Consider the following 55432-nt stretch of genomic DNA (forward strand, 5'->3'; position numbering starts at 1 on the left):
GAGTGCTCTCATGTTGCGGGCGGGATGTCTGATGTCGTCCAGGTCGAGGGCAGAGCTGTGCCGTGTGCCCCGGCCGAGGGGTGTGTGGGTGCAGAACAGGGCTGCGGCGGAGGTCAGCGATTGCGGGCGACGCTGGTTGTCGCGGCTGTCAGCTGTGTGTGGGGATGTGTCAGCGCTCGGACTCGATGGTCCGTCCTCCATTGCTGGTGAAGTTTCATCCGTCGGTGCCGCCGTTGTGGTGTCGGACCGTTCGTGTTGTGTTGCAGCTGAACGTGTATCGGACGCAACGTTGGGTGCCGTCTCCGCAATCGGCGCAGGTGCTTGTGCTGCATCGGAGCCACGGCCGGGATTTGTCCCCGGGCCGGAGGCCGAGTCCGCTGCTGTCGCCGGTGCTGGCGCAGTGGCCGTTGCCGTCACGCTTGTCGGCGAGGGCGAGGTGGTCGTTGCCGTCACGCTTGTCGGCGAAGAAGCTGGGGTGGGTGATGGTGCGGTGGTTGATTCGGTGGCGGGGTCATTGCTTGCGGCGGATTCGTTCGCCGGTTCCGTTTCCGGTGCAGTGGTCGCATCGGTATCGGTGGAAGTGCCGCATCCGGTCTCGGAGTCCGTTGCCGATGCTGTGTCTGTGCGAGTCTCGGTCCTGCTTGCTGCCGATGCCGTTGATGCTGCCGGGTCGGTGTTCGTCGGCGGATCCGTATCTTCTTCTGTTTCCGGCGTGGGGTTTTTCGGTGTTCGTTCCCATTCCCCGGTGTCCGGGTTCTGCACAGCGAGCCCGAGTTTCTCCGCCAGCGTCACTGCTTCGGTGAGCAGGATCTGCCAGTGACTGCTGCGTGCCAACTCTCGCGCGAGGTCGGGGTCGATGGAACCGTGCCCGGCGAGGTAGGCGGGGTTGGCGAGTAGTCCGATGAGGGTGGCGATGTCGACGGTGATCATCGTGAGCGGCACCCGCCGATCCGGCAACGCTGTGTCTTTCTTCGGGCAATCCTCGCGTTGGCACAGGCAAGCCAGTCGGGGTTCGCCGTGCATGCGGGCCATGAACGCATCGCACAGGCGTTCTTTCTTCCCGCGCGGGTCTTTCGGGCAGAGAGTATCGGCCATCTCCTCGAGGAGCTGCCATGCGGCGGCGGCCTCGGGTGCGGTCAGCTCGGCTCGGATGCGGGCGAGTTCGCCGGCGGGACTGTAGGTGACGGTCCGGAACTTCTTCGCGAACTCCCGCAACGCCGCGGCTTCCTCGGGTGCCACGCGCAGCAGGATGTCCCAGATCGCCTGTTCGAGCGGACCAGGGGACGACCTCCGCGCCGCCTCGACCACCTCGGCTTCGACGCGGGTGACGATGTCGTCGGAAAGATTGTCGAGGATCCGGCACACCGTCCGCACGCGGGGAAGGTCTATCTCCCCGGTCTCGAACGCTGCCCGTAGCAGCGGCATCCGGGTATGCAGAGCAACGCCGACCGAGACATACGCTTCGGCGACGGTCGCCGAGCAGCCCAATGCCACTGCCATTTCTGTGCGTCCGTATCGGCTGTAGTGCTTGTGTTTTGTGTCGCGGGTGAGCCAGTCGCAGTGCACGCGGTAGCAGGCGGTGATCTTGCGGGCCGCCTGCCGATTTTCCTCATGCGCGGCAGCGGTCAACGCCTCCAGTGACACGGTCGGGATTGCACCCATTTTTTCACCCCCTGGTGAGCAACATTTCAGAACGTGCGTTCGAACTGAAAGAAGACTATCTCGACCCACCGACAAGAACGGAAAGGCGGGTCGGGGCGGCTGGCTTGCTGGTCAGAGCTGGTGATCGGGGCCGGCACCCTCGTTCCATCGTTGCGCCCATCGCCAGACTGGTTCGAGTGGCCGGCCCCAAATCATTGCCAAGTCTCGGGGAGGCAATAGGTGCTCGTCGGAGTCCTCGAGCAAACCGAACGGACCGCTCCGCGGCTCCCCGAGGGATGTGCAGAGCGGTTCAGGAGGTCCGGTCACACCGTGTATGTAGGAGGAGCCGATTACCTCGACGAGTTCGTGTCGGGGTAATCGGCTCCGTAGACCGGATTTGTGTCTGCAACCGGGCGATCAGCTACCGAGGACGCAGAACTGGCCGCTCGTGAGGTTCAGTGCCAGTGACAGGGGGCCGACGCAATCGACGCCCTGAGCCTCGGAGGTAGCGCCGGATCCCCACCCGGCGACTGCGAGTGTCGTCTGTCCGGCGTCTGCCCACGAGTGAGCGATTCCGCCGCCGAGTGCCAGTGCGTACGCCGTCCCTGCATTCTTGCTCGCTCCGAGGGCGACGCCGTATCCGTTAGCGTAGGTGGTCGTCGAGCCCGGGCCGTCGTTGACGCTGACTGCGGTGCCGCTGTCGGCAGCACCTGCGGTGGCCCGTCCGGTTCCGTTCGAGGTTGCTCCGCAGCTCGCGGTGTCGTCGACCTGGATGTCGTTGGCCGAGGGCGGAGACACACAGTTGACGGGGGCTGCCGACGCAGTGGCCGTGCCCGACAGGGCTGCAACCGTCAATCCCGAGCCCATGGCGAATATTGCTGCGGTGCGGGCAATTCGACTACCGAACCGACTGGACGTGCGCGCGGAGGAGGAGTTGGAGGACGAGAGACGGGGGAGGGAAACAGAGAACAAAAGAAAGCTCCTTCACGAGCGAAACGGGCCGGTGCGGCACACGGTACCCCGCCCCGCGAGTCCATGGCAGCAAGCCGGTGAGGTTTGTGTAACGGTGCCGCTGGCGTCCGGGGATGAATCGTCGTAGAAGTCCGGTTCCCCGCACCCTGACTGCAGCGGTCGCGGTACCCGGATGCGCGTTCGTGTTGCTGTTGTGCTCCGCTCCCGATCCATCGAATGTGCCTCCACCACTTGACTGTTCGACTTCTCTGGCAGGGCCGGCGCTCGCGCACGAGATGGCAGTCGACTCCGCCCGGCAGCGGGCCCCGGCGCCGATCGAATGCAAGGAAATCGTTACCGGACGGCTCTCGCTGATCGCCGACGATCCGACCGCGGCCGCGTCGAATACTGCCGATCTCGTCGAGGTGGAATCGACACGGTCGAGCCGACAGGGCGAACTCGACAGGTCGGTGTCACAGAAGAACTACCCCTCGGACCGGATCGATTTGTCGACGCTCACAATCAGTTTCACCTCCGAGGCCGACGATGCTGGCCGTCTGCGTCGATGGTCGAAGACCTGAACTCACGGTCCGACGCGACCACAGTTTCGCTTGCCGCCAACGCACCTTCGGTCAGCGCGCGCTCCGACAGCCAGGGCTTCGAGCGAGCTCGAACGCCAACCCTTCAGACGCTGCCTTCGTATCCGTGCTGGCGCCATGCCTCGTACATCGTCACTGCTGCCGCGTTCGCCAGGTTCAACGATCGGCGGCCGGGAATCATCGGGATTCGCAGCCGATCGGTCACGTGCGGGTCGTCCAGAACGTCGTCGGGCAATCCAGTGGGTTCCGGTCCGAACAGGAGGACGTCACCGGGTTCGTATGCGACGTCGGCGTAGGACCGGGCCGCGTGGGCGGTGTAGGCGAACACGCGAGTCGGTGCCAGCGCGGCCCACGCCGAGGCAAGGTCATCGTGCACCGTCACCGACGCCAGGTCGTGGTAGTCCAAGCCTGCCCGCTTGAGCTTCGGCTCGGACATGTCGAAGCCGAGCGGACCCACCAGGTGCAATTCGCAACCGGTCCCGGCGACCAGGCGAATCGCGTTGCCGGTGTTCTGTGGGATGCGGGGCTCGAAGAACATGAGTCGAAACACCCGGTTCACTCTGCCATCTCGAGCCCGGGAAGTATGGGGCAGGTGGACGACGAACAGACGATCGGTGAGGACTTTTCCGACACGCGACTGGACGGGCAGGAGTGGACCGGTAGGCAGTTCGTTCGGTGCACCTTTCGCGATGCGGACATGAGCGGCGTCCGAACCGACTCGGTGGTGTTCACCGAATGCGACTTCACCGGCACGGACCTCACCGAATCGATTCACACGAACTCCGCATTTCGATCGTGCACTTTCACCCGAACCAATCTGCAGCACAGTACTTTTCGCCATTCGACTCTGTTGGGATCGATGTTCGTCGACAGTCGCATGCGTCCCGCGACGTACGACGAGGTCGACTTCACCCTCGCGTCTTTGGGTAGGGCCGACCTTCGTGGTCTCGATCTGACGGGGTGCCGAATGCGGGAGGCCAACCTGGTATCCGCAGACTTCCGCAAGGCCACGGTGCGATCGGTCGATTTCACCGGTGCCCGCACCGTCGACGCGAAGTTCGACGAGGCAGATCTGCGCGGAGCCGTCGCCGACGCATCGCTGTGGGTCAGCGCGAGCGTGCGCAACGCGAAGATCGAGCTGATGCAGGCCGTCGCATATGCAGGAGCGCACGGGCTCGTAGTCGAGGGCTGACGGCGGTGATCGGACCGGTGCGCCGCTGCTGACGCAGAACCTGGAACAATGACCGGGTGACTGCAACGATTCTCGATGGCAAAGCGACCCGTGACGAGATATTCGTCGATCTCACCGCCCGCGTGGCAGCGCTGCGTGAGAAGGGCATCACCCCAGGTCTGGCGACCGTATTGGTGGGCGACGATCCGGGTTCGGCTGCGTACGTCCGGGGCAAGCACAACGACTGCGCCAAGGTAGGCATCACGTCGATTCGTCGCGACCTACCCGCGGACATCACCCAGGCAGATCTCGAGGCCGTGATCGACGAACTCAATGCCAACCCCGAATGCACCGGCTACATCGTCCAACTGCCGTTGCCGAAGCATCTCGACGAGAACGCTGCGCTCGAGCGAATCGATCCGGACAAGGACGCCGACGGTCTGCACCCGATCAACCTCGGCCGTCTGGTGCTGGGCAAGGACGCCGCACTGCCGTGCACACCTCGCGGGATCGTGCACCTGCTGCGCCGCTACGACGTTGCTCTCGACGGCGCGCACGCGGTGGTCATCGGCCGCGGTGTGACGGTCGGGCGACCCATCGGACTGCTGCTCACGAGGCGTTCGGAGAACTCGACAGTTACTTTGTGCCACACCGGAACTCGTGATCTGGCCGCCGAGGTCTCACGTGCGGACATCGTCATCGCCGCTGCCGGAGTACCCGGATTGATCACTGCGGACATGGTCAAGCCTGGTGCTGCTGTGCTCGATGTCGGGGTGACCCGCACCGAGGACGGATTGCGCGGAGATGTCGCCGACGGTGTCGCGGAGGTGGCAGGTTTCCTCTCGCCCAACCCCGGCGGTGTCGGTCCGCTGACGCGGGCCTTTCTGCTCACCAATGTCGTCGAGCGCGCCGAACGCGTCGCCGCCGAGAGCTGAGCGGACCCGACGTGAACGATGCAGAGGACGAGCGAAGCGAGCCCGACCCGGGATTTCGCGCGGCAGTCGCGCGCAACCTACCGATCGTCGCAGTCTCGGTCGTCGTCCTCGCCGCGCTGATCCTGGTGCTGGCCGATCGCTGGCGGCGCGGCGCGTTCATCTTCGGATGCGCAGCGCTGCTGGCGGCCGTCCTGCGGCTGTGTCTGCCCGAAACACGTGTCGGCACACTGCAAGTGCGCAGTCGCGTGTTCGATGTGTTGGCGCTGGGTGGCGTCGGCGGAGCCATTGTCTTTCTTTCGCTGTCGATCGATCCGCTGGGAACCGACTGACCTCGGCGCTGAAGCACCCGGTGAACGAGTGCGGAGTCAGCGCCGACCGAGGCGGGCCAGCTCCATCGTCTCGGCGAGCAGTTTGGCCACCGAATCGGCCTCGGTGAGGAAGCCGTCGTGTCCGTCGCGCGACTGGATCACTTCGAGTCCGCGGCACTGGGGGAGTTCGCGAGCGATCTCCTTCTGCAGTCGAAGCGGATACAAGCGGTCGGAGTCGACTCCGCCGACGATGGTCGGGACAGATGTGGACGCAAGAGCGTCGGCCACTCCGCCGCGGCCACGGCCTACGTCGTGTCGGTTCATCGCTTCGCTGAGCAGGACGTACGTCGCCGCGTCGAACCGGTTGACGAGCTTGGCAGCCTGATGCTCGAGGTAGCTCTGCGCGGAGTACCTGCCACCGGCCCACGGGTCTTCGTCGTTCTGCGGTGAGTTTCCGAACCTGATGTCGAGTTCGCTCTCGGTCCGATACGTCAGATGCGCGATGCGCCGCGCGATGCCGAGTCCGGCCGACGGTGAGGTGCCGGTGTCGTGATAGTTGCCGCCCAGCCATCCTGGATCGGCCTTGATCGCCGCGATCTGTGTTGTCTGGGTGCCGATCTGGTCGGCAGTCGCCCTGGCACCGACCGCAAGGACCAACGCCGCCGCCACTCGGTCGGGATGTCCCACGATCCATTCCAGGGTGCGCATACCGCCCATCGAGCCGCCGACGACAGCAGCGAACCGCTCGATTCCGAGGACGTCGGCCACCGCCGCTTCCGCAGCGACCTGATCGCGGATGGAGATGTCCGGGAAACGAGAGCCGTAGGGGGTTCCGTCGGGCGAGACGCTGCTCGGGCCCGTGGTCCCGCCGCAGCCGCCGAGCACGTTGGTCGCCACGACGCACCACTCGTCGGTGTCGATGGGGCAACCGGGACCGACCATTCCGTTCCACCAACCGGGCAGAGCGTGATCGGCGTCCGGCGGACCCGACACATGCGAGTCCCCGGTCAGGGCGTGTTCGACGAGTACCACGTTGCTGCGGTCGGTGGCGAGCTCGCCCCACCGCTGCACCGCGACGGTCACCTGGGGGATTCGAGCGCCGTTCTCGAGATCGAGACCACCGATGTCGATGGTGCCCAACCGCCCGTCCGGAGACGGAAGAACCGCCTCCGGACGAACGCCTGTGTCGCAGCTGTGACTCAAGATGCCGCCGCGCTGAATCCGACCTCGAGATCGGCGATGATGTCGTCGATTCCTTCGATGCCCACGGCGAGACGCACCAGGCCGGGAGTGACGCCCGAGGCCAGCTGCTCTTCCGGAGTCAGCTGGGAATGCGTGGTGGATGCGGGATGAATGACGAGTGAGCGCACGTCTCCGATGTTAGCGACGTGGCTGTGGAGAGTGAGTGCGTTGACGAACTTCTTGCCCGCGTCCACACCACCCTTCAGCTCGAACGCGATGATCGCGCCCTGCCCCTTCGGCAACAATTCCTGCCCGCGCTGGTACCACGGCGACGACTCGAGTCCCGCGTAGTTGATCGAGACGACGTCGTCGCGACCGGCGAGGAAGGCGGCAACCTTCTGTGCGTTCGCCACGTGCCGCTCGATCCGAAGGCTCAACGTTTCCAGACCCTGGCTGATGAGGAAGGCGTTGAACGGCGAGACTGCAGCACCGATGTCACGCAACAGCTGAACGCGTGCCTTCAGTGCGAACGCGGGCGCGCCCAGATCGGCGAACACGACGCCGTGGTAGCTCGGATCCGCGGTGGTGAAATTGGGATGACGGCCCTGCGTCCAATCGAAGGTGCCGCCGTCGACGATGACGCCCGCGATGGCCGTTCCGTGTCCGCCGAGGTACTTCGTCGCGGAGTGCACCACGATGTCGGCACCGTGCTTCAACGGCTGCAGCAGGTACGGCGTCGCCACGGTGTTGTCCACGATCAGTGGAATGCCGTTCTCGTGGGCCACGGCCGAGATCCCTGGGATGTCGAGAATGTCGTTCTTCGGGTTCGAGATCGACTCGCCGTAGAACGCCTTGGTCGACGGAGTGATCGCGGCGCGCCACTGCTCGAGGTCGTCGGGATCGTCGACGAACGAGACGGTGATGCCCAGCTTGGGGAGCGTGTAGTGGAACAGGTTGTACGTGCCGCCGTAGAGCCGCGGGCTCGACACGATGTGGTCGCCCGCCTCCGCGAGGTTGAGAATTGCGAACGTCTCTGCGGCCTGACCCGATGCGAGCAGCAACGCCGCGACTCCACCTTCGAGGGCGGCGATGCGCTGCTCGACGACATCCTGGGTCGGGTTGATGATGCGGGTGTAGATATTGCCGGGCTCGGCCAGTCCGAACAGCGCGGCTGCGTGGTCGGTGTTGTCGAACGTGTACGAGGTGGTCTGGTAGATCGGCAACGCACGAGCCCTGGTGGTGCCGTCCGGGGTCTGACCCGAGTGGATCTGCTTGGTCTCGAAACTCCAGTCGGCCGCGGGATCGGTGAACGGATCCTCGGTGGGAGCTCCGGTGGCGTCGACGACGTCGGGGGTGGAATCGGTCATGGCTGGTGATACTCCGTTTTCTGAGACGAGTCTGTTCGAGACGAATCGAATGTCGAATGAAGCTCGAGAGGTCGAGCACTACGGGGCGTATCGGTACAGCAACACATGAGAGAACCTCCTGACAGGCTTCGGCCCCTGGGGACCGAAGGTTCAGTGGGTCCGCTTCCTGCGGACCCGCGCTTGTCGATACGGCACTCGCATGCCGGATCGGCCTGGTCGTTCACCCGGGGCACCCCACCGCGGTTGGAGGGTTGCCGGCCAGCAAGCCGGGGCTCGATGCTGGCACTCATGACCTGGCGAAGATCCTAGCCGGTGATGGCCCTCCACCGGAACGAGGGCACGCGCACCGCGCTCGGGTGGAGCTCGAGCAGATGCTCGGGTGAGCACAATCACCGCTCATCGACGCGAAACGAGCTGCCTCGGGGAAGACAATTGATCGGAGCGACGTTGCCTTCTGGGTCGGACCCGGGCGGTCTCCGATCGCAGGCTCGATCCCGGCCGCTTCTTCTGCCCCCTATTTGCACACGAAGGTTGTACTGCTGTGACTGTCACCGATTCCGCTCTTGCCCGAGTCAGCGCTGTGCGCGGCAAGGTGTCGAGTGGTCTGAGTGTCAGTCATCGACCGCACTCGACCCGCCGCAAGCTCGCGATGTTGGCACTGTCCATCGGCGGCTTCGGGATCGGCACCACGGAGTTCGCGTCGATGGGCTTGCTGCCGGACATCGCGACGACGATGGGGATCTCCGAGCCCTCGGCCGGCCACATGATCTCCGCGTATGCGCTCGGCGTTGTGGTCGGTGCGCCGACCATCGCGGCACTGGCTGCTCGCGTCCCCCGGCGGATGTTGCTGCTGGCGCTGATGGTGGCCTTCACGCTCGGCAACCTCGGCACGGTGTTCGCGCCCAGCTTCAACGAGCTCGTTGCCTCGCGCTTCGTCGCGGGTCTGCCACACGGTGCGTACTTCGGAGTGGCCGCGCTGGTGGCTGCCCACCTCGCCGAACCGGGTAAGCGAGCCAAGGCCGTCGCGATGGTCATGATGGGACTCTCGGTCGCAAACGTCGTCGGCGTCCCGGTGGCTACGTGGATCGGGCAGGCGCTGGGATGGCGTAGTGCATTCACACTCGTGGCCGTCATCGGTGCCCTCACCGTCGCCGCCCTCGTCCTCTGGATGCCACGACTCGACGCGATGCCGACCACCAGCCCCATCACCGAACTGGGCGCACTGCGCCGCAGCCAGGTGTGGATGACCCTGTTCGTGGGCATCGTCGGATTCGGTGGCATGTTCGCGGTGTACACCTACATCGCGTCGACGCTGACCGACGTCGCCGGTCTCGCCCGCGCGCTCGTTCCGGTCGCCCTGATGATCTACGGACTCGGAATGGTCGTCGGAAACTATGCCGGCGGATGGCTCGCCGACCGCTACCAACTCAAGGGCACCTTTGTCGGTCTGGCCGCGACGGCCGTGTTCCTTGCCGTGTTCGTCGTGGCCGCACACAATCCGATCACCGCGCTTCTGGTGGTGTTCCTCATCGGCGCGTCCGGCTCCTCGGTGGTGCCGGGCCTGCAGACGAGGTTGATGGACGTGGCCGAGGACGCCCAGACGCTCGCCGCATCGCTCAACCATGCCGCGTTCAATCTGGCCAACGCCATCGGAGCGGCAGTCGGTGGAGCCGTGATCGCCGCGGGCTTCGGCTACACGGCACCCGCCGCCGTCGGCTCGGGCCTGGCGGTGGCCGGTCTCGGTGTACTGGCCACCGCCATGTGGATGGACAAGCGTTCCGCGGCGTAGGGGCGCCCGGGATCAGCCGGTGATCGTTGCCGGCGATCCACCGAGAGCGTCGTCCAGAGCCGGAACCAGCTTGTCGATCACGTACGGCAGGCTCAGCACGCTGGTGAAGTAGATCGCGCCGGCCGTCACGCCGTCGGTGAAGACCAGGTTGCCGTCCTTCACCGGCTCGAGTGCGTCGTACATCGCCTCCTTCTCCAATTCCGTGCGGTCGCCGGGCTCCTCGGTTCCCCAGATCAGCACGTCGGCGGCGTTGAGGACCGACAGGTTCTCGAGCGGGATGCTCGCCTGCGCGCTGCCGTCGGCCGGAACGTAGGCGTCGATGTCGTCGGGAATGACGAAGCCCAATTCGGTCAGGAAGTCGGTGCTCAACCCGTCCTGGTACGCGATCGCCTTGCCCTCGTAGAACGCGTTCTGCAAGAAGATCGCCTTCGTGCCGGCAAACTCCGGGTGTGCGGCCGCAGCGTCGGCGAACTTCTGATTGACGCCGTCGATCAGGGCATCGACCTCGGTCTTCTTACCGAGCGCACGTCCGATCTTCTGCGCCTGGACGTCCCAGGGCTCGAAATAGGCGGTCGACGCGTCCGACTGGGCGAGCGTCGGCGCAATGTCACTGAGCGTGTCGTACGTGTCCGCCGTCAGGCCTGCATTGGTGGCGATGATCAGATCGGGCTCGAGTGCGGCGATTTTCTCCGTCTCGAATCCATCGTCGTTCGAGAGCACTTCGGGCTGAGCGCCGCCCAGAGCTGCCTGCGCCCAGGGCCAGGTTGCGTAGGGCTGTTCGCCGTACCACTCCGTGACGCCGACGGGTATCACGCCGAGCGCCAAGACGGTGTCCTGCTCGGTGTAACCGGCCACGACGATACGAGTGGGTTCTTCGCGCACAACGATTTCACCGAACGCGTGCTCGATCGTGACCGGGAAGGCGGCCGAATCGGAGGACGCACCGGCCGTCGGTGCCGGCTCGTCGGTGGAGTTCGAGCAGGCAGTCAGCAGTCCCACGGTGGTCAGCGCAATGGCGCACACCGCCCAGGTTCGGAGAAGTGGTCGGATGTGCATCGATACGCCTTTCGTAAGGGTTGGCTAACATCGGGAAGGGTAGCCCACCCTAATTTCAGCGTGTCGGTGAGTCCGTCGGTCGCCGCGCCGTGAAAGGCCTGGCTCAACCTTCACCGAACCTCCACATTTCCCGACGGGCTCCTCCACGTGCGCCCTCTAGGGTCAGTTCTCATGAGCCGCACAGTTCTCGTCGTCGACGACGAGCCCACGATCTCCGAGGCCGTTGCCGCTCGGCTGCGCGGCGAAGGGTACGAGGTCGTCACTGCCGCCGACGGCCCGTCTGCCGTCGACGCGTGCGCCCGGATCGATCCCGACGTGGTGGTGCTCGATCTGATGCTGCCCGGGTTCGACGGGCTCGAAGTGTGCCGCCGTATCCAGGCGTCCCGTCCGGTCCCGGTGCTGATGTTGACGGCCAAGTCCGACGAGACGGACATGCTCGTCGGCCTGGGCGTCGGCGCGGACGACTACCTGGGAAAGCCGTTCAGCATGCGCGAGTTGGTCGCTCGCGTGCACGCCTTGGTCCGGCGTGCCGAGCGTACGGTGGCCGCCGAACATCAGGCGGTTCGAGTCGGTGACGTACAGATCGATCACCGGGAACGGCGGGTGACCACTTCCTCCGGTGACATCCACTTGACCAGAACGGAATTCGACATCCTCGCCTATCTGGCTGCTCGGCCGCGCAGTGCCGTGTCGCGAGAGACCCTATTGTCGGAACTGTGGGGCTGGGATGATTCGGCCAGCAGCAGGACGGTCGATTCTCACGTGAAAGCGTTGCGTCGCAAACTCGGTGGCGATCTCATTCGGACCGTCCACGGCGTGGGCTATGCCGTGGAGTCGCCGCGATGACCCGCATGCTGCCGCGCCCGTTGGATCCGTTGCGGTCGTTCAAGCTCAAGGTCTCGCTCGTCGTGGGCATAGTGCTGGTGCTCGCGAGCGTCGTCTTCTGGATCGGAGCGGGCTGGCAATTCCGCTACACCCTCCTCGCAGCGCTCGTCGTGTCCTTGGCCGCAACACAATTGGTCGCCCACGGCATGACGTCACCGCTGCGCGAGATGACCTCGGCCGCCAAAGCGATGGCGCGAGGCGATTATTCGACCCGAGTGCGGGCAACATCGAAGGACGAGGTGGGCGAGCTCGCCACGGCGTTCAACACCATGGCAAGTGATCTCGAAGCCGCGGAGAAGTACCGCCGCGAACTCATCGGCAACGTTTCGCACGAGTTGAAGACGCCCATCGCTGCCCTGCGTGCCGTGCTCGAGAACATGGTCGACGGGGTGACCGACGCGAATCCCGCAACGCTGTCGGTGGCGCTGCGCCAAACCGAGAGACTCGGAGATCTGGTCAGCGAACTGCTCGATCTGTCGCGGGTGGAGGGCGGTGTGCTCACCATTGCCCCGGAGGAGTTCGAGGTCCGGCAATTCCTCGAGGACGCCACCTCCGTTCACAGAGAACGAGTGTCGATCGTCGTCTCGCCCGGCGATGCGACCGTCCTGGCCGACCGGTCGCGTATGACGCAGGTGATCACCAACCTCGTCGACAACGCCGTGCGGCATTCTCCTCATTCGAGCACCGTGACGCTACGCGCCCACCGAATCGGCGGGGCGTACGCATTCGACGTCGTCGACCAGGGACCGGGCATCGCACCCGCCGACCGCCTTGCGGTGTTCGATCGATTCACTCGCGGCGGATCCACCGACGGCGGAACAGGTCTCGGCCTCGGCATCGCCCGTTGGGCCACCGAACTGCACGGCGGAACCATCGACGTTCTCGACAGCGAATTCGGCTGCCACATCAGAGTGGCCATCCCCGAGCACTGAATTCATCGATCCATCCGAACCGCGACTGCTCGTCCCCGGACTGCAGCCGCCGACCTGTCATGCCCGAAACACAGAAGAGGGAAGAGTCATGAGCACGATCGACATTCCGATTCATCCGAGAACGAAGCACAGGCGCTCTCCCTGGGGGCCGCGCACCTGGCCGGTGCTGCGGTATTCGCAGCCACCTCGTGCGGCGCTGCTCGGGTCCGCTGTTGCCGGACTGATCGGTGCAGTGACGTTGATGGACAACACGTTCGGTGTGCTGATCACCGCCCTGGCCTTCGTGGGTGTTGTGCTCGCAGCCCGCAGTGGCAGGCTCTCGCGGTGGGAGTGGGCCGGCGTGGCAGGAGTGCTGGCATTGGCGAGCGTGTCTGCGCTGCGCGCGGCCGAGTGGATCGTGACGATGTCGACGACGCTCGCCATCGTGGTCGGAGTGGTTGTGCTCTCCCGCGCCTGGACGTGGACGGGAATTGCACTCGGCGCACTCCTGCCGGTGTTGCTGCCGGTGCGGGTGGCACGGTGGACTCGACGCGGAGCCGGTTCGATCGATCTGGAGGGGCCTCGGCCGGTGCGTATCGGCATGGTGGCCGTCGTGACCGTGGCGCTCTTCGTCGTGTTCGCGGCGTTGTTCGGTGCGGCCGACAAGCGTTTCTCGGATGCCCTGGGCGCGGTGACGCCCGAGTTCGATGCCGCATCGATTCTCGGACGCACCCTCGTCTTCGTGCTCACCGCAGGTGGTGCGCTCGCTGTCTGTTACGTCGCGCTGCATCCGCCTCGGTTCGATCGCCTCGCGCCGTCGCCGCGTCGATCGGTGCAGTTGTGGGAGTGGATGGTTCCCCTCGGGGCGGTGGTGGCCCTGTTCGTCGTGTTCGTCGGGTTCCAGGTGCCGACGCTGTTCGGCGGGCAAGGGCACGTGGTGACCACGGAGGGTCTGACGAATGCCGAATACGCCCGGCAGGGCTTCTGGCAATTGCTCGCAGTGACGGTACTGACACTGCTCGTCATCGCGGTCACGGTCACGAAGGCTCGACGCGAGGATCGCCGTGATCGAAGTGCATTGCGGGCCCTGCTCGGTGGGCTGTGCCTGCTGTCGTTGGTGATCGTTGCGTCGGCCCTGCATCGAATGTCGTTGTACGAGCAGCAATACGGCTACACCACCCTCAGGTTGTTCGTCACGGCCGTCGAGTGGTGGCTGGGTTCGGTCTTCGTTCTGCTTCTGGTCTCGGGCGTGCGGATGTCGGGGCGCCGGCTTCCACGAGCAGTAGGCGTCGGTGCGGTTCTGACCGTGCTCACGCTGGCGGCTCTGAACCCGGATGCGTACATCGCACGGCACAACGTCGATCGCTTCGAGCAGACCGGACGTATCGATACGTCCTACGTGGGTGGGTTGTCGGCCGACGCCGACGCCGAGCTCGAGCAATTGCCTAGCTACGTGCGTCCCTGTGTGCAGGCTCGCGGGCCGGTGTTCGTCGGCGATACCTGGCACCTGTGCACGGACCCGTCGGTATCTGTACCCTGAGCAACGACTCGAATCATCGGGTAGGCGTCGGAACGGGGAGGTGCGCGATGAGATACCAGAGCATGGTCGTCACCTCGCTGCTCCTCGTGGCGCTGTTCCTGACGATGCCGACCGCAACCGCGGACGTGGCCCTGATCCTTGTCGCGGCGCTGGCAACGCTGATGCTGCTCGCACATCGTGTCGATATGCCGGCACTGCTGCGCCTGCTGCCGAATGCCGGCCCCGCCGCAGAGGAACGCCACCTTCGAGGGTCGTTCCGGCGTCAACATCGCCCGGATGCTCCGGGCCGCCCACAGCCACGTGCACCCGGTGCCCTGGTGGGGGCTCTGTAGCTCGAAAGTTCCCCCACGCCTTCGCAACCCGTTGTCCGCGAGGCTGTCCCAAGGAACCGAAGATGCTCGATTCTCGAACCCCTCACCTGGCGATTCGACGCTACGCCGGGACGCTGGTCGGCGTTCTCGCCGTCCTGCTGGTCGTCTTCACCGTCGTCGACGCCCAACCCGCCGCACAGATAGCGATGTTCGGTGCGTTGGTCGCGGCGTCCCTTGTCGTCCTCGGTGCGCCGTCCGACCTGGCAGTGATCGCACCGCTGTCGTCGGATTCCGCAGGCGCGGACGGGCGGCGGCTTCGGGGATCGTTCCGCAGGCAACAGCAACCCGATGCGCCGGGTCGCCCCATGCCCAGAGCACCCGGTCCGGTCCCTGGACCGGACCGGTGGCTCCAGTTGATCTGAGCCACTGCGAGATCCGGTCGAGACGCCGACCGACCGACTTCTCTCTCAGTGAGGTGCTCCACCATGCTCGATTTCGTCTACTATCCCGTCTCCGCGGTGCTGTGGTTCTGGCACAGAGTCTTCGGGTCCGTGCTCGGCCCCGACAACGGCTTCGCCTGGGCCTTGGCGGTGATATTCCTGGTCTTCACTCTGCGTGCGCTGCTGATCAAGCCGTTCGTCGGCCAGATTCGTTCCCAGCTCGCCATGAAGAAACTGAAGCCGCAGCTCGAGGCCGTACAGAAGAAGTACTCCGGGGACCGTGCTCGGCAAGCAACCGAAATGCGGAAGTTGCAGCAGGAACATGGTTTCAACCCCTTGATGGGGTGCCTGCCCCTGCTGGCGCAGGGCCCGGTCTTCATCGGTCTGCTGCACGTGCTGCGCTCGTTCAACCGAACCGGTACCGGATTCGGTCATCTCGGTATGACTGCGCAGGAAAATGCGAACACCGCGAACTACGTCTTCAGCGCTGCCGATGTGCAGTCCTTCCTCGACGCACGACTCTTCGGTGCGCCGATCTCCGCTGCCGTCAACAGCTCTCGGGAGGTGCTCGAGGCATTCGGTCCCTTCGGGGGAGTGCCGTCGGTGTGGAGCATCGCGTTCGTTGCGGTTCCGTTGATGATCGTTGCGGCGGTGGCGACTCATCTGAACTCGCGGGCGTCCGTCGCCCGGCAGGACGCAGCGGCGCTCGCAAACCCGCAGACCGCGATCATGAACAAGCTCGTGCTCTGGGTGTTCCCGGCAGGCGTGCTCGTCGGCGGCCCGGTGTTGCCGGTCGCGGTGTTGCTGTACTGGGTGAGCAACAACATCTGGACCTACGTCCAACAGCACATCGTCTACCGACGCATCGATCGTGAACCGGTGGTGGTGCCGGAGGTGACATCGGTGGTCACCGCGCCGAAACCCGGGGCGAAGCCGAGGCGTCGATAGCAGGCCGGGCAGGAATGAACCCAGGTAAGCAGCCCGTCCGCGCTCTGTCGGTGGGCTCCGCTACCGTCGTCGGCGTGCCGATCACTGTTTCCACTGTCAACGTCAACGGAATTCGCGCAGCTGTTCGCAAGGGCATGCTGCCGTGGCTCGAGGCCACCGATGCCGACGTCATCTGCCTGCAGGAAACCCGCGCCAACGACGGGGAGCTGACCAAGGCGCTGGCCCCGGCCCTCGATGCGGGCTGGCACCTGGCCTCGGCCGAGCCGTCCGCGAAGGGACGCAACGGGGTGGCCTTGCTGTCGAAGGCGGCTCCCGATGCGATTCGTACCGGCATCGGGGCCGTCGAGTTCGCCGATGCAGGTCGGTACATCGAGGGCGATTTCGGCGATATCACCGTCGCGAGCCTGTATCTGCCATCGGGCGAGGTGGGTACCGAGCGGCAGGACGAGAAGGAACGCTTCATGGCGGCGTTCGCGAAGTATCTGGCCAAGACGGCCAAGGCCGCTGAGTCCGACGATCGGGACGTGGTGGTGTGCGGCGATTGGAACATCGCCCATACCGAGGCCGATCTCAAGGCATGGAAGACCAACCGCAAGAACTCCGGCTTCCTGCCCGAGGAACGCGAGTGGGTGACGCGGTTGCTCGCCGAGAAGGCTCCCTGGACCGACGTCGTACGGGCACTACACCCGGGCGTCGAAGGTCCGTACAGCTGGTGGTCGTACCGCGGCAAGGCCTTCGACAACGACGCCGGCTGGCGAATCGACTATCAGCTGGCCACGAGTGATCTGGCCGAGCGCGCCAAGGAAGCGAGCACCGAGCGGGCCGAGGCGTACGACCAGCGATGGTCCGATCACGCGCCGGTGACAGTGCGCTACCGCTAGAGCGGAGCCTGCGGAGTGACCCGTGTTCCGGAGCGGAGCCTGCGGAGTGACTCGTGTTCCGGTGCGGAGCCTGCGGAGTGACCCGTGTTGGCTAGGCAGGGAGTTGGCGTCGATGGGGTCGTGAAAAGATTGCGGTATGTCTTCTTCCGACTCCATCGACACTCCGCAGGGTCCGCGTCGGCGGGTGCTCTCCGGCATCCAACCGACTGCCGATTCGTTCCATCTCGGTAACTACCTGGGTGCGGTGCGGAACTGGGTGGAGTTGCAGGACGAGTTCGACGCGTTCTATTTCATCCCGGACCTGCATGCGATCACCGTTCCACAGGACCCGAAGGAACTGCGCCGCCGCACCCGAGTGGCCGCTGCGCAGTTGCTCGCCGTGGGAATCGATCCGGAGAAGTCGACGCTGTTCGTTCAGAGTCAGGTACCCGAGCACGCGCAGTTGGCGTGGGTTCTGAACTGCATCACCGGATTCGGCGAAGCGGCGCGGATGACTCAGTTCAAGGACAAGTCGGCCAAGCAGGGACGCGATCACACCAGCGTCGGACTGTTCACCTACCCGATTCTGCAGGCCGCCGACATCTTGCTCTATCGGCCGAATCTGGTTCCCGTGGGCGAGGATCAGCGGCAACACCTGGAGTTGACTCGTGATCTGGCGCAGCGTTTCAACACGCGGTTCAAGAAGACGTTCGTCGTGCCCGATGCGCACATCATCAAGGGCACCGCGAAGATCTTCGATCTGCAGGATCCCACCGCGAAGATGAGCAAGTCCTCGTCGAATCCGGCGGGCATCGTCAACATCCTCGACGATCCGAAGGTGTCGGCGAAGAAGATTCGTTCGGCAGTGACGGACAACGAACGCGACATCGTGTTCGATCCGGAGAACAAGGCGGGCGTCAGCAATCTTCTGGTGATTCAGTCCGCGCTGTCGGGCGCGAGTATCGACGATCTCGTTGCCGGCTACGCGGGTAAGGGATACGGCGACCTCAAGTCCGACACCGCCGACGTTCTGACCGAGTTCGTCGTTCCACTGCGGGAGCGGATGGACGGGTTCATGGCCGATGTGGCCGAACTCGACCGCATCCTCGCGGCCGGTGCGGATCGAGCCAGGGAAGTGGCGAGTCGAACGCTCGCTCAGGTCTACGACAGGGTGGGTTTCCTGCCGCCGGGTGCATAGCATCTACGGCACACCGAGTTTGGGCGTGCTGCATTTCGGCAAAGAGTAGTTCGAGGCGCAGCACCGTGGCGACACGATCCGACAGCAGGCGACGACAGCGAGAAGGTGAGTGCCATGCCCGATTTCAAGGCGATCCTCGACGACCGGCGCGAACGGTGGCCGTGGCTCGATCACACTGTTGTTGCTGCGCAGCGGTATCAGGGTCAGAAGGGCGACTACTACGCCGCAGGCATGACGTACTTCAGTGTGCTGGCCCTGTTCCCGCTGCTGATGGTCGCGTTCGCGATCGCCGGGTTCGTGCTGGTGAATCAGCCCGAGTGGCTTGCCGAGATCCAGTCGCAGATTGCCGAGAACGTGCCCGGCAGCTTCGGTGAGACCATCAATTCGCTGATTCAGACGGCCATCGAGTCTCGGACGAGCGTCGGCATCATCGGTCTGCTCGGTGCCCTGTATGCCGGTCTCGGTTGGATCGCGAACCTACGCGAGGCACTGACCGCCATGTGGGAGAGCCAGCACGAGCAGGGTGGTTTTCTGGCCACCAAGGCCAAGGATTTCGCCGCGCTGCTCGGGCTGGGGACCGCGCTGGTGCTGTCGTTGGCGTTGTCGGCGCTGGCCGGAGGTGACCTGATGCGCAGCATTCTGGAGTGGGCCAATCTCGATTCCATCCCAGGAGTGGGCGTCGCGCTGCGCGTCTTCTCGATTCTCCTTGCGCTTGCGGGCACCTGGGCATTGTTCACCTGGGTGATCTCGAGGCTGCCGCGCGAGCCGGTGTCGTGGCGCAGCGCAGCCAAAGGTGCGCTGCTCGCTGCCGTCGGATTCGAGATCTTCAAGCAGCTCGGTGCCCTCTACCTGGCATCGGTGACGAGCGGGCCCGCGGGCGTGGTCTTCGGTCCCATCATCGGCCTGCTGGTGTTCGTGTTCACGACGTCACGGCTGGTGCTGTTCTCCACGTCGTTCGCTGCGACGACACGCGAAAGCTTGGCCGAAGCGCATGTTCCGGCACCGGAGCCGGCAGTGATCAACACGAGGGTCGAGGTCAGCGAAGGACCTGGCGTGACGGGCGGTCTGGCGCTGGTGGGTGCCGGTGCCCTCGCAGCTCTCGGCGTTGCGGGATTGCGCAACCGGCGTCGCTGATCAGCGGTTGCGCGAAAGCCGCCGAGCTCCCCATAGCAGCCCGATCACCACGATCGTACCGATCACACCTATCGCGATGCGAACGACGGTGTCGCCCTGTGCCTGCATCTCGGACTGGCGGGAGCTCGACCCCGACGCCGATGCGGGTGGCTGGGCGAGGGTTGGCGTGGCCTCGGGCGCACGTGTGCTCGTCACCGCGGACGTCGACTGCGGCTCCACGAGTTCGCCTACACCCTGACTCGAATCGAGAGCGAACCCGTAGTCCAACAGGCGGGCTGCTTGCTCCCAGGGCCGGATCGGCAGCACGTCGCCCTTCATGATCGTCACGACGAGACGTCGACCGCCCCGCTCTGCTCCTGCGACGAATGTCTGGCGAGCATCGTCGGTGTACCCGGTCTTGCCTCCGAGTGCGCCCTCGTAGTTGTAGAGCAGCTGATTGTCGTTGGAGAGGGTGAACCCGGGCCGGTCTTGGTCGTCCGGAATCGTGGGGTCCTTCGGGTAGCCGGGAAACTGAACGTTCTCGGTCGAAATCAGTTGTGCGAAGGTCGGATCACGCATGGCCGCGCGGTAGATCAACGCCAGGTCGTAGGCAGAGCTCGCCATGCCAGGACCGTCGAGACCCGACGGCGTGGCGGTGCGCGTATCGAGCGCACCCAGTTCTGCGGCCTTGGCATTCATCTTGTCCACGGTGGCCGCGTCGCCGCCCAACTGCCTGGACAACGCATGCGCTGCATCGTTTCCCGACGCCATCACCAGGCCCTGCATCAATTGGAGATTGGTGTAGACACCGTTCTCTCCGATGCCGACGGCACTGCCCTCTGCATCGGCGTCCTCTGCGGTCGCGGTGATCCGGTCGTTCAAGTTCAGCTCGTCGAGGGCGACGATCGCAAGCAGCACCTTGATCGTGCTCGCCGGCCGATGTCGCCCGTGCGGATCCTTGGCGGCCAGCACGGAGCCGGAGTCCATGTCGGCCACCACGAACCCGGTTGCCGAGATATCCGCAGGCAACGGGGGAGCCCTGTCCGGCAGCACCTCTCCACACTCGGCGAGCCGATCACCGCCGACGGCCTCGGCGGGAATCGGGAGTGGTTGCGGGGCAGTGCTTCCAGGTTCCGGTACCTCGGACAGGTCGATCGCCGGGGGAGGTGACGCGGCGTACGGGCAGCTGTCGGTGTCGGGCGTCGTGAACGGCGGTGTCGTCGTCACCGCCGGTGGCTCGCCGGCGGGTTGCGCCAGAGCCGGTCCACAGCCCATGCCGACGAGAACCATCGACACTGCCGACACGGCCACACACACTCGAATCCTTTTCATCGCGAATCACCATAGGCGCTCAGGGGTCGGGTGACGTGGCGACCCACCGGCGAGGGTCGCCCGAACGACCGCTCCGGATCTTGTCCCGACACCGTCACCGACAACGGCCGAATGTCGATCTCGCGTCGCCGCACTTGCCCGTCGCCAGTATGAGAACTCGCTCATGTTGTGCTCCTTCGCTTCTCACGTTCGACAGCGATCGTTGAGTCATCACCGAAACGGTGGCCCACAGAACCCGGATCGAAGGAGCAGCCATGAGAATGCCAGGAAAGTTCATGATCGTCGGTGCAGCAGCCGTTGTCGTCACCCTCGGAAGCGTCGGCGCACTCGCTATCGCCGACGACGGCCCCACCCAGCAGCGGCCGTCCTCGATCTCGGTGGAACAGCCTCTGTCGGAGTCGGATTCGGCTCCGACCCCGCCGGCAGCTCCCCAACAGCCCGCGCCGACCCAGATCCCGAACGACCGCTACGACGACGACTCGGATGATCGCAACGACGACGACCGGTACGACCGCAACGACGATCTCGACGACCGCAACGACGACCGGTACGACGATCTCGACGACCGCAACGACGACCGGTACGACGATCTCGACGACCGCGACGACGACTGGAACGATCTGGACGACGACAACGACGATCTGGACGACGACAACGACGATCTGGACGACGACAACGACGATCACGACTGGGACGACTGACACTCCAGCAGTGGCGTCGGCACCGGCCGACGCCACTCATGTCTCGGCGAGTCGGTATCCCATTCCGCGGACGGTCTCGATTCGGGCGGCACCGAATTTCGCCCGAAGGTAGCGGACGTAGACGTCGACGACATTGGAGCCCGGGTCGAAGTCGTATCCCCACACCTGTGACAGGAGTTGCTCTCGCGAGAGGACCTGGCCGGGGTGGCGCATGAAGGTCTCGGCCAGGGCGAACTCTCGTGCCGACAGGTCGACGGTGCGGTCTCCCACCACAGCTCGCCGGGTACGCAGGTCGAGGGTGAGGTCGGCGACCGCAAGCTGTGTGGTGTCGACGGTTCGTTTGGTGCCCAGGCGAACTCGGATGCGCGCCAGCAGTTCCTCGAAGCGGAACGGCTTGGCCATGTAGTCGTCGGCACCGGTTTCGAGACCGGACACCACGTCCTGGACGCTGTCGCGTGCGGTCAACACGATCACCGGTATCTCGCACTGTTCTCCGCGCAGTCGCTGCAGTACCTCGAAGCCGTCCATGATCGGCAACCCGATGTCGAGTACCACCAGATCGAAGTCGCCGCTGCGCGCGTGCTCGTACGCGGATCTGCCGTCGGAGACGGTCGTCGTGCTGAAACCGCTGGCTCGCAGCCCCTTGTGCACGAACGAGGCGATGCGGGGTTCGTCTTCGGCGATCAGGATGCGGGCCATGGTCGATCCTTCTGCGGGGGAGGGGAATCGGTCAGTGGAATCGTGATGGTGAACGTGGCCCCGTGTCCCGGTGCGCTGCCGACACTGACCCGTCCACGGTGGGCCTGTGCGATGGCGGTGACGATGGACAAGCCGAGACCTGCGCCCTCGGTGCGTCTGGTTCCGTTGCGCCCGCGGGCGAAGCGCTCGAAGATTCGTTCCTGTTCGTCGCGCTCGATTCCAGGGCCCGAGTCGGTGACCCAGAACCGGATGTCGCCGTCGGACAGTTGCGATCCGATGCCGACGCGACTGCCGGGCGTCGTGTGGTGAGTTGCGTTGTCCGCCAGTGCCAGCAACGCCTGAGTCAGTCGTTGTGCGTCGAGCGGTGCGTGGACGGTTGCGCTCGCCTCGAGCACCCACTCCCGGTCGGCGAGGGTGGTCACCTTGTCGAACACGCTTCGGGTGAGCGCGTCGACATCGGTGACCACAGGGGTGACGAAGCTCGTCTGGTCGGCCCGGGTGAGCAGCAACAGGTCGGCTACGAGCCGGTTCATCCGATCGAGTTCGTCGTCGACCAGCGCAACGGTATCGCGAACGTCGGCGGGGTCGTCGTGGTCGAGCACATCGAGATGACCTCGGACGATGGTGATGGGAGTGCGGAGCTCGTGGCCCGCGTCGTCGAGGAATCTGCGCTGACTGGCCGCACCCGACTCGATTCGGTCGAGCATCGAGTTCAGTGTGTCGATCAGGGCTCCGATGTCGTCGCCTCGACCCGTTGTTCTGGCATCGGTGATTCGGCCGGACAGGTCGGTCTCGGTGATCGTTCTGGCGGTGGCGGTGATGTGTCTGATCGGAGACATGATGCGGCCCGCGACCAACCACGCCCCGACCGCCGCCAGCACCGAGGTGACGCCGCCGACGACGAGCATCAGGGTCGCGGTCTCGTCGGCGGAGGCGCGTTCCTGGTCGGCGAAGTAGGCGGCGACCACGACCCCGGTCACCGGGTCGCCCGCCAGGGAGACCGGCACCGCGAGGTACACCACTTCACCTGCCGCGCTCGTATACGAACCCTCGACGGGCGCGGTGACGGTACCCACCTCGGCGGTGAAGCCGTTGTCGTCGGACAGTCGCACCGGTGCCTGCTGCCTGCTCTGCACGGCGAACGCACCGTCCACGTAGCCCAGGAACTTCTCGTTGGGGCGGGCGAGGTTGTAGGTGATCACCACGCGGAGCACGTCGTTGATGTCGTCGAACGGTGCGCCGGTTCCAGGATCGACGCCCGCGTCGGTGAGGGTGGTGAACTCGGCGATCTCGGTGCGCAGCGATTCGCGCATGCGATTGTCGGTCGCGCGAATCATGAGCAGCCAGGTGGTGACGGTGACAGCCGCCAGCGATGCCAGCACCAGCAGGAGCACCCACGAGAAGATGCGGCTCCTGGCGCTCGTCGGGCGTAGGGCGAGCAGTCGCGTCCGCATCACGTGGTCGGTCTCGCAGCAAGGTCAGTCGTCGTCATCGTCATCCCAGTCGTCGTCGAAGTCATCGTCCCAGTCGGCAGGCGGTAGCGGAGGCGGGGGCACGAATCCGTCCGGTGCCACCGGTTGTGGCGCGGGAGTGGGCGTGGGTTCACTCGGTCCAGGTAGAGGGGGAACGGGTTGTGGGGTACCCGGGGCGGATTGCACGGGTGCGGCGGGTGCAACGATGGGTGCGGGCAACGGGGTCTGCTCGCCCGTCGATCGAGTCGTCAGCAATGCCGTGACGAGCACGGCGAGCGTGAGCAGTCCCAGGGCCGAGACGATGATGGTTCGCACACGGCCGAGTCTGACGACGGTGGATTGTGGCTACGTGAATCGGAGATGAGAGTTCTCTCATGTCGTCCGAGGTCCGGTGGTGCACACCCCGGTTCTGTTGTGTGACGAATAATCGTCGAAGATGCGTGACGGGTACCAATCGTTTCTTACAGTGATCAGGTCGGCGGCTCGGATTCGTCGGTGTTCGAGAGCCGGTTGTTGGAAAGGGAAGTGCAATGAGGTTTCGGCAAAGACGCGGGCCGATCGCGGTCGGCGCGGTCTGTGCGGTCGCAGCACTGACTGTCGCGGCCTGTTCGAGCACCGGTGGGGCTCCTCGATCGTCCGACGACGGAAGCAACGCGGGAGTCGCCGACACTCCGTCGGCGACGATCGCGATGATCACGCACGAGGTTCCCGGCGATACCTTCTGGGATCTGGTCCGCAAGGGTGCCGAGGCCGCCGCGGCCAAGGACAACATCGAACTGCGCTACTCCGCAGATCCCGAGGCACCCAACCAGGCCAACCTCGTCCAGAGTGCGATCGACTCGAAGGTCGACGGAATCGCGGTCACTCTGGCCAAGCCCGACGCGATGGCCTCCGCAGTCGAGACGGCAAGCGCCGCAGGCATTCCGGTCGTCGCGTTCAATTCCGGCTACGACTCCTGGAAGGACATGGGAGTCCAGCAGTACTTCGGCCAGGACGAGACCATCGCCGGACAGGCTGCTGGAGCGCGCCTCACCGAGGACGGTGCTCGCAAGACGCTGTGCATCATCCAGGAGCAGGGCGCGGTGGCACTCGAGGCTCGCTGCGCCGGCGTCAGGCAAGGCTTCACCGGAGGCACCACCGAGATCCTCAACGTCAACAGCAAGGACATGCCGTCCGTGGAGTCGACCATCACGGCCAAGCTGCAGCAGGATCCGACGATCGACCACGTCATCGCCCTCGCCGCTCCGATCGCTCTGACTGCGGTGCAGTCCAAGACCAATGCGGGTAGCGACGCCACGATCGTCACGTTCGACACCAACGCAGCACTCGTCGATGCGATCGAGTCCGGCGACGTGGCGTGGGCCATCGATCAGCAGCCGTATCTGCAGGGTTACCTGGCCATCGACTCGTTGTGGCTCTACCTCAACAACGGCAACACGATCGGTGGAGGTACACCGGTGCTGACCGGGCCCGCGTTCATCGATTCGACCAACATCGACGCGGTCGCCGAATACGCCCGTAACGGCACGCGCTGAGTGCGTCGCTCCGGCGCGGAAGGAAATTCATGTCCACACAGGCCGATCCGGCTCTGTCCGAACACACCGTGATCGCAGACGAGCGGGTCAAGAAGCAGAAACCGTTGCAGCGATTGCTGATTCGACCGGAGGTCGGTGCCCTGTTCGGCGCGGTCGCCATCTTCGTCTTCTTCTGCATCGTGGCACCGCCGTTTCGATCGCCCGAGGCTCTGGCCACCGTGCTGTACGCATCCTCGACCATCGGCATCATGGCGATCGGTGTCTCCCTGTTGATGATCGGCGGAGAATTCGACCTCTCCACCGGGGTTGCGGTGACGTTCTCCTCGATCATGGCCTCCATGCTGGCCTACAACCTGCACCTGAACGTCTGGGCGGGCTCTGCATTGGCGCTGGTGTTGGCACTTGCGGTCGGTTTCCTCAACGGATACCTGGTGATGACGACGAAGATTCCGTCGTTCCTGATCACATTGGCGTCGTTCCTGATGCTCACCGGCATCAATCTCGCCGTCACCAAGCTCGTCACCGGCCAGGTCGCCACCCCGTCCATCTCGGACATGGAGGGATTCGACTCGGCCAAGGCCTTCTTCTCGTCCTCGTTCTCGCTGCTGGGTGTCTCGGTCCGCATCACCGTCGTGTGGTGGATCGTGTTCACGCTCGCCGCGACCTGGGTGCTGATGAAGACCCGGACCGGCAACTGGATCTTCGCAGTCGGCGGAAACCAGGAATCGGCGCGTGCGGTCGGCGTCCCGGTCACCCGGGTCAAGATCGGCCTGTTCATGTTCGTCGGCTTCTGCGCCTGGTTCGTCGGCATGCATCTGCTGTTCGCGTTCGACACCGTCCAGTCCGGCCAGGGCGTGGGCAACGAGTTCCTCTACATCATCGCCGCCGTCATCGGTGGATGCCTGCTGACCGGTGGATACGGTACGGCTGTCGGTGCTTTCATCGGAGCGTTCATCTTCGGCATGACCAACCAGGGCATCGTCTATGCCGGCTGGAACCCGGACTGGTTCAAGTTCTTCCTCGGCGCGATGCTGCTGTTCGCAGTGATCGCGAACAGTTCCTTCCGCAACTACGCGGCGAAAAGGTGACCATGACGTCCTCTGCGAACACGCCCCTCATCGAGCTGAAAGGCGTCGGCAAGAGCTACGGCAACATCATCGCGCTGCACGGGATAGACCTCCGCGTCGGTGCCGGTGAGGTCACCTGCGTTCTCGGTGACAACGGCGCAGGCAAGTCCACTCTGATCAAGATCATGTCCGGTCTGCATCGGCAGTCGGAGGGGGAACTGCTCGTCGATGGCAAGGCGACGACGTTCGGTTCGCCGAAGCAGGCGGTGGAACAGGGTATCTCCACGGTCTACCAGGACCTCGCGGTCGTCTCCCTGATGCCGGTGTGGCGCAACTTCTTCCTCGGCCAGGAACTGCGCAAGGGCACGATCTTCAAGACCCTCGACACCCATGCCATGCGCGCGACGACGATCGACGAACTCCGCAAGATGGGTATCGATCTGCCGGACGTCGATGCCCCCATCGGCTCGCTGTCCGGTGGCCAACGTCAGTGCGTGGCCATCGCTCGCGCCATCTTCTTCGGTGCCCGGGTGCTCATTCTCGACGAGCCGACCGCCGCTCTCGGCGTCAAGCAGTCCGGCATGGTTCTCCGGTACATCTCGGCGGCCAGGGAGAAGGGCTTCGGCGTCGTGTTCATCACCCACAATCCGCATCACGCGTACATGGTCGGAGATCACTTCGTTCTCCTCGATCGTGGACGTCAGACGTTGGACTGTGCGCACCACGACATCTCGATCGACGACCTCACCAAGGAAATGGCGGGCGGCGACGAACTGGCGACCCTCTCCGACGAACTGCGCCGCTGACCGGCGAAGGCCGCGGTGCATGCGTGAGAATCGGGCGCGGCGGGTAGAAGATCGGTAGCGGTGCCCGATGAGAGGTGCCAGACGAAGGAGCCGAACATGAGCGAGCACGAGCCCCTCGGACCACTGTCGCCGGACTTTCTCGAATCCGATTTCTACGGGTATCAGAGCATGCTCGACGAGGCCGAGACCGAGGTGGTCCTGCGTACCCGCCGGTTCCTGCAGGAGGAGGTCGCGCCGCGGGCGAACGAATTCTGGGAGGAGGCCACCTCGCCGGTGCACCTGATGCCGAAAATCGCCCAGCTCGAGATTGCTGGTCTCGGCTACGCGTTCGACGATCGCAAGGCCTCCCGCAAACTGCTCACCGGCTGGCTCGAAATGGAGTTCGCGCGGGTCGATCCGTCCACCGGAACGATGTTCAGCGTGCACAGTTCGCTGGCGATGAGCAGTATCTCCATTCTCGGCTCCGAGGAGCAGCGCCAGCGGTGGTTGCCCGCCATGCGCCGGATGGAGACGATCGGCGCGTTCGGACTGTCCGAACCGCACGGTGGCTCCGACGTCGCAGGCGGACTCGAGACCACCGCTCGACTCGACGGAGATCACTGGATCCTCAACGGCAGCAAGCGCTGGATCGGCAACGCCACCTTTGCAGACCTGACCATCGTGTTCGCCAAGGACGAGGCCGACGGTGAGGTCAAGGGCTTTGTGGTCGAAAAGCATTTCGAGGGATTCCGGGCCGAGAAGATCGAGGGCAAGTACTCGCTCCGCGCGGTCGAGAACGCCGACATCCATCTGGAGAACTGCCGAGTCCCGGTCGAGAACAAGCTTGCCGAGGCCAACTCGTTCGCCGACACCGCGAAGGTGCTCCGCTTGACCCGTGGGGGAGTGGCGTTTCAGGCCGTGGGCGTGATGATGGGCGCGTACGAGCGGGCCGTGACGTACGCGCGCGAACGCGAACAGTTCGGATCTCCTATCGCGTCGTTCCAGCTCATCTCCGACCTGATCGCACGCATGACGGCGAACATCACCGCCTCGCTCGGCATGGCGATTCGTGTCTCTCAGCTGCAGGACAACGGCGTCCACTACGACGAGCATGCGGCGCTCGCGAAGACGTTCTGTACGACGCGGTTGCGCGAAGTGGTGAGTTGGGCCCGAGAAATTATGGGCGGCAACGGAATTCTGATCGAGCACGACGTCATCAGGTTCTTCGCCGACGCCGAGGCGCTGTATTCCTACGAGGGCACCGCGCAGATCAACAACCTGATCGTCGGCCGTGGTGTGACCGGCTTCAGCGCGTTCGTCTGAGACCGGAAACGGAAAGCGCCCCTTCGCATATGCGAAGGGGCGCTTTCCGTTGTGGATGTGCCTGCTAGCGAGCGAAGAGCAACGCGCGCTTGACTTCCTGAATCGCCTTGGTCACCTGGATGCCGCGGGGGCATGCGTCGGTGCAGTTGAAGGTGGTGCGGCAACGCCACACACCCTCGACGTCGTTGAGGATGTCCAGGCGTTCGGTTGCACCCTCGTCACGGCTGTCGAAGATGAACCGGTGTGCGTTCACGATCGCAGCGGGGCCGAAGTAGCTGCCGTCGCTCCAGAACACGGGGCACGAGGTGGTGCAGCACGCGCACAGGATGCACTTGGTGGTGTCGTCGAACCGGGCGCGGTCCGCTGCGGACTGGATCCGCTCGCGGGTCGGCTCGTTGCCCGTCGTCATGAGGAACGGCTTCACGGCGCGGAACGCGTCGAAGAAGGGCTCCATGTCGACGATGAGGTCCTTCTCCACCGGCAGACCCTTGATGGGCTCGATGGTGATGTTCAGCGTCTTCGACGAGTCCTTGGGGAGCATGTCGCGCATGAGCACCTTGCAGGCGAGACGGTTGACACCGTTGATGCGCATCGCGTCGCTGCCGCAGACACCGTGTGCGCACGAGCGGCGGAACGTCAGTGTGCCGTCCAGGTAGCCCTTCACGTACAGCAGGAGGTTGAGCAGCCGGTCGGTGGCCAGGGTGGGGACCTGGAAGGTGTCCCAGCGCTGACCGTCACCGTTCTCGGGGTTGAAGCGCGCGATCTTGAGGTTGACCATCACCGCGCCCTCGGGGACGGGCGGCAGATCGGACTCGTTGGACTTCTTGTCCAGTGTTGGTGCGCTCATATCAGTACTTCCGCTCCATCGGCTCGTAGCGGGTTTGGATTACCGGCTTGTAATCCAAGCGGATATCGGTCAGCAGACCTTCGCCCTCTTTGTAGGCCATGGTGTGCTTCATGTACTCGGCGTCGTTGCGCTCGGGGTAGTCCTCGCGAGCGTGTCCGCCGCGCGATTCCTTCCGGTTGAGTGCGCCGACGACCGTGACCTCCGCCATTTCGAGCAGGAAGCCGAGTTCGATGGCCTCGAGCAGGTCGCTGTTGTAGCGCTTGCCCTTGTCCTCGACGGTGATCTTGTTGTAGCGCTCCTTGAGGGCGCGAACATCCTTGAGCGCCGTCTCGAGACGTTCCTCCGTACGGAACACCGATGCGTTGTTGTCCATCGACTGCTGCATCTCGGTACGGATGTCGGCTGCGCGCTCGTGACCGTGGTCGGACAGGATCAACTCCAGCCAGTCCTGCACCATCTTCGCCGGCTCCTCGGGGAGCGGGGTGAAGTCGACCGAGTTCGCGTACTCGGCCGCCGCGATGCCGGCACGACGTCCGAAGACATTGATGTCGAGCAGCGAGTTGGTGCCGAGACGGTTGGCTCCGTGCACGGAGACGCAGGCGCATTCGCCGGCCGCGTACAGGCCGGGGACGATGTCCTCGTTGTTGCGCAGAACCTCGCCACGGATCTTGGTGGGGATACCGCCCATCACGTAGTGGCACGTCGGGTAGACGGGCACCGGTTCCTTGACGGGGTCGACGCCGAGGTACGTGCGGGAGAACTCCATGATGTCCGGGAGCTTCTCGTCCAGAACTTCCTCGGGAATGTGCGTGACGTCGATGTAGACGTAGTCCTTGTTCGGGCCGCCACCGCGTCCTTCGAGCACCTCGAGCACCATCGAGCGCGCGACGATGTCGCGGGGCGCGAGGTCCTTGATGGTCGGTGCGTAGCGCTCCATGAAGCGTTCACCCGACTCGTTGCGCAGGATGCCGCCCTCGCCACGCACGGCCTCGGAGATGAGGATGCCGAGGCCTGCGAGACCTGTCGGGTGGAACTGGTGGAACTCCATGTCCTCCAAGGGAAGACCCTTGCGGAACACGATGCTCATGCCGTCACCGGTGAGGGTGTGGGCATTGGAGGTGGTCTTGTAGATCCGGCCCGAGCCGCCGGTGGCGAAGATGATCGACTTCGCGTGGAAGATGTGCAGCTCGCCGGTGGACAGCTCGTAGGCGATGATTCCGGTCGCGACAGGACCGTCGTCGGTCTCGGTCAGACAGAGATCCAGTGCGTAGAACTCGTTGTAGAACTCGACGTCGTGCTTGACGCAGTTCTGGTAGAGCGTCTGCAGGATCATGTGGCCGGTGCGGTCGGCCGCGTAGCACGCACGACGCACAGGAGCTTTGCCGTGATCGCGGGTGTGGCCGCCGAAGCGCCGCTGATCGATCTTGCCCTCGGGCGTCCGGTTGAACGGAAGACCCATCTTCTCGAGGTCGAGAACTGCGTCGATGGCTTCCTTGGCCATGATCTCCACGGCGTCCTGGTCGGCGAGGTAGTCGCCGCCCTTGACGGTGTCGAACGTGTGCCACTCCCAGTTGTCTTCCTCGACGTTGGCCAAAGCGGCACACATGCCGCCCTGAGCCGCGCCCGTGTGCGAGCGCGTGGGGTAGAGCTTGGTCAGTACGGCTGTGCGAGCACGGGGTCCGGCCTCGATCGCAGCACGCATACCGGCACCGCCTGCGCCGACGATCAGTACGTCGTAACGATGTTCCTGCATGTAAGCGTCAGTGTCCTTAGCTCGCCGTGATGTTGGGATCGAACGTGAAGATGACGTAGGTGCCGACGCCCATGATGAGGATCATCGACAGCACCAGCAGCGTGGTCAGCCAGAATCGCGTCGAGTCCTTGCGGGAGTAGTCCGCGATGATCGTCCGCAGGCCGTTGCCGCCGTGCAGCTGCGCCAGCCAGAGCATCGTCAGGTCCCAGAACTGCCAGAACGGGCTGGCCCAGCGACCGGCGACGAACGCGAAGTTGATGCGGTGCACACCGTCGTCGAGCATCAGCATGATGAACATGTGGCCGAGGACGAGCACGACGAGTGCCAGGCCGGAGAAGCGCATGAACAGCCATGCGTAGAGCTCGAAGTTGCCCTTGCTCTGGCGCCGCGGTGAACGCGGGTTGGCCAAGCTGGCCGGACGGTCGTAGTTCGTGCCGAGGACCTTCGCCTCGGGACCCTGCGTCGACATCAGTGACCACCCGCCGTGAACATGTTGTAGAAGATTCGTCCCGCGCCGGGGATCATGACGACGAGCCAGACGACTGCGATCGCCCACAGCATCGGCTTCTGGTACTGCGGTCCCTTGGACCAGAAATCGATCAGCATCACGCGGATGCCGTTCAACGCGTGGTACAGCACTGCCGCGACGAGACCGATTTCCATCAGACCGACGAGCGGGGTCTTGTAGGTCTCGATGATGGCGTCGTACGTCTCGGGGTTGACCCGGACCATCGCCGTGTCGAGGACGTGGACGAACAAGAAGAAGAACGTCAACACGCCAGTGATGCGGTGCAGAACCCAGGACCACATGCCCGGATCCCCGCGGTACAGGGACCGCTTGCGCTCCTTGACCGGAGCGACTTCCGTCGTGCTACTCATCGAGTGCAATGCCTCCAACGTCGTTGGTGGACGCATCGAGCCCCGGTGGTCGGTCTTGCCTGGCTCGATTTGTCGCGATTCGGCCCTAGTGCTGGTTGTACTAGCCGCTTACTCGAAACTGTAAACCCATTCGAAACACGGAACTAATTCGACTCGAGGTTCGTACGGTGCCGAAATCCGGTGTTAGGTTTGCCTTCCCAATTGATGCACGCACTTTCGGGCGGATCTCTGCATCAATTCAGACGCCGTGATTGGATGGTTCACCATGAACGAAATCGACTGGAAGACGTTGCGCGACAATGCTCATGAGGCCATGGGTCGTGCCTATGCCCCGTACTCGAACTTTCCGGTCGGTGCAGCAGCTCTGGTGGACGACAATCGGATAGTCACCGGGTGCAATGTGGAAAATGTCTCATACGGTTTGGGGCTGTGCGCGGAGTGCGGGTTGGTGTCGAACTTGCACTCGACCGGCGGCGGCAGACTCGTGGCCTTTTCGTGCTGCGATTCCAGGCGTGAAATTCTGATGCCGTGCGGGCGATGCCGACAGCTGCTGTACGAGTTCGGCGGCCCGGATCTGCTCGTCGACACCGTCTCGGGACCGGCTCGACTGGCAGAGTTGCTCCCGAACGCTTTCGGCCCCGACAACCTCGACGAAGGACGCGTGAACAACCATGCCTGACGCCGTATCCATCATCAGTGCCAAGCGCGACGGACGCGTTCTCGACGACGAGCAGATCGAATGGGTGATCGCCGAGTTCACCCGCGGATCCGTCGCGCCGGAACAGATGTCGGCTCTCGCGATGGCCGTTCTGTGGCGCGGATTGTCGCGTCGCGAGCTCGGTACGTGGACGAACGCGATGATCGCGTCGGGCACACGAATGGACTTCTCGGCGCTGCCGCTGCCCACCGTCGACAAGCACTCGACCGGTGGTGTCGGAGACAAGATCACGCTGCCGCTGGCTCCGCTCGTCGCCGCCTGCGGGGCCGCTGTGCCGCAGCTGTCGGGTCGAGGACTCGGGCACACCGGCGGAACACTCGACAAGCTCGAGTCCATCCCCGGATGGCGAGCGGATCTGAGCGGCGAGGAGATTCATCGCATTCTGGCCGATCCGGCGATCGGTGCCGTCGTATGTGCTGCCGGTGCCGATCTGGCTCCGGCCGACAAGAAGCTCTATGCACTGCGCGACGTGACCGGAACGGTCGAGTCGATACCGCTGATCGCCAGCTCGATCATGAGCAAGAAGATCGCCGAGGGCACCGGGGCACTCGTGTTGGATGTGAAGGTCGGTGCCGGTGCGTTCATGAAGAACGTCGACGACGCACGTGAACTGGCCACCGCGATGGTCGAACTCGGAACCGATGCGGGCGTACGCACTCTGGCGGTCCTCACTGCGATGGACACCCCCCTCGGGCTGACCGCAGGCAACGCGCTGGAGGTTCAGGAATCGGTCGAGGTCCTTGCCGGAGGTGGCCCGGCCGACATCGTCGAGCTGACGATCACGCTTGCGCGCACGATGCTCGCCGCTGCCGGGATCGAGGGGATCGATCCGGCCGACAAGCTCGCCGACGGTTCGGCCATGGATCGGTGGCGAACGATGATCGCCGCGCAGGGCGGCGATCCCGATGCCGCACTACCCGTCGCCCGCGAGAGCCAGGAATTCACTGCTACGCACGACGGCGTCGTGACCGGACTGGACGCGATGGGCGTCGGACTGGCGGCGTGGCGGCTGGGGGCAGGCCGAGAACGTCAGGGTGAGCCGGTGCAGAGCGCAGCCGGGGTGCGGCTGCACGCCAAGCCCGGTGATCGGGTGCGGGCCGGGGATCGGCTCGCAACCCTGTACACCGACACCCCCGAGCGTTTCGAGTACGCGCAACAGGCACTCGAATCCAGCTGGGAGATAGGGGCCACGGCCACGCAGCCGAGGCCCCTCGTGATCGACCGCATCGGGCTGTAGCGAGACCGGTCAGATCAGGTTGCCCGCCTCGGTCAGCACGCTGCGCAGGATCTGCTCCATCTCGTCGAACTCCTTCTGACCGCAGATCAGCGGCGGAGCCAGCTGCACCACCGGGTCACCACGGTCGTCGGCGCGGCAGTACAGGCCTGCGTCGAACAGGGCCGTGGACAGGAAACCGCGAAGGATGCGTTCTGCTTCGGCGTCGCTGAACGTCTCCTTCGTGGTCTTGTCCTTGACCAACTCGATGCCGTAGAAGAATCCCTCGCCGCGCACGTCTCCGACGATCGGCAGGTCGTGCAGCTTCTCGAGCGTTGCCCGGAACGCCGGTGCGTTGTCTGCGACGTGCGCGTTGATGCCCTCGCGCTCGAAGATGTCGAGATTGGCCATGGCAACGGCGGCGGAGACGGGGTGGCCGCCGAAGGTGTATCCGTGCGCGAAGCTCGAGGTGCCGTCGTCGAACGGCTCGAAGAGCTTGTCGGAGGCGATCATTGCGCCGATGGGCGAGTAGCCCGAGGTCATTCCCTTCGCGCAGGTGATGATGTCGGGTACGTAGCCGAAGTCGCTGCAGGCGAACATCGACCCGATGCGGCCGAACGCGCAGATGACTTCGTCGGACACGAGCAGAACGTCGTAGCGGTCGCAGATCTCACGGACGCGCTCGAAGTATCCGGGCGGGGGAGGAAAGCACCCGCCGGCATTCTGAACCGGCTCGAGGAACACCGCGGCAACCGTGTCGGGGCCTTCGAACTCGATGGCCTCGGCGATGCGATCCGCAGCCCAGATTCCGAACGCCTTCGGATCGGTGTCCAGGGGAGCAGGGGCGCGGTAGATGTTGGTGTTCGGCACCCGGAACGCACCCGGCGTCAACGGCTCGAACGGCTCCTTGAGCGCCGGAATTCCGGTGATGGCGAGTGCGCCCTGCGGGGTGCCGTGGTAGGCGATGGACCGCGAGATCACCTTGTGCTTGCCGGGCTTGCCGACCTTCTTGAAGTACTGCTTGGCGAGCTTCCATGCGCTCTCGACGGCCTCGCCTCCGCCGGTGGTGAAGAAGACGCGATTGAGATCGCCCGGGGCGTACCCGGCGAGCCGCTCGGCGAGCTCGATCGCAGGTTCGGTGACGTACGACCACAGGGGGAAGAACGCCAACTCCTTGGCCTGCTTGGCGGCAGCCTCGGCCAGTTCCTCGCGTCCGTGGCCCACCTGCACCACGAACAGTCCCGAGAGACCGTCGATGTAGCTCTTGCCGTTCGAGTCCCAGATGGTCGAGCCCTCACCGCGGGTGATGATCGGGGGTGTGACCCCTGCGCCGTGGCGGGTGAAGTGGCCCCACAGATGCTTGGCTGCGGAAGCGTCGAGTTCGGATGTCGTTCGCGTCATCGTGTTCCCCAATTGTATTGCTGCTTGACGAGTTTGAGATAGACCAGCGTTTCGGTGCTGGTGACACCGTCCAGGCTGCGGATCTGTTTGTTCAGGATCTGCAGGAGTTGTTCGTCGTCCTCGCACACCACTTCCACGACGACGTCGAACGACCCTGCGGTGAGGACGACGTAGTCGATCGCATCGATCGCCGACAGTTCCTCGGACAGTGCATGACTGTCACCGGTGCATTTGATGCCGATCATGGCCTGCCGCTTGAACCCCACCTGCACCGGATCGGTCACCGCGACGATCTGCATGACGCCGGAGTCCGTCAGGCGCTGAACTCGTTGACGCACAGCCGCTTCCGAGAGTCCGACGGCTTTGCCGATGGCAGCGTACGAGCGACGCCCGTCCTCCTGGAGTTGCTCGATGATCGCCTTGGAGACGTCGTCGAGTGCGATGGGTGGTTGCTCGGGCATGGATCGATCTTGTCACTGTCGTGGCCGTGAACACAACCCGTCGACGATGAAAAGCGTGTCAATTGTGGATTCAGACGACAGAATCAGTTGTCGAAAGGCTGGAAACAGAGAGAATCCGTGGGTCCGACGGTACTCTGCAGGCATGGCGAACATTCCTGGTTGTTGGATCGACGGACGCGCGGTCGACGGTAGTGGTGATCGGTACGAGGTCGACGATCCCGCGACCGGAGCTGTCGTCGCCGAGGTCGGTCTGGCGACCGCCGAAGACGTCGATTCGGCTCTCGCGCATGCCCGATCGGCCTTTCCCTCGTGGTCCAGCGCCACCCCCGCACACCGCAGCGCTGTGTTGCTGGAACTGGCGCGTCTCGTTGCGGCCGACGCGGAGAACTTCGTGTCCGAGGAGGTGGCGCAGACCGGTAAATCGACAAGGTTGGCAACGGAATTCGACGTTCCGGGGAGCGTGGACAACATCGAGTTCTTCGCCGGAGCTGCGCGGCACCTGGACGGTAAGGCTGCTGCGGAGTACTCGGGTGAGCACACCTCCGCCATTCGGCGTGACGCCGTCGGAGTGGTCGGTTCGATCACGCCGTGGAACTATCCGCTGCAGATGGCGGTGTGGAAGGCGATACCGGCGTTGGCGGCCGGGTGTTCCATCGTGCTCAAGCCCAGTGAACTCACGCCACTGACCACGTTGCGGTTGGCGCGGTTGGCCACCGAGGCAGGCGTGCCCGACGGGGTGTTCAACGTCGTCACCGGAACCGGTCTCGACGCCGGAGTCGCGCTGTCCTCCCATGCAGGACTGGACCTGATGACCTTCACCGGCTCCACTCCCGTCGGCAGGCGCGTCATGGCGCAGGCCGCCGCGCACGGAACTCGGGTGCAGCTCGAGCTCGGCGGCAAGGCACCGCTGGTGGTCTTCGACGACGCGGATCTCGATGCCGCTGTGCACGGTGCTGTCGCCGGATCGTTGATCAACGGCGGTCAGGACTGCACGGCAGCCACGCGCGCCATCGTCGCCGAATCCCTGTACGAGGACTTCGTCGCCGGGGTCGCCGAGTTGATGGGTCGCGTCGTCGTGGGAGACCCGACGGATCCGGCAACCGACATGGGTTCGTTGATCTCCGTCGCGCATCGAGATCGGGTGGCGGCGATGGTGGATCGGGCTCGCGACGCGGGGGCCAGGGTGGTGACCGGAGGCCGTGTCCCGGAGGGCCGGGGTGCGTTCTATCCGCCGACCCTGATCGCCGATGTCGGTGAGCAGGACGAGATCTATCGCGACGAGGTGTTCGGTCCGGTGCTCACGGTGTCCAAGCATCACGGCGACGACGATGCGATCCGGCGCGCCAACGACACTGCGTTCGGACTCGCCGCATCCGCGTGGACCCGAGACCTGTACCGCGCGGGCCGAGCGACGCGGGAGATCGCCGCCGGCTGTGTGTGGATCAACGACCACATCCCGATCATCAGCGAGATGCCACACGGCGGATTCGGGGCCTCGGGCTTCGGAAAGGACATGTCCAGCTACTCGCTCGACGAGTACCTCACCGTCAAGCACGTCATGACCGACATCACCGGTGTGGCTCGAAAGGCTTGGCATCGAACGGTGTTCGCGGCGGCCGATCCCGAAGCGCAGGAGGACGCCCGATGAGCGCATCATGGGCAACCGAACCCACCGACCGCGGTGTGGCGATGGTGGCGGGCGCGGCACCGGAGTCCTACTGGCTCGATCGTCCCGAACGCCCGGCACCGCGGACACGGCACACCGGTTCGGCTGCAGCGGATCTGGTGATCATCGGCGGCGGATTCACCGGACTGTGGGCGGCTCTGCAGGCGGCAGAAGAGAACCCGAACCGATCGATCGTGCTGCTCGAAGGCGACCGCATCGCCGAGGGCGCAACCGGACGCAACGGCGGCTTCTGTGCGGCCAGCCTGACGCACGGACTGGGCAACGGACTCGACCGCTACGCCGACGAACTACCCGAGCTGCTGCGGATGGGCACCGAGACGCTCGACGCGATCTGCGCGACTGCGGAGAAGTACGGGATCGACGCCGAGATCGAGCGCACCGGCGAGCTCGACATCGCCAATTTCGACTGGCAGGTGAACGACCTGCGGGAGCTCGGTGACGAGGGTGCACGCCTGTCGCAGCCGATGGAATACCTCGACGCCGCTGCAGTGCAGTCCAGGATCACCTCACCGATGGCGCGCGGTGCACTGTTCGACCCCGATGTCGCGATGATCGACCCCGCCAAACTCGCCTGGGGCCTGGCCGACGCGGCCGAATCGCTCGGCGTTCGCATTCACGAGAACACTCGGGCGCTGTCGATCGACAAGTCCGGCAACGGTATTCGAGTGAAGACGGGCTACGGCACCATCGAGGCCGGCAAGGTGCTGCTGGCCACGTCGGCGTCGAAATCGTTGCGCCGCAAACTCCGTCACTGGATCGTCCCGGTGTGGGACTACGTGATCATGACCGAACCACTGACGTCGGCGCAGCTCGCCGACATCGGCTGGTCCGGCCGCGAAGGATTGGCCGACTCCGGCAACCGATTCCACTACTTCCGGTTGACGGCGGACAACCGCATCCTGTTCGGCGGGTGGGATGCGCACTACTTCTACGGTAGCGACACCGACCCACGCCGAACCCAACACCCCGAAGAGTTCGCATTGCTCGCCGAACACCTGCTGCAGATGTTCCCGAGCCTCGAAGGAATTCGCGCCACCCATGCCTGGGGCGGATCGATCGACACGTGCTCGCGGTTCAGCGCCTTCTGGGATCTCGGAATGAACGGACGGGTGGCCTCGGTGGCCGGGTTCACCGGACTCGGCGTCGGCGCGTCGCACTTCGGGGCCCGCACCGCGCTCGATCTACTCGACGGCAAGGACACCGAACGAACACGCCTGAAGATGGTGCGCAGCATGCCGCTGCCGTTCCCGCCCGAGCCCCTCAAGTCGATCGGAATCAACATCACCCGTGCGGCATTCGCCCGAGCCGACCGCAACGGCGGAAAACGCGGCCTGTGGCTCAAGGGCATGGACGCGCTCGGTCTCGGCTTCGACAGCTGAGGTGCCAAAGGCAGTGGTGCGGTCGAGTGCTACCCGGGGCACTCGACCGCACCACTGCCGTGGCACTAATCGTGCGGAACGACGACCACCGGCACCGGGGCAGCACGCAGAATCTTGGCCGCGCTCGAACCGAGGAACACCCGCTTCGGAGTCGCCAGTCGACTCGAGCCGAGGAACAGCACATCGCCCGGTTTCCAGTCGAGGTTGCCCATCGCCTCGTCGAGCGTCGACCCGTCGGCGACGACCGACTCCAGACCGTCGATGTCGGGGAGTGTGCGCACCGCGTGGTCGAGATTGTCCTGCGCGGCAGCGACCTGTCGGCGACGGGTGTCCAGTGACGTCTCGTCGCTCGGTGCCCCGGTCGGCTCGAGCGAGACCAGCGACACCAAGCGGACCGGCACGTGCGCCGCGCTGGCAATGGTGATCGCGAAGGGCAGCGGATTCGGGGCCGATGCCCGGGTGGGGACGGCGACGGTCAGGTCGGTGATCGGTGCGTTCGAGAGCCGATAGCCCCGAGGGGCAAGTGCCAGCGGCACTTCCGAGGCATGCAGCAGTTGACTGGCGACCGACCCGATCGAGTGCCGGTTCAGCAGGCCGTCACCCGCACCGCCGACGACGATCATGTCGGCATCGGTGTTCACCGCGAAGTCGATCAACGCGCGGGCGAACGACTCGTGGGAGAGAACGTGTGTGGTCACCTCGATGCCCAACGGCACCTGAGCGGCCGCGTCGTCCACCCAGCCGCGCGCCTTGGCCTCGAGAACTTTGCGATACGGTCCGCTGCCTTCCATGACCGGTTCGTCGACGGCCATGACCAGCACGATGTCGATGGACGCGTCGAGGGCGCGGGCGAGGGCGGTGGCCAGGGCTACGCCGTCGTCGCCGCTGGGGGTGGCGAGGTAGCCGACGGTGATCTTCATGAGTTTCGGTCCTTCTCTTCTAGTAAGTGTCCGGAACCTTGACTTCGGTGGACGCGGTGAGTGTCTTGCCCTGGAAGAAGTCCCTGTTGCCCACGAAGCACAGCAGCATGAGCGGGATTCCGAGTACCAGCATGCCGACGCCGAGGACGAACACACCGCCGATCGGACCGTAGACGGTGTAACCGTAGTCGGGCTTGATCATGTCGATTGCGCTCTGCACGAACGCCCACGTCATCGACAATCCGCCGAGGAACGGGAAGATGCCGCGCATGAACAGGTTTCGCACGGACGTCAGCAGCGTTCGGCGGAAATACCACGTGCACGCATACGCGGTGATGCCGTAGTAGAACGCGACCGCGAGCCCGAGCGAGGCCACCGAATCCTGCAATGCGTTGGCGCTGACGAAGGTGAGCACCAGGTAGAACAGCAGGGCTGCGGCACCCATCACGAGCGTGCCGAAGCCGGGCGTCATGTACTTGGGGTGCACGCTGGCGAACCGCTTGGGGATTGCCTCGTACACGGCCATCGACAGTGTTCCGCGGGCCGTGGGCAGGATGGTCGTCTGCGTCGAGGACAGCGCCGAGATGGAGACCGTCAACAGCAGCAGGGACGCGACGATCGACCCGGCGACCGGATCGCCGAGAATGGTGAGCACATCGTCGACGTTGTCCGGGTTGTTCAAGCCGATGCCGGTATCGCCGAAACCGGCGAACGACTGCACGGCGTATCCGACGAGAACATACGTAGCAACGAGGATCAGCGTCGTGATCACTGCGGCCCGTCCCGGCGTCTTCTCCGAGTCCTTCGTTTCTTCGCCGACGGCAAGGCAGGCATCCCATCCCCAGTAGATGAAGATGCACAGGATGATGGCCTGGGCCGCGTCGGACATCGTCACTCCGGTGGGCACCAACCAACTCCACTGGGGCGTGATGGCCTGCGGTCCTGCGGTTCCGGTACCCACCTTGACCAGTGCCGTCACCGAGACTCCGATGAGCACTCCGAACTGCACGACCAGCAGTACGTTCTGCATGCGTTCGCTGATGAGGATGCCGCGGAAGCTGACGTAGGTCATCGAGACGATGAAGAACGAACCGAGAGCGACCTTGGCCGCGGTCGACTCCGCCAACCCCGACAGGCCCAGGAACTCGAACAGATAGATGGCTGCGATCTCGGCGACGTTGGCCAGCACGATGATCGCCGACACGGCCAGCCCCCACCCGGCCATCCAACCGACCCAGGGCCCGAAGGCCTTGGTGCCCCAGGTGAACGAGGTTCCGCAGTCCGGTGTGTCGCGACCGAGTTCGCGGTATGCGAAGGCAGTGAGCAGCATCGGAACGAAGGCGATGAGAAACATGGAGGGCGCTTTGTCGCCGACGGCCAGAACCACGTAACCGAGGGTGGCGGCGAGGCTGTAGGCCGGGGCGACCGCCGACAAGCCGATGACGATGTTGCCGACCAGCCCGAGAGCGCCGGTGTTGAGCCCTTTACCCGGAATGGTGTTCGGCGGTTCCACAGTGGACATAGGTCTCTCCGAGGTTCGAGTCGACCGAGGACGTCGGAGGGGACCCGACGGAATCGGCTGCGCGTGTGTGCTGAACACTACGATTTCCGTCGCCGATCCGCTGTGTATCGACGGAATTGTTTTCATCGGAGTAACAATGCAACGAAATGGGTCGCGGAAGGGGCGGACGTCGGGGGAATCCGCGGACTCGCCGAGTGGCGATGACAGGCGCGCGTGCGCGGGAGCCGCACGCTACCGTCGACACATGAGCACCGCGGAGAACACTCAGTCCTCGATCGGTGGCAGTGCGCCACTCGATCTCGCGTCGATCAGGACAGCTCCCAAGGCATTGCTGCACGATCACCTCGACGGCGGACTCCGCCCGCAGACCGTGTTGGAGCTGGCCGACGAATGCGGTTACGGCGATCTTCCGGCCACCGACGGCGCGGCGCTGGGCGAGTGGTTCCGCGACGCCGCGGACAGTGGCTCGCTGGTGCGGTACCTCGAGACGTTCGCGCACACCGTCGCCGTGATGCAGACCCCCGAAGGGCTGTTCCGAGTGGCGCGCGAATGCGCCGAGGATCTGGCCGACGACGGCGTCGTGTACGCCGAGGTGCGCTTCGCACCGGAACAGCACCTCGAACGCGGACTGACCCTCGACGAGGTCGTCACCCATACGCTCGCCGGCTTCGAAGCGGGGATTTCCGCGGCCAAGGTGCGGGGCAAGAACATCACGATCGGCACCTTGCTCACCGCGATGCGGCACGCGGCGCGTTCGCGGGAGATCGCCGAACTGACGGTCCGGTTCCGCGACCGTGGGGTCGTGGGCTTCGACATCGCCGGTGCCGAAGCGGGCTTTCCTCCCAGTCGCCACCTCGACGCCTTCGAGTACATGCGAGCGAGCAACGCGCACTTCACCATTCACGCGGGAGAAGCGTTCGGTCTGCCGTCGATCCAGGAAGCGGTGGCATTCTGCGGCACCGACAGGCTCGGTCACGGGGTCCGGATCACCGACGACATCACCACCGGTGCCGATGGCACACCCGAACTCGGTCTGCTCGCCGCGTACGTCCGCGACACGAGAATGCCCCTCGAACTGTGCCCGAGCTCCAACGTCCAGACCGGAGCCGTCGAATCGTTGGCGACGCACCCGTTCGATCTGCTCGCCCGATTGCGATTCCGAGTCACCGTCAACACCGACAACCGGTTGATGAGCGATACCTCGATGAGTCGCGAGATGGCCAAGCTCGTCGAGACCTTCGGCTACGGCTGGAGCGATCTCGAGCGCTTCACCATCAACGCGATGAAGTCGGCGTTCCTGCCGTTCGACGAGCGGCTGGCGCTCATCGACGACGTCATCAAGCCCGGTTACGCGGTTCTGATCGGCTGATCGACCAGACCCGGCGGCCGGCTACTTCTTGCGCAGTCGGCTCTCGAACTCACGCTCGAGGGCGCGCCATGCTTCGGCCTCGACGTCGAACGGTGCGCTCGGAGCGAGCCGGTCGGGACTGGGCTCGAGGGCGTACGAGACGTACCAACCCAGTGGGGTGGACGTGGCGAGAGCTTCGTCGACGGAATCGTCACCGGCGAAATCGGCGGCGTCGGTGAACAATTCGACGGCGAGGTCGAGTTGTTCGACGTCGACTGCGGTTGGCCCGTCGGCGAGGTCGTCGGCGAGGCCGGGCAGCACGTACACGTTGTCGTCGGTGATCGTGATGTCGAGGGAGCCGTCGATGGCGGCGGTCTGAACATCGGAGTAGGTGCTGACCTGCGCCAGATCGTGATCGTGGTCGTCGGCCAGATACCGGGCCAGCGAACGCTCGGAACCGAAGACGCTGATGGCGCCGCCGCGGCCGAGGAACACCGGCTTGTCGCCGAGGTAGCACCGCAGGGTGTAGAGCGTGTCGTCCGAGGTGATGATGCGAATCGGGTCGATGCCGACCGTGGTCCAGAACGTTTCTTCGGCTGCGGCAGCGGCGATCGGATCGCGGTCCACCTCGGCGGAGTCGTCTTCGTCTTCGTCGTCCGAATCGGAGTCGATGTCGTCCGTGACGTCATCGGCGTCGACGGCGTTCTCGGCGGCTGCGGTGATCTCGGCTTCGGCGACGGCAACGGCTGCGGAGTCGACAGCGGGGGAGGTGACGATGGAGTCGACTGCGTCGAGCACGTCGTCCCAGTGTTTGGCGACCGCTGCACCGATGCGGTCCCACAGTTCACCGCCCTCGCGACCGAGGAAGTTCTCGACGCCTCCGCCGACGGCGCCGACGAACGGGTTGGAGCCGAAAAAGCTTGTGACAGGTCGCAATTCGCAGACATCGCCGATGGAGGAAACGATGTCGAAGGTGGCCTGCAGTTCGGCGAGAACGTCGGCCTCGGGATCGGAGGCCACCAACTCCGGCACCGCCACCAGATCGAAGCGGTGCAGATCGTCGGGCTCGAGCTCGTGTGCAGCGAGTGCGGAGACCACCGTCCACGACGGATGATCGACGAGATCGTTGTCGTCGTCGGATCTGACGAATGCCGCGAGCTCTGCGACGGTCGAGAATCCGTACAGGTCTTCCTCGTGTCCGAGGAATGCCTCCCACTCGTCGTCGCCTTCTCGCCACTCCGGTGCCCACAGTGTCGAGAAGTCACCGGCGGTGAGACCGAGTTCGATCGGGATGATGTCTCCAGCCATGGCGCGAAGCCTATCTCAGGAGTCTGTGAACGAACCCTGCAGACTTTGCAGGATCGCCTCGCGCTGGTCGAGCGCCGCACGTGCAGCGTCGGCAGCGACGACGGTGATCGTCGACGCGAGTGCATGAGCGGCAACCGATCCGAGGTTCTCGGCGAGTTCGAGTTCGACCAGGGCGCCGGACCCATCGACGACGACGGTCACCAGATCGTCCGGCGAGGTGAGTCGAATTCTGATGCGGTCCAGTCGCTCGTGCGTTTCGCGAAGTGCATCCAGCCGGTGCTGGGCGCTGCCGACCAGAGCGTCGAGTTCGGTGGTGTGGGCGTGGGTCATACCTGCTTCAACCAACTCGTGGGTGCGGAGTCCTCTGCGAGATGCTCGTTCGCCTCGGCGGCGACTCGGGCACGGGTGGGCAGACCGAGACGATTCAGAACATCGGAGGGAACGCCGTCCTCGGCGAGGAGGGTGCGGCGCTGAGCTCGTGCGGCCGCACTCGCCCGTACACAGTGCTCGAGAATCGTCGACGCCAAAGCGCCTCCGCCGTAGCGCAGTTCGCGTTCGTCGATCGTGATCCCGATCGGCAGTCCGTGTTCGGTGGCGCGCACCGTCACCGATCCCGATCGTGTTCCCGATACGGCGCTGACGACGGTGACGTCCGAGTCCGTCACTGGCCGGCCCTTCATTCGGTCGGACGGTAGAAGCCCTTGAAGCCCATACCGCTGTTGGTCGTTCTGATCGGCCCCACCTGCACCGGGTCGCCTGCCTCGACGAGCTGACCGTTGCCGATCACCATGGCCACGTGTCCGTCCCAGACGGCGAGGTCACCGGGCATCACCTCACCCGGTGCCACGGCGGAGCCGATGTCCTGTTCCTGTGCCAGACGCGGAATCTCGACGCCCTGCTGTGCGTACGCCCACTGGGTCAATCCGCTGCAGTCGAGTCCGCTGCCCGGCGTGGTGCCGCCCCACGCGTAGGGCACGCCCTGTTGGGTCAGTGCGCTACGGACGGCACCTGCGGCTTCGGCGTTGGGTGCGGTGACGGTACTGCCGTCCGGTAGCCGGATCTCGACTCCCCGGCCGGTGCTGTCGGGGGTTCGGTAGGGATCGGTGCCCGGATTGCCCAGGTAGTTGTGGGCACCGCCGTTGCTCGGTGACTCGGCTCCGGCGGCAGGGGAGGAGACGGACTGCGCGAACGTCTTCGCCAGCTTCTCGCCTGCTTCGATCACCTGTGATGTCGCGGGCGAGGTCATGAGATTCGAGGGTGAGCCGGGGGACGATGTCGGTCCGCCGCTTACGGGGCCGGGAACTGTCGGGGGAGCGGCCAGTTCGCCGACTTTCGCGGTGTGGACGGCCAACTCGCCCCGCACGCGCGCCACGACCACGAGCGCTCGTTCGAGGTGTTCGATGGCCGCCGTGATCAGCATGGTCTGCCCCGGCGGGGTGGCGATGATCGGTCCGGCCGACAGTGCGATTCCCACGAACGAGTGCACGATCGACTGCAGTTCGAGAAAGCCTCGATTGGTGTCGCGGCAGGCCTGGTCGACCACGGCAGCGATGTCGTCGGCGTGGTCGGCGAGGGCAAGTGCGCTCGTATGAGCGTTCTCGGCGTACCGAATGGCCGCGTCGGCGGCGTCACCGTTCCAGTTCGCCGCGAGCTCGGTGATCGCGACCCTGCCGATTCCCTGCGCCGCCTCGATCGCTGCCGAGGACACACGCAGTACGTCGGCAGGACCGCCGGTGGGGAGCGCCCCGTTCCCGAAGGCTCCGAGCAGATCGACGATAGGACGGGCCAGCAGATCGATCATCGGCGCTTACCGCTCGTCCTGTGCGATACCGGCGGCCGAGGCCGCGGTGGTATCAGCAGCCGAGGCCGCAACGGTTGCGCCGGTGCCGGCATCGGTGAGGGCGTACGACACCGCGGATGCGGTGGCCGCGGAACCGATGCTCGCCACCGTGCTCGCCAGGCGTACGACGGCGTCGGTGTGCGCCAGATGGGTGCCGGTGACCGCACCGAGAAATTCCTGTCCGATCAGACCGAAGACCGGAGCCAGCACCGCGGGGCCGCACGCGGCGGCGGCGGCACTTGCCGCGGCGATCTGCTCGGCCATGGTCGACGCCACCGCACCGTACGCGAGGACCCCCTCGGTTTCGACGACGAGCTCGGCCATCAGTGCCCCCCCTGAGAATGCGATCGATTCACGGTCGCCGAGTGCGACGCCCAATTGGTTCGACGCGGGTACGTGCCATTCGGTTCCCCCGAGTTGCCGTTCGCGTCCTGCCGCCCAGGTCCTATCCTTGTCGGCATGGAAACACACGTGGTCGATCACCCACTGGCCGCAGCCCTGCTCACCACGATGCGGGACGAGCGCAGCGACAATGCCACGTTCCGGTCGGCTCTGCGTCAGCTCACTCACATGCTGGTCTACGAGGCCACTCGCGACGCTGCGATCGACACCTTCGAGGTACGCACGCCCGTCGCGGTCACCGAGGGCACCAGGCTGGCGCGACCGCCGTTGCTGGTCCCGGTTCTGCGCGCAGGCCTCGGCATGGTCGAGAAGGCAAGCAGCCTCATTCCGCAGTCCCGCGTCGGTTTCGTCGGAATGGCCCGAGACGAGGAAACTCACCAGCCCGTCCCGTACATGGAATCCCTTCCCGACGACCTGTCGCAGACGCCCGTCTACGTGCTGGACCCGATGCTCGCCACCGGCGGATCCATGGTCCACACGATCGAACTGCTCGTCGGCCGCGGTGCGGCGGACGTGACCGCCATCTGCGTCGTGGCCGCTCCTGAAGGAGTTGCCGCGCTCGAAGCCTCGGGACTACCGGTGCGACTGGTGGCAGCGAGCATCGACGACGGCCTCAACGACAACGCCTTCATCGTTCCCGGCCTCGGTGACGCGGGCGATCGTCAGTTCGGTCCGCGCTGACTCCCTCTGTCGCAGGTCGATTGGTTCTCGGCGTCTCCTGGCCCTCGGAGGCGTCACCTGCACCGCGACCGAGATTGCGGGTGCTCGACGTCGACACCGAGCAGATCGAGTTCCACGAACTGGTCGGCCGCAGGCTCGGTTTCCGTGCGCCGGGTGCTTCGACCGATCGGTACTGCACCGGGCGCATGGCATTTCGGGCCGACGGCCCGCCGCGCTACGTGCCGTGCCCCGGTCGGGAGCGGGCCGTCGCGTCGGGACAGTGCGCGACGTGCGCCGACAAGGACAGCTTTCGATTCGTGCACACCGTGCATCGCAGCGGATTCGTCTCGCGCGATCTGGAAAAACATGTGATGCAACCGCATTGGCTGTACCTTGCGGCGTTCGCCAACGGCACCTTCAAGATCGGGACGGCGGCGGACACGCGCAAATGGGGTCGGCTCGCCGAGCAGGGTGCCATCTGCGCGCAGTACGTCGCCCATGCCGACGACGGCAAGGCCGTCCGGGTGGCCGAGGACCTCGTGACCGAATCGATGGGGCTACGGCAGGCCGTGCGGTCCGCGGCGAAAGCCGCGTCGCTGTGTCTGCCGATCGACGTGGACAGGCTCGAGGCCGCCGTCGCCGTCCGGGCCCAGCAGGTCCGCGAGATGCTGACCGAGGCCGGCGTCGCCGGCTGCACCCCGATCGACGAACCATGGGTCCCGCCCGCAGGCCGGGAGGCGTTGAGCGAGAAGGTCAGCCGCGTCGCCTACCCCGCGGATGTCGCAACCGGTTCCCACGGACTCGAGATCAGGACATGCGTCGGGCAGGCGGTGATCGCGACCGTCGACGACGAGACCTACGTCGTGGATCTTGCGCCGTTGAAGGGTCGGCGAATCGAACTCGGGGCCTTCACATCAGATCTGCCTGCGGTGCAGTCGGCGCTGTTCTGACGTTCGGGTCGTCGACGCCTAGAGGTGCTGGGCGAAGTCGGTCAGTTCGGCCAGGATCTCGGCTGCCGCCGCCCGCGCTCTCGGCAGGTCCTCGGGGCCGTCGACGTGCTCGATCACTTCGAGGTAGGCCTTGAGCTTGGGTTCGGTGCCGGAGGGCCGCACGATCACCCGCAGCCCCGACCCGCTGATCTCGACTGCGTCGGTGCGTAATTCGTCGTCGCGCTGGGCGTAGTCCAGGACGGTGACCGTCCGGCCGGCCAGTTCCGTCGGCGGTGCGCTGCGCAACCGGTGCATCATGTTCCCGATGTCGGCGAGGTCCGCGACCCGCCGCGATACCTGCGCACCCAGGTGAACCCCGAACTCGACCGCGAGGTCGTCGAGTACGTCGAGCAGGGTGCGACGATCCTGCTTCAGGCCGGCGGCCAGATCTGCGAGCACCACCGCGGCCGAAATACCGTCCTTGTCGCGCACCACGTTCGGATCCACACAGTGCCCGATGGCCTCCTCGTAGGCGTACACCAGGCCCTCGCCCGCGCGGACGAGCCATTTGAATCCGGTCAGGGTGCGGGCATAGCGAGCGCCGCGCGCCGGAGCGAGCGCCGAGAGCAGTTGCGACGAGACGATCGTGTTGGCCACCAACGAGTCGGCGGGCGCATCGGCGAGGAGATGGTTCGCGAGCAGGGCCCCGGTCTCGTCGCCGGTCAGCATGCGCCACCCGCTGTCCGTCGGCACCCCGACCGCACAACGATCGGCGTCGGGGTCGAGGGCGATCGCGATGTCGGCGTCGATGTCCGCCGCCAGCGCGAGCACGGCGTCGGCTGCTCCTGGCTCCTCGGGGTTGGGAAACGTGACGGTCGGAAACGCTGGATCGGGCTCGAACTGCTCCTCGACCACCCGGATATCGCGGAACCCCGCACCACGTAGTGCTGCCATCGCAAGTTCACCGCCGACGCCGTGTAGGGGAGTCAATGCGATGCGGATGTCGCGACCCCTCGAACGTGGCAGTGCAACAACGGAATCGAGATACCGAGAAGCGATGTCGGAGCCGCCGGGCTGGACGATCGCGCGCGGAATCTCGATCGCGTCGGGAGTGGCCTCGATGAGCGCTTCGATCTGGGCGTCGCTCGGCGGGATCAGTTGCGAGCCGCCGCGGAGATACACCTTGTACCCGTTGTCCGCAGCGGGATTGTGCGACGCGGTGATCTGCACGCCGAGCTCGGCATCGAGTGCCCGCACCGCGAAGGCGACGACGGGGGTCGGGAGCGGCCGAGGCAGCATCACCACCGAAAAGCCCTGGGCGGAGAAGGTTTCGGCGGCCGCGAAGGCGAACTGTTCCGAGCCGTTCCTGGCGTCGCGACCGACCACGACGGTGGACCCACCCAGACCGTTCTCGACCAACCAGGCTGCGATGCCGGCCGAGGTTTTCGTCACCACCGCCACGTTCATCCCGTTCGGTCCCGCGCGCACCGGGCCACGAAGACCTGCGGTACCGAACGTCAGCGGTCCGCTGAACCTGTCGGCGAGTTCGGCATCGGGCAGGCCGTCGAGTTCTTCGCGAGCAGCGGGGTCGGGATCGCCTGCGATCCATCGTTGTACTCGCTCGGTGAGATTCTCGGTCACAGGCGGGAGACCAACTCGTGCAACAGCGATCCCATGCGGGCAGCGGACTCCTTGCCTGCAGCGAGTACTTCGGTGTGATTCAGGTGCTCACCGGTCATTCCGGCCGCGAGATTGGTCACCAGCGAGATGCCCAGGACGCGTGCGCCTTTCGCTCGCGCGGCGATCGTCTCGTGCACGGTCGACATTCCCACGAGGTCCGCACCGAGTGTGCGCAGCATCCTGATCTCGGCGGGCGTCTCGTAGTGCGGACCGGGAAGGCCGGCATAGACGCCGTCCTCGAGAGACGGATCGATGTCGGCCGCAAGGGCCCGAAGTTCGGGGGAGTACGCGTCGACCAGATCGACGAACTCCGCCCCGACGAGGGGCGAACGAGCCGTCAGATTGAGGTGGTCCGAGATCAGCACGGGCTGCCCGACGCTCATGCCGTCTCGGATACCGCCTGCAGCGTTGGTCAGCACGACGGTCGTGGCACCTGCCGCGATCGCGGTCCGCACCGGATGCACGACGCGTCGCAGGTCGTGCCCCTCGTAGGCATGCGTGCGTCCCTGCAGCAGCAGTGTGTGGGTGCCGCCGACGTCCACCGAGGTGATGGTGCCGGAGTGGCCCGACGCCGACGGTGGCGCGAACCCGGGCAGGTCGGCCATGCGCACGGTCGCGGTGGGGGAGCCGAAGACGTCGGCTGCCGCCTGCCATCCGGAACCGAGAACGATGGCCACGGTGTGGGTGTCGACTCCGGTTGCTGCGGCGAGTGCGTCGGCGGCGGTGCGCGCGGCACCCTCGGGATCGGTCACTGGGTCGGTCGCATGTGCGTCGGTGGTTGCCACGATGAACAACAGTAGGAGATCGACGCAACGGATGTGCGACCGGCGGAAGTTACTGTTGGGTAGTATCCGCTGCATGCCTTATCTCGAACGCGACGGTGACGTCCACATCCTGTTCCTCGGTGCCCAGGACGGAGCGGACAATCCCGAGAACCGTTTTCACCCGGATTGGATCGACGCCACCCACGCGTTGCTCGACGAGGTCGAGGCCTCGACCGGTCCGGCGGCGCTGGTCACCACGTCGGCGGGCAAGTTCTACAGCAACGGCCTCGACACCGACTGGCTGTTCGCCAACCTGGACAAGATCACCTGGTATCTCGATCGCGTGCACACTCTCTACACCAGGTTGCTCGCTTTTCCGATGGCCACCGTCGCTGCTGTGCAGGGCCACGCATTCGGCGCAGGGGCGATGTTCGCCACCTCCCACGACTTCCGCATCCAACGGGTCGATCGCGGCTTCTACTGCCTGCCCGAGGTGAACCTGAACATGCCGTTCACCGTCGGAATGTCTGCTCTGATCAACTCCCGGCTGCCCAAGCAGACCGCCGTCGAGGCGATGACGACCGGTCGTCGGTACGGCGGTGCCGACGCCGTGGCTGCCGGAATCGTCGAGGCGACGGCGGCGGAGGAGTCGCTGGTGTCCGACGCGGTCGCCAAGGCCGCCGCACTGACGAGCACCCGGGGTGCCAACCTGGCCGGCATCAAGGCTCGCATGCACGTGGATCTGCTCGCCGCGCTGAACACTGCGACCGACGACAGCAACTTCAGCTTCGGGAAGTAGTCACTCGGCACAGCTGTTCCGACAGTCGGTCGCGCTAGTGACACACTGTCTCTCGTGATCGACGAATCGAACAGTGCCGACGTGGGTGAGGCGATGGACCGCGCCCTGGCCGACGCCACCGACGAAGTGGTTGCGCTTTCGCACTCGATCCACGCGGAACCGGAGCTGGCGTTCGCCGAACATCGCAGCGTCGCCAAGATCCTCGACACGCTCCGGGCCCACGATTTCGAGGTCGAGACGGCCGTCGCAGGCATCGACACCGCGTTCACCGCGTCGTTCGGCAGCGGCGATCTGGTGATCGGAATCTGTGCGGAGTACGACGCTCTGCCCGAGATCGGTCATGCGTGCGGGCACAACATCATCGCGGCCTCGGCTGTGGGTGCTGCGCTTGCGCTCGCTCCGGTCGCCGACGCGCTCGGGATCACCGTGCGAGTGCTCGGTACCCCGGCCGAGGAGACCGGCGGCGGCAAGGTCTTGATGCTCGAGCGAGGAGTGTTCGACGGCGTCGGCGCGGCGTTGATGGTCCATCCCGGTCCCTTCGACATCGTGGGTGCGACCTCGCTGGCGCTGGCGGACATCGCGGTCAAGTTCACCGGCCGTGCCGCGCACGCGTCGGCTGCTCCCGAGTGGGGAATCAACGCAGGCGACGCGGTGACCATCAGTCAGGTGGCACTCGGGCTCCTGCGCCAGCATCTGTCGCCGGGTCAGCAGCTGCACGGCATCGTCAGCGACGGGGGTGTGGCACCGAACATCGTGCCCGGCCATGCCGAGCTGCTCTACTACCTGCGCGCGAACACCACCGAATCGCTCCACGCTCTGACGGCGAAGACGTACGCGTGTTTCGAGGCAGGAGCGATCGCCACCGGGTGCACTCACGAGATCCGTACGGTGTCGCCGACCTATGCGGCGTTGACGCCGGATTCGTGGCTGGCTGCGGCTTTTCGGCAGGAGATCGAAGCATTGGGCCGGTCGCCCCTGGCTCCGGATTTGGAAGGATTTCGCCCGTTGGGCAGCACAGACATGGGAAACGTGACGAATGTTCTACCCGGTATTCATCCCGTCGTCGGCCTCGATGCGGGAGGAGCGGTGACCCATCAGCCGGAGTTCGCCGCCGCGTGTGTCACCGAGTCGGCCGATCGAGCGTTGCTCGACGGAGCTCTCGGTCTCGCCAGAACTGCTGCGCGCGCCGCAGCCGATCCCGGTACTCGCGCCCGTCTGCTCGACGGCGTGACCGCTCGCTCGGCGGCGCAGTCGTGAGTACCCGCGAGGACGCGATCGATCGGTGGATTCACGCGCACACGGCAGATCTGCCTCTGTGGCGGCGGCACATTCACGCACATCCGGAACTTGCTCGACGCGAATTCGGCACCACCGCGTTCGTGATGGAGCATCTCGAAGCGGCGGGTCTGTCGCCCAAGCCACTCCCCGGTGGAACGGGGTTGATCTGCGACATCGGGCCCGATGGTCCGCGGGTGGCGTTGCGGGCGGACATGGACGCCCTGCCGCTGCAGGAGAACACCGGCGCGGTGTACTCGTCGACCGTGCCGGGGGTGTCGCACGCCTGCGGGCACGACGCACACACCACGGTGCTGCTCGCGACCGGATTGGCGCTGGCGTCACTGCCGGACCTGCAGTACGGGGTGCGCCTGATCTTTCAGCCCGCCGAGGAGGTCATGCCGGGCGGTGCCCTCGACGCGGTGGCCGCGGGAGCGCTCGACGGTGTCACCAAGATCTTTGCGCTGCACTGTGATCCGCGGCTCGAGGTGGGGCAGGTCGGCGTGCGCCTCGGTGCGATCACCTCTGCTGCCGACACCGTCGAGCTGCGGCTGGATTCGCCCGGCGGACACACCTCTCGGCCGCACCTGACCACCGATCTGATCTACGCACTGGGCACCGTCATCACCGGCCTGCCCGGAATGCTGAGCAGGCGCGTCGACCCGCGGACCAGCACGGTCATGGTGTGGGGAGCTGTGGTCGCGGGCCAGGCCCCCAACGCCATACCGCAGACCGGCATGCTGACCGGCACCGTCCGCACCGGCGACCACGAGACCTGGGCGTTGCTCGAGCCGCTGGTCCGCGAGATCGTCACCGGATTGCTCGCACCGACCGGTGTCCGCTTCGAGCTGCACTATCGTCGCGGCGTGCCTCCCGTGGTCAACGATCCGGCGTCCACGCACACGTTCGAGAAGGCGATCGAGAGGGTCGGACCCGACGCATTGGCCGATACCGCGCAGTCCGGTGGCGGCGAGGATTTCTCGTGGTACCTCGAACGAGTGCCCGGCGCGATGGCTCGACTCGGCGTGTGGCCGGGCACCGGACCGCAACTCGACATCCACCAACCCACCTTCGATCTCGACGAACGAGCACTGGCCGTGGGCGTGAAGGTGATGACCGGAATCGCGCTGGATCCGAACTAGAGGCAGGAGACGAGATGGCGTTCGATGTGTCGCCGATCGGGATCGTCAGATCCGAACGCGTCGAGGTGGTGGACGACAATTGGGGATCGGTCGAATCCGTCCTCGACCTCCACGACAGTGTGCTCGACGCCGACTCGACCCTCGGTCTCGCGGAATTCTCCCACCTCGAAGTGGTCTACGGCTTCCACCTGTGCGATCCGGCCGAGACGACCACCGGTTCTCGGCACCCCCGCGGTGACACGACGCTTCCTCGGGTGGGAGTCCTCGCTCAACGGGTCAAGGACCGGCCCAATCATCTCGGGGTGTCGCGGTGCGAGATCGTCGACGTGGACGGACTGCGCATCCGAGTCCGAGGTCTCGACGCGATCGACGGCACACCGGTGTTCGATGTCAAGCCGTTCCTGCAGTCCATGGTTCCGGAACGTGCGGATGTGACCGAGCCGGCTTGGGTGGCGTCGGTGATGAAGAACTACTTCTGATCCGTCCCTCGAACTACGAGGCGGTACCGGGACCGACGTTGCGGCTGTTGCGGGTTCGTAGGTCTCGCACGTATTCGGCTGGGGCACCGGCGATTTCGGCTGCCTCGGCCATGACGCCGAGGTAGCGTGCCGACGGCAGGCCGCCCTCGTAGGCGTCGAGCACGTACATCCAGGCGAGCACCGGCTCCCGGCCGGTCTCGATGCGCAGCCGGATCTTCCGGTGAATACCGAGTTCCGACCCCTCCCAGCGATCCAGGCTCTCCTCGTCCTCCTCGGACACGTCGTAGAGCACGACGAAGACCTGCGAGTCGGGATCCTCCACGACCGTGGCCAGCGCGCCTTCCCAACCGATGTCGCCACCGCCGAAGGTCAACCGCCATCCGTGCAGCCACCCGGTTCCCGACAGGGGCGAGTGAGGGCATCGCTGCAACATCTGCTCCGGATGCATGTTGGATCCGTAGGCGGCATAAATTGGCACGTCGGCCAGCCTAAACCGTATCGGTGCACACTGACGCCTCGTGGTCGTGTTTTGGTGCGTCGCCGCAGGTCCGCCCTCCTGCGGGGCAAGGCAAGCCAGCCCTACCGACGCGCGAGGGCAGCCTCTGGAATACCGTTGACGCGACACAGCGAGAGATTTCGAGCATGCGAGAAGAGGATCAATGACCCGGATTGTGATCATCGGTGGTGGTCCGGCAGGGTACGAAGCAGCGTTGGTTGCCGCACAGTACGGCGGAGAGGTGACGCTCGTCGATTCCGACGGTATCGGCGGTGCCTGCGTTCTCTGGGACTGCGTGCCGTCGAAGACGTTCATCGCCTCGACCGGCATTCGCACCGAGATGCGTCGAGCCAGCGACCTCGGTATCTCCCTCGATCCGTCGCAGGCGGCCGTCGCGCTGCCGAAGATTCACGACCGTGTGAAGAGCCTCGCGCAGGCGCAGTCCTCCGACATCGCCCACCGCGTCACCTCCGTCGGCGTGGAGCTGCTGGCCGGACGCGCCGAGATGATCGACTCCCACGTCGGGATGGCCTCGCACCAGATCAAGGCGGTGCTCGCCGACGGCGAAGAGCGCATCCTCGACGCCGATGTCGTGCTCGTCGCGACCGGTGCCCGTCCCCGCGTGGTCAAGGGAGCCGAGCCCGACGGCGAACGCATCCTCAACTGGCGTCAGCTCTACGATCTCGAGTCCCTCCCCGAGCACCTGGTGGTCGTCGGATCCGGTGTGACCGGTGCCGAGTTCGTCTCGGCCTACACCGAGATGGGCGTCAAGGTCACCGCGGTCTCGAGCCGCGACCGCGTCCTTCCGCACGAGGACGAGGACGCCGCGCTGGTGCTCGAGGACGCGTTCAACGAGCGCGGCGTCACCCTCGTCAAGCACGCCCGCGCCGATTCGGTCGTTCGCACCGACGACGGCGTTCTGGTCACGCTGTCGGACGGCCGCACCGTCGAGGGCAGCCACGCCCTGATGACCGTCGGATCGGTACCCAACACCTCCGGTCTCGGACTCGAGAAGGTGGGTATCGAACTCGACAAGGGCGGATACCTGCGGGTGGATCGCGTCTCGCGGACCGCTGTCGCCGGTATCTATGCAGCCGGTGACTGCACCGGTCTGCTGCCGCTGGCCTCGGTTGCGGCGATGCAGGGACGCATTGCGATGTATCACGCACTGGGACAGGCCGTCAGCCCGATCAAGCTCAAGACCGTCGCCTCGGCGGTGTTCACGCGGCCGGAGATCGCGTCGGTCGGCGTCGCGCAGTCCAAGATCGACGCCGGTGACGTACCGGCGCGCGTGGTGATGCTGCCGTTGACAACGAATCCGCGAGCGAAGATGAGCGGGCTCAAGCGTGGTTTCGTGAAGATCTTCTGCCGCCCGGCGACCGGCGTCGTCATCGGTGGTGTCGTGGTCGCC

Annotated in this window: 57 protein-coding genes and 1 riboswitch (1 of these 58 cut by a window edge); of the genes, 31 read left to right on the forward strand and 26 right to left on the reverse strand. The window is 65.3% G+C overall.

Going from position 1 to position 55432, the window contains the following annotated elements; genetic code table 11:
* Both R4P47_RS03175 and R4P47_RS03180 read right to left on the reverse strand, forming a co-directional pair.
* Positions 1 to 1662, reverse strand: a 1662-nt coding sequence (locus tag R4P47_RS03175; RefSeq protein WP_317784079.1) for a DUF222 domain-containing protein, incomplete at its 3' end; no start/stop codon positions are given.
* A 396-nt stretch (positions 1663 to 2058) separates the two neighbouring features.
* Positions 2059 to 2613, reverse strand: coding sequence for a DUF6764 family protein (locus R4P47_RS03180; RefSeq protein ID WP_176460461.1), 555 nt, complete (start codon positions 2611 to 2613; stop codon positions 2059 to 2061).
* Between the two features lie 275 nt (positions 2614 to 2888).
* Here R4P47_RS03180 and R4P47_RS03185 point away from each other — a divergent pair, with 275 nt between their 5' ends.
* The gene (locus tag R4P47_RS03185) at positions 2889 to 3173 is read left to right on the forward strand and encodes a DUF4349 domain-containing protein (RefSeq protein WP_317784080.1); all 285 of its coding nucleotides are present in this window, start codon (positions 2889 to 2891) and stop codon (positions 3171 to 3173) included.
* A gap of 103 nt (positions 3174 to 3276) precedes the next feature.
* Here the strand turns inward: R4P47_RS03185 and R4P47_RS03190 are convergent, their stop codons facing one another.
* Positions 3277 to 3741 carry a tRNA (cytidine(34)-2'-O)-methyltransferase gene (locus R4P47_RS03190; protein WP_317784081.1) on the reverse strand — a complete coding sequence of 155 codons (465 nt, stop codon included), beginning with the start codon at positions 3739 to 3741 and terminating at the stop codon, positions 3277 to 3279.
* Between the two features lie 33 nt (positions 3742 to 3774).
* Here R4P47_RS03190 and R4P47_RS03195 point away from each other — a divergent pair, with 33 nt between their 5' ends.
* The 3 genes from R4P47_RS03195 to R4P47_RS03205 are packed head-to-tail and all read left to right on the forward strand — an operon-like array spanning position 3775 to position 5626.
* A complete protein-coding gene (locus tag R4P47_RS03195; protein ID WP_317784082.1) occupies positions 3775 to 4383 on the forward strand; it encodes a pentapeptide repeat-containing protein in 609 nt (202 codons plus the stop codon).
* Between the two features lie 56 nt (positions 4384 to 4439).
* Positions 4440 to 5297 (forward strand): bifunctional methylenetetrahydrofolate dehydrogenase/methenyltetrahydrofolate cyclohydrolase, encoded by an 858-nt coding sequence (locus tag R4P47_RS03200; protein WP_317532272.1) that lies wholly within the window; start codon positions 4440 to 4442, stop codon positions 5295 to 5297.
* Between the two features lie 11 nt (positions 5298 to 5308).
* The gene (locus tag R4P47_RS03205; RefSeq protein WP_068051743.1) at positions 5309 to 5626 is read left to right on the forward strand and encodes a DUF3017 domain-containing protein; all 318 of its coding nucleotides are present in this window, start codon (positions 5309 to 5311) and stop codon (positions 5624 to 5626) included.
* Between the two features lie 36 nt (positions 5627 to 5662).
* Here R4P47_RS03205 and metX read toward each other — a convergent pair whose 3' ends face one another.
* On the reverse strand, positions 5663 to 6808 hold the full coding sequence (gene metX / locus R4P47_RS03210; protein ID WP_411567289.1) for a homoserine O-acetyltransferase MetX: 1146 nt from the start codon (positions 6806 to 6808) through the stop codon (positions 5663 to 5665).
* The gene (locus tag R4P47_RS03215; RefSeq protein ID WP_082323496.1) at positions 6805 to 8154 is read right to left on the reverse strand and encodes a bifunctional o-acetylhomoserine/o-acetylserine sulfhydrylase; all 1350 of its coding nucleotides are present in this window, start codon (positions 8152 to 8154) and stop codon (positions 6805 to 6807) included. Before R4P47_RS03215 ends, metX begins: the two co-directional genes overlap by 4 nt.
* 171 nt (positions 8155 to 8325) lie before the next feature.
* Positions 8326 to 8448, reverse strand: a riboswitch (SAM riboswitch).
* A gap of 355 nt (positions 8449 to 8803) precedes the next feature.
* Between R4P47_RS03215 and R4P47_RS03220 the strand changes: the two genes are divergently transcribed.
* Entirely contained in the window at positions 8804 to 9943 is a 1140-nt protein-coding gene (locus R4P47_RS03220; RefSeq protein ID WP_037188972.1) for an MFS transporter, read from the forward strand.
* A gap of 12 nt (positions 9944 to 9955) precedes the next feature.
* Here the strand turns inward: R4P47_RS03220 and R4P47_RS03225 are convergent, their stop codons facing one another.
* Positions 9956 to 10999, reverse strand: coding sequence for an ABC transporter substrate-binding protein (locus R4P47_RS03225; RefSeq protein ID WP_317784084.1), 1044 nt, complete (start codon positions 10997 to 10999; stop codon positions 9956 to 9958).
* A gap of 171 nt (positions 11000 to 11170) precedes the next feature.
* On the opposite strand from R4P47_RS03225, the gene R4P47_RS03230 reads away from it, so the two are divergent.
* The 9 genes from R4P47_RS03230 (at position 11171) to yhjD (ending at position 19226) form a co-directional block, all read left to right on the forward strand.
* The gene (locus R4P47_RS03230; RefSeq protein WP_317784085.1) at positions 11171 to 11845 is read left to right on the forward strand and encodes a response regulator transcription factor; all 675 of its coding nucleotides are present in this window, start codon (positions 11171 to 11173) and stop codon (positions 11843 to 11845) included.
* Positions 11842 to 12816 carry an ATP-binding protein gene (locus R4P47_RS03235; RefSeq protein ID WP_037188170.1) on the forward strand — a complete coding sequence of 325 codons (975 nt, stop codon included), beginning with the start codon at positions 11842 to 11844 and terminating at the stop codon, positions 12814 to 12816. The genes R4P47_RS03230 and R4P47_RS03235 overlap by 4 nt, the downstream gene beginning before the upstream one ends.
* Positions 12817 to 12904: 88 nt before the next feature.
* Positions 12905 to 14335 carry a DUF4153 domain-containing protein gene (locus R4P47_RS03240; RefSeq protein WP_149405385.1) on the forward strand — a complete coding sequence of 477 codons (1431 nt, stop codon included), beginning with the start codon at positions 12905 to 12907 and terminating at the stop codon, positions 14333 to 14335.
* A 47-nt stretch (positions 14336 to 14382) separates the two neighbouring features.
* Positions 14383 to 14667 (forward strand): DUF6412 domain-containing protein, encoded by a 285-nt coding sequence (locus R4P47_RS03245; RefSeq protein ID WP_149405386.1) that lies wholly within the window; start codon positions 14383 to 14385, stop codon positions 14665 to 14667.
* 62 nt (positions 14668 to 14729) lie between these two features.
* Entirely contained in the window at positions 14730 to 15068 is a 339-nt protein-coding gene (locus R4P47_RS03250; protein ID WP_094739460.1) for a DUF6412 domain-containing protein, read from the forward strand.
* 63 nt (positions 15069 to 15131) lie between these two features.
* Positions 15132 to 16034, forward strand: a complete 903-nt coding sequence (gene yidC / locus R4P47_RS03255; RefSeq protein WP_037188165.1) for a membrane protein insertase YidC — start codon at positions 15132 to 15134, stop codon at positions 16032 to 16034.
* A gap of 74 nt (positions 16035 to 16108) precedes the next feature.
* On the forward strand, positions 16109 to 16915 hold the full coding sequence (locus R4P47_RS03260; protein ID WP_149405387.1) for an exodeoxyribonuclease III: 807 nt from the start codon (positions 16109 to 16111) through the stop codon (positions 16913 to 16915).
* A gap of 136 nt (positions 16916 to 17051) precedes the next feature.
* Positions 17052 to 18092: a tryptophan--tRNA ligase gene (gene trpS / locus R4P47_RS03265; protein WP_032397468.1), complete on the forward strand. Its 1041-nt coding sequence runs from the start codon at positions 17052 to 17054 to the stop codon at positions 18090 to 18092.
* Positions 18093 to 18206: 114 nt separating this feature from the next.
* Positions 18207 to 19226, forward strand: coding sequence for an inner membrane protein YhjD (gene yhjD, locus R4P47_RS03270; protein WP_037188162.1), 1020 nt, complete (start codon positions 18207 to 18209; stop codon positions 19224 to 19226).
* Here the strand turns inward: yhjD and R4P47_RS03275 are convergent, their stop codons facing one another.
* The gene (locus R4P47_RS03275; protein ID WP_149405388.1) at positions 19227 to 20537 is read right to left on the reverse strand and encodes a D-alanyl-D-alanine carboxypeptidase family protein; all 1311 of its coding nucleotides are present in this window, start codon (positions 20535 to 20537) and stop codon (positions 19227 to 19229) included.
* A 254-nt stretch (positions 20538 to 20791) separates the two neighbouring features.
* Here R4P47_RS03275 and R4P47_RS03280 point away from each other — a divergent pair, with 254 nt between their 5' ends.
* Positions 20792 to 21238, forward strand: a complete 447-nt coding sequence (locus R4P47_RS03280) for a hypothetical protein (RefSeq protein ID WP_317784086.1) — start codon at positions 20792 to 20794, stop codon at positions 21236 to 21238.
* Between the two features lie 36 nt (positions 21239 to 21274).
* Here R4P47_RS03280 and R4P47_RS03285 read toward each other — a convergent pair whose 3' ends face one another.
* Genes R4P47_RS03285 through R4P47_RS03295 form a run of 3 tightly spaced genes read right to left on the reverse strand, consistent with a single transcriptional unit; the run spans position 21275 to position 23724 of the window.
* Positions 21275 to 21937, reverse strand: a complete 663-nt coding sequence (locus R4P47_RS03285; protein WP_037188159.1) for a response regulator transcription factor — start codon at positions 21935 to 21937, stop codon at positions 21275 to 21277.
* Positions 21922 to 23391 carry a sensor histidine kinase gene (locus R4P47_RS03290; protein WP_149405389.1) on the reverse strand — a complete coding sequence of 490 codons (1470 nt, stop codon included), beginning with the start codon at positions 23389 to 23391 and terminating at the stop codon, positions 21922 to 21924. Before R4P47_RS03290 ends, R4P47_RS03285 begins: the two co-directional genes overlap by 16 nt.
* A gap of 24 nt (positions 23392 to 23415) precedes the next feature.
* Positions 23416 to 23724, reverse strand: coding sequence for a hypothetical protein (locus tag R4P47_RS03295; protein WP_094739455.1), 309 nt, complete (start codon positions 23722 to 23724; stop codon positions 23416 to 23418).
* Positions 23725 to 23939: 215 nt separating this feature from the next.
* On the opposite strand from R4P47_RS03295, the gene R4P47_RS03300 reads away from it, so the two are divergent.
* From R4P47_RS03300 to R4P47_RS03315, 4 genes are all read left to right on the forward strand, one after another.
* Complete coding sequence (locus R4P47_RS03300) at positions 23940 to 24944, forward strand: substrate-binding domain-containing protein (RefSeq protein ID WP_094633746.1); 1005 nt, start codon at positions 23940 to 23942, stop codon at positions 24942 to 24944.
* A 29-nt stretch (positions 24945 to 24973) separates the two neighbouring features.
* Positions 24974 to 26032, forward strand: a complete 1059-nt coding sequence (locus tag R4P47_RS03305; protein ID WP_037188152.1) for an ABC transporter permease — start codon at positions 24974 to 24976, stop codon at positions 26030 to 26032.
* Between the two features lie 2 nt (positions 26033 to 26034).
* Entirely contained in the window at positions 26035 to 26817 is a 783-nt protein-coding gene (locus R4P47_RS03310; protein WP_149405390.1) for an ATP-binding cassette domain-containing protein, read from the forward strand.
* 96 nt (positions 26818 to 26913) lie between these two features.
* Entirely contained in the window at positions 26914 to 28119 is a 1206-nt protein-coding gene (locus R4P47_RS03315; RefSeq protein WP_149405391.1) for an acyl-CoA dehydrogenase family protein, read from the forward strand.
* 64 nt (positions 28120 to 28183) lie between these two features.
* On the opposite strand, the gene R4P47_RS03320 is transcribed toward R4P47_RS03315, so the two are convergent.
* From R4P47_RS03320 to sdhC, 4 genes are read right to left on the reverse strand one after another with little or no spacing between them, the layout of a single operon-like run.
* Positions 28184 to 28966 (reverse strand): succinate dehydrogenase iron-sulfur subunit, encoded by a 783-nt coding sequence (locus R4P47_RS03320; protein WP_037188150.1) that lies wholly within the window; start codon positions 28964 to 28966, stop codon positions 28184 to 28186.
* A 1-nt stretch (position 28967) separates the two neighbouring features.
* Entirely contained in the window at positions 28968 to 30719 is a 1752-nt protein-coding gene (sdhA, locus tag R4P47_RS03325) for a succinate dehydrogenase flavoprotein subunit (protein ID WP_037188148.1), read from the reverse strand.
* Positions 30720 to 30735: 16 nt separating this feature from the next.
* A complete protein-coding gene (locus R4P47_RS03330; protein WP_032397462.1) occupies positions 30736 to 31188 on the reverse strand; it encodes a succinate dehydrogenase hydrophobic membrane anchor subunit in 453 nt (150 codons plus the stop codon).
* Positions 31188 to 31598, reverse strand: coding sequence for a succinate dehydrogenase, cytochrome b556 subunit (gene sdhC / locus R4P47_RS03335; RefSeq protein ID WP_082073728.1), 411 nt, complete (start codon positions 31596 to 31598; stop codon positions 31188 to 31190). Before sdhC ends, R4P47_RS03330 begins: the two co-directional genes overlap by 1 nt.
* Positions 31599 to 31863: 265 nt before the next feature.
* Between sdhC and R4P47_RS03340 the strand changes: the two genes are divergently transcribed.
* Positions 31864 to 32277, forward strand: a complete 414-nt coding sequence (locus tag R4P47_RS03340; RefSeq protein ID WP_037188964.1) for a cytidine deaminase — start codon at positions 31864 to 31866, stop codon at positions 32275 to 32277.
* Positions 32270 to 33553, forward strand: a complete 1284-nt coding sequence (locus R4P47_RS03345) for a thymidine phosphorylase (protein WP_149405392.1) — start codon at positions 32270 to 32272, stop codon at positions 33551 to 33553. The genes R4P47_RS03340 and R4P47_RS03345 overlap by 8 nt, the downstream gene beginning before the upstream one ends.
* A gap of 9 nt (positions 33554 to 33562) precedes the next feature.
* Here the strand turns inward: R4P47_RS03345 and R4P47_RS03350 are convergent, their stop codons facing one another.
* Together R4P47_RS03350 and R4P47_RS03355 are read right to left on the reverse strand one after the other, a co-directional pair.
* Entirely contained in the window at positions 33563 to 34930 is a 1368-nt protein-coding gene (locus R4P47_RS03350; RefSeq protein WP_037188144.1) for an aspartate aminotransferase family protein, read from the reverse strand.
* A complete protein-coding gene (locus tag R4P47_RS03355) occupies positions 34927 to 35391 on the reverse strand; it encodes an Lrp/AsnC family transcriptional regulator (RefSeq protein ID WP_037188142.1) in 465 nt (154 codons plus the stop codon). The genes R4P47_RS03350 and R4P47_RS03355 overlap by 4 nt, the downstream gene beginning before the upstream one ends.
* 142 nt (positions 35392 to 35533) lie before the next feature.
* Here R4P47_RS03355 and R4P47_RS03360 point away from each other — a divergent pair, with 142 nt between their 5' ends.
* Complete coding sequence (locus R4P47_RS03360) at positions 35534 to 37039, forward strand: gamma-aminobutyraldehyde dehydrogenase (RefSeq protein WP_094739453.1); 1506 nt, start codon at positions 35534 to 35536, stop codon at positions 37037 to 37039.
* Positions 37036 to 38457, forward strand: coding sequence for an NAD(P)/FAD-dependent oxidoreductase (locus R4P47_RS03365; RefSeq protein WP_149405393.1), 1422 nt, complete (start codon positions 37036 to 37038; stop codon positions 38455 to 38457). The genes R4P47_RS03360 and R4P47_RS03365 overlap by 4 nt, the downstream gene beginning before the upstream one ends.
* Positions 38458 to 38522: 65 nt before the next feature.
* Here R4P47_RS03365 and R4P47_RS03370 read toward each other — a convergent pair whose 3' ends face one another.
* On the reverse strand, positions 38523 to 39377 hold the full coding sequence (locus R4P47_RS03370; protein WP_149405394.1) for a universal stress protein: 855 nt from the start codon (positions 39375 to 39377) through the stop codon (positions 38523 to 38525).
* Between the two features lie 19 nt (positions 39378 to 39396).
* Positions 39397 to 40899, reverse strand: coding sequence for an APC family permease (locus R4P47_RS03375; protein WP_037188136.1), 1503 nt, complete (start codon positions 40897 to 40899; stop codon positions 39397 to 39399).
* Between the two features lie 244 nt (positions 40900 to 41143).
* Here R4P47_RS03375 and R4P47_RS03380 point away from each other — a divergent pair, with 244 nt between their 5' ends.
* A complete protein-coding gene (locus tag R4P47_RS03380; protein ID WP_052047363.1) occupies positions 41144 to 42268 on the forward strand; it encodes an adenosine deaminase in 1125 nt (374 codons plus the stop codon).
* A gap of 21 nt (positions 42269 to 42289) precedes the next feature.
* Here the strand turns inward: R4P47_RS03380 and R4P47_RS03385 are convergent, their stop codons facing one another.
* The 5 genes from R4P47_RS03385 to R4P47_RS03405 are packed head-to-tail and all read right to left on the reverse strand — an operon-like array spanning position 42290 to position 45719.
* Entirely contained in the window at positions 42290 to 43555 is a 1266-nt protein-coding gene (locus R4P47_RS03385) for a primosomal protein (RefSeq protein ID WP_179274866.1), read from the reverse strand.
* A gap of 15 nt (positions 43556 to 43570) precedes the next feature.
* Positions 43571 to 43885, reverse strand: a complete 315-nt coding sequence (locus tag R4P47_RS03390; RefSeq protein WP_094639011.1) for a YbaB/EbfC family nucleoid-associated protein — start codon at positions 43883 to 43885, stop codon at positions 43571 to 43573.
* A complete protein-coding gene (locus R4P47_RS03395) occupies positions 43882 to 44235 on the reverse strand; it encodes a hypothetical protein (RefSeq protein ID WP_149405395.1) in 354 nt (117 codons plus the stop codon). Before R4P47_RS03395 ends, R4P47_RS03390 begins: the two co-directional genes overlap by 4 nt.
* Complete coding sequence (locus tag R4P47_RS03400) at positions 44232 to 45356, reverse strand: C40 family peptidase (protein WP_149405396.1); 1125 nt, start codon at positions 45354 to 45356, stop codon at positions 44232 to 44234. The genes R4P47_RS03395 and R4P47_RS03400 overlap by 4 nt, the downstream gene beginning before the upstream one ends.
* A gap of 6 nt (positions 45357 to 45362) precedes the next feature.
* Positions 45363 to 45719 (reverse strand): type VII secretion target, encoded by a 357-nt coding sequence (locus tag R4P47_RS03405; RefSeq protein ID WP_141215329.1) that lies wholly within the window; start codon positions 45717 to 45719, stop codon positions 45363 to 45365.
* 135 nt (positions 45720 to 45854) lie between these two features.
* Here R4P47_RS03405 and upp point away from each other — a divergent pair, with 135 nt between their 5' ends.
* Both upp and R4P47_RS03415 read left to right on the forward strand, forming a co-directional pair.
* Positions 45855 to 46478 (forward strand): uracil phosphoribosyltransferase, encoded by a 624-nt coding sequence (upp, locus tag R4P47_RS03410; protein WP_037188128.1) that lies wholly within the window; start codon positions 45855 to 45857, stop codon positions 46476 to 46478.
* 80 nt (positions 46479 to 46558) lie between these two features.
* Entirely contained in the window at positions 46559 to 47407 is an 849-nt protein-coding gene (locus R4P47_RS03415; RefSeq protein WP_262498292.1) for a DUF2797 domain-containing protein, read from the forward strand.
* Between the two features lie 18 nt (positions 47408 to 47425).
* Here the strand turns inward: R4P47_RS03415 and R4P47_RS03420 are convergent, their stop codons facing one another.
* Both R4P47_RS03420 and R4P47_RS03425 read right to left on the reverse strand, forming a co-directional pair.
* On the reverse strand, positions 47426 to 49027 hold the full coding sequence (locus R4P47_RS03420; RefSeq protein WP_149405397.1) for a phospho-sugar mutase: 1602 nt from the start codon (positions 49025 to 49027) through the stop codon (positions 47426 to 47428).
* Positions 49024 to 49926 (reverse strand): purine-nucleoside phosphorylase, encoded by a 903-nt coding sequence (locus R4P47_RS03425; RefSeq protein ID WP_373454880.1) that lies wholly within the window; start codon positions 49924 to 49926, stop codon positions 49024 to 49026. The genes R4P47_RS03420 and R4P47_RS03425 overlap by 4 nt, the downstream gene beginning before the upstream one ends.
* On the opposite strand from R4P47_RS03425, the gene R4P47_RS03430 reads away from it, so the two are divergent.
* From R4P47_RS03430 to R4P47_RS03445, 4 genes are all read left to right on the forward strand, one after another.
* Entirely contained in the window at positions 49925 to 50629 is a 705-nt protein-coding gene (locus tag R4P47_RS03430; protein ID WP_149405398.1) for an enoyl-CoA hydratase/isomerase family protein, read from the forward strand. The genes R4P47_RS03425 and R4P47_RS03430 overlap by 2 nt on opposite strands.
* Positions 50630 to 50722: 93 nt before the next feature.
* Positions 50723 to 51886, forward strand: coding sequence for a M20 family metallopeptidase (locus tag R4P47_RS03435; protein ID WP_149405633.1), 1164 nt, complete (start codon positions 50723 to 50725; stop codon positions 51884 to 51886).
* Positions 51883 to 53046, forward strand: coding sequence for a M20 family metallopeptidase (locus R4P47_RS03440; RefSeq protein WP_149405399.1), 1164 nt, complete (start codon positions 51883 to 51885; stop codon positions 53044 to 53046). Before R4P47_RS03435 ends, R4P47_RS03440 begins: the two co-directional genes overlap by 4 nt.
* Before the next feature lie 14 nt (positions 53047 to 53060).
* Positions 53061 to 53525, forward strand: a complete 465-nt coding sequence (locus tag R4P47_RS03445) for an SAM-dependent methyltransferase (RefSeq protein ID WP_149405400.1) — start codon at positions 53061 to 53063, stop codon at positions 53523 to 53525.
* Positions 53526 to 53538: 13 nt separating this feature from the next.
* Here the strand turns inward: R4P47_RS03445 and R4P47_RS03450 are convergent, their stop codons facing one another.
* Positions 53539 to 54003: a gamma-glutamylcyclotransferase gene (locus R4P47_RS03450; RefSeq protein ID WP_037188123.1), complete on the reverse strand. Its 465-nt coding sequence runs from the start codon at positions 54001 to 54003 to the stop codon at positions 53539 to 53541.
* A 181-nt stretch (positions 54004 to 54184) separates the two neighbouring features.
* Between R4P47_RS03450 and R4P47_RS03455 the strand changes: the two genes are divergently transcribed.
* Positions 54185 to 55432, forward strand: the 5' portion of a protein-coding gene (locus R4P47_RS03455; RefSeq protein ID WP_149405401.1) for an NAD(P)H-quinone dehydrogenase. 156 nt of this gene lie beyond the right edge of the window; the window shows 1248 of its 1404 coding nt (coding positions 1–1248); the start codon lies at positions 54185 to 54187; the stop codon falls past the right edge of the window.

The sequence above is a fragment of the Rhodococcus sp. IEGM 1370 genome, from assembly GCF_033142325.1.
In the GTDB taxonomy this organism is placed as follows: domain Bacteria; phylum Actinomycetota; class Actinomycetes; order Mycobacteriales; family Mycobacteriaceae; genus Rhodococcoides.

Bases quoted from the DNA above. Each gene is read 5' to 3' on its own strand.
- R4P47_RS03185 (WP_317784080.1), top strand. From the start codon at position 2,889: ATGGCAGTCGACTCCGCCCGGCAGCGGGCCCCGGCGCCGATCGAATGC.
- R4P47_RS03195 (WP_317784082.1), top strand. From the start codon at position 3,775: ATGGGGCAGGTGGACGACGAACAGACGATCGGTGAGGACTTTTCCGAC.
- R4P47_RS03215 (WP_082323496.1), bottom strand. From the start codon at position 8,154: ATGACCGATTCCACCCCCGACGTCGTCGACGCCACCGGAGCTCCCACC.
- R4P47_RS03220 (WP_037188972.1), top strand. From the start codon at position 8,804: ATGTTGGCACTGTCCATCGGCGGCTTCGGGATCGGCACCACGGAGTTC.
- R4P47_RS03225 (WP_317784084.1), bottom strand. From the start codon at position 10,999: ATGCACATCCGACCACTTCTCCGAACCTGGGCGGTGTGCGCCATTGCG.
- R4P47_RS03230 (WP_317784085.1), top strand. From the start codon at position 11,171: ATGAGCCGCACAGTTCTCGTCGTCGACGACGAGCCCACGATCTCCGAG.
- R4P47_RS03235 (WP_037188170.1), top strand. From the start codon at position 11,842: ATGACCCGCATGCTGCCGCGCCCGTTGGATCCGTTGCGGTCGTTCAAG.
- R4P47_RS03240 (WP_149405385.1), top strand. From the start codon at position 12,905: ATGAGCACGATCGACATTCCGATTCATCCGAGAACGAAGCACAGGCGC.
- R4P47_RS03245 (WP_149405386.1), top strand. From the start codon at position 14,383: ATGAGATACCAGAGCATGGTCGTCACCTCGCTGCTCCTCGTGGCGCTG.
- R4P47_RS03250 (WP_094739460.1), top strand. From the start codon at position 14,730: ATGCTCGATTCTCGAACCCCTCACCTGGCGATTCGACGCTACGCCGGG.
- yidC (WP_037188165.1), top strand. From the start codon at position 15,132: ATGCTCGATTTCGTCTACTATCCCGTCTCCGCGGTGCTGTGGTTCTGG.
- trpS (WP_032397468.1), top strand. From the start codon at position 17,052: ATGTCTTCTTCCGACTCCATCGACACTCCGCAGGGTCCGCGTCGGCGG.
- yhjD (WP_037188162.1), top strand. From the start codon at position 18,207: ATGCCCGATTTCAAGGCGATCCTCGACGACCGGCGCGAACGGTGGCCG.
- R4P47_RS03275 (WP_149405388.1), bottom strand. From the start codon at position 20,537: ATGAAAAGGATTCGAGTGTGTGTGGCCGTGTCGGCAGTGTCGATGGTT.
- R4P47_RS03280 (WP_317784086.1), top strand. From the start codon at position 20,792: ATGAGAATGCCAGGAAAGTTCATGATCGTCGGTGCAGCAGCCGTTGTC.
- R4P47_RS03285 (WP_037188159.1), bottom strand. From the start codon at position 21,937: ATGGCCCGCATCCTGATCGCCGAAGACGAACCCCGCATCGCCTCGTTC.
- R4P47_RS03290 (WP_149405389.1), bottom strand. From the start codon at position 23,391: ATGCGGACGCGACTGCTCGCCCTACGCCCGACGAGCGCCAGGAGCCGC.
- R4P47_RS03300 (WP_094633746.1), top strand. From the start codon at position 23,940: ATGAGGTTTCGGCAAAGACGCGGGCCGATCGCGGTCGGCGCGGTCTGT.
- R4P47_RS03305 (WP_037188152.1), top strand. From the start codon at position 24,974: ATGTCCACACAGGCCGATCCGGCTCTGTCCGAACACACCGTGATCGCA.
- R4P47_RS03310 (WP_149405390.1), top strand. From the start codon at position 26,035: ATGACGTCCTCTGCGAACACGCCCCTCATCGAGCTGAAAGGCGTCGGC.
- R4P47_RS03315 (WP_149405391.1), top strand. From the start codon at position 26,914: ATGAGCGAGCACGAGCCCCTCGGACCACTGTCGCCGGACTTTCTCGAA.
- R4P47_RS03320 (WP_037188150.1), bottom strand. From the start codon at position 28,966: ATGAGCGCACCAACACTGGACAAGAAGTCCAACGAGTCCGATCTGCCG.
- sdhA (WP_037188148.1), bottom strand. From the start codon at position 30,719: ATGCAGGAACATCGTTACGACGTACTGATCGTCGGCGCAGGCGGTGCC.
- R4P47_RS03330 (WP_032397462.1), bottom strand. From the start codon at position 31,188: ATGTCGACGCAGGGTCCCGAGGCGAAGGTCCTCGGCACGAACTACGAC.
- sdhC (WP_082073728.1), bottom strand. From the start codon at position 31,598: ATGAGTAGCACGACGGAAGTCGCTCCGGTCAAGGAGCGCAAGCGGTCC.
- R4P47_RS03340 (WP_037188964.1), top strand. From the start codon at position 31,864: ATGAACGAAATCGACTGGAAGACGTTGCGCGACAATGCTCATGAGGCC.
- R4P47_RS03345 (WP_149405392.1), top strand. From the start codon at position 32,270: ATGCCTGACGCCGTATCCATCATCAGTGCCAAGCGCGACGGACGCGTT.
- R4P47_RS03350 (WP_037188144.1), bottom strand. From the start codon at position 34,930: ATGACGCGAACGACATCCGAACTCGACGCTTCCGCAGCCAAGCATCTG.
- R4P47_RS03355 (WP_037188142.1), bottom strand. From the start codon at position 35,391: ATGCCCGAGCAACCACCCATCGCACTCGACGACGTCTCCAAGGCGATC.
- R4P47_RS03360 (WP_094739453.1), top strand. From the start codon at position 35,534: ATGGCGAACATTCCTGGTTGTTGGATCGACGGACGCGCGGTCGACGGT.
- R4P47_RS03365 (WP_149405393.1), top strand. From the start codon at position 37,036: ATGAGCGCATCATGGGCAACCGAACCCACCGACCGCGGTGTGGCGATG.
- R4P47_RS03370 (WP_149405394.1), bottom strand. From the start codon at position 39,377: ATGAAGATCACCGTCGGCTACCTCGCCACCCCCAGCGGCGACGACGGC.
- R4P47_RS03375 (WP_037188136.1), bottom strand. From the start codon at position 40,899: ATGTCCACTGTGGAACCGCCGAACACCATTCCGGGTAAAGGGCTCAAC.
- R4P47_RS03380 (WP_052047363.1), top strand. From the start codon at position 41,144: ATGAGCACCGCGGAGAACACTCAGTCCTCGATCGGTGGCAGTGCGCCA.
- R4P47_RS03385 (WP_179274866.1), bottom strand. From the start codon at position 43,555: ATGGCTGGAGACATCATCCCGATCGAACTCGGTCTCACCGCCGGTGAC.
- R4P47_RS03390 (WP_094639011.1), bottom strand. From the start codon at position 43,885: ATGACCCACGCCCACACCACCGAACTCGACGCTCTGGTCGGCAGCGCC.
- R4P47_RS03395 (WP_149405395.1), bottom strand. From the start codon at position 44,235: ATGAAGGGCCGGCCAGTGACGGACTCGGACGTCACCGTCGTCAGCGCC.
- R4P47_RS03400 (WP_149405396.1), bottom strand. From the start codon at position 45,356: ATGATCGATCTGCTGGCCCGTCCTATCGTCGATCTGCTCGGAGCCTTC.
- R4P47_RS03405 (WP_141215329.1), bottom strand. From the start codon at position 45,719: ATGGCCGAGCTCGTCGTCGAAACCGAGGGGGTCCTCGCGTACGGTGCG.
- upp (WP_037188128.1), top strand. From the start codon at position 45,855: ATGGAAACACACGTGGTCGATCACCCACTGGCCGCAGCCCTGCTCACC.
- R4P47_RS03430 (WP_149405398.1), top strand. From the start codon at position 49,925: ATGCCTTATCTCGAACGCGACGGTGACGTCCACATCCTGTTCCTCGGT.
- R4P47_RS03425 (WP_373454880.1), bottom strand. From the start codon at position 49,926: ATGCAGCGGATACTACCCAACAGTAACTTCCGCCGGTCGCACATCCGT.
- R4P47_RS03435 (WP_149405633.1), top strand. From the start codon at position 50,723: ATGGACCGCGCCCTGGCCGACGCCACCGACGAAGTGGTTGCGCTTTCG.
- R4P47_RS03445 (WP_149405400.1), top strand. From the start codon at position 53,061: ATGGCGTTCGATGTGTCGCCGATCGGGATCGTCAGATCCGAACGCGTC.